Raw genomic sequence first — 57671 nt, 5'->3', positions numbered from 1 at the left:
TTGGCATCAATGCGGGCGTTAGAGTTCTTTTGAATGAGGGGATTAGTGGCACTTTCGAGCGTTCTGGCAAAGAGGCGGAGGTTGAGTACTGGATCTGCGCCCAAGGTGGGGAAGAAGTCGGCTGTCTGGGCACCACTGGCGAGGCGAAATTGGGTGGTAAAGAGGTTGACCGATCCTTTTTGGAGCTGAACTTGACCGAAGGGGCGCGGGTTGTCGATGGTACCATCGAGATCGATTTTGCCAGTAGCCACAAAATTCAAAATCGGCGCGCGGGTGATTTGGAGGTTATCGCCCAAAGTCACCTGGAGGTTGCGGAGCTGGAGAGCATTGGCATTTGGCGGTGCGGCGGGGATGGCTGGCTGGATGCCCAGCACGGTGGTAGTTGTGGTACTAGATGTGTCTGGCAAGAAGACTTGTCCGTTACTGAGTTGGACATTGCCAGTCAAAATCGGGGTGAGGGCGGTACCGAGGAGTGTGAGTTTACCATTGACATCACCGTTATATTTGTCTTTGAGATTGATAGCGATGCCGTCCATCTGGACGCTGAGCTGTTTGCTCGGTTCGATCGAGAAGGAGTCAGCGATGGGGATAATTCCGGCGACAGTAACTTGCCCGCGATTGAATTTGCCAGTCAATTTTTGGACGTCAATCCGATCGAAATCAAAGACAATATCGCCATTAATATCGGTTAAGGGTTCGGGTAGTGCGACACTTTTGATTCTGCCGTTGGCAATGTTGGCGATCCCGCTAGCAGTTAATCTTTCCGGCTCTCCATTTGGCTGCATTTTGCCGTCGATTCTCAGGGATATTTTACCTTGTCCATCGATCCAGCGTAGTTGTTGTTGACTAAAGACATCCAGGATCTGTAAGCCCTGGTTTTGCAAGCTCAAATCGATTTTGATGTCATTGGTAGCGGGTGGCTTGAGGGCGAAGGGGAGTTGGTAGGGGATACTGCCAGTAATTTTCAGCCGATCTTCGCGATCGATGAGCGGTCGATCGGCGAAAGTGGCATCGCTGAGGAAGTTTAGGCGTCCATCCCAGTAGTTGAAGCTACCTGTGGCATTCTGAAGTTTGGTATTGTTCAGTTGTCCGTTGCTGAGGGAGATCTCACCACTGGCGCGAGGATTGGCGAGATTGCCGCTAATTTGGGCAAAGAGGTTGACACCCCCACGGACATCGACAGGGATGGTGGTGAGGCTAGTCAGGGACTCTACGGGGAAGTTACGGACGTTGACGGTGGCGTTTTGGTTAAATAACCCAAAATCGCCAGCGATGTCGATTTGGCTATCCTGAATGGTCAAATTGAGCGGTTCGAGCCGGAGTTTGCCGTTGCGCCAGTTGCCTTTGGCGAGGATTGTGTCGAGGCGATAGCGTTCGAGCTGCCAGTTGGCACCGACGATGTTGAAATCACTGGTGAGTCCGGCTTGGGGGCTACTGGCGATCGCGATGTCACCACTAAATTCGCCTTGGAGGTTCCCCGCATCTGGAATGGTCATATTGTCCTGCTGGAGAGCTGTCTCGCGATCCAACCACCGTCGCAGTTCTGAGAGTCGCCGCAGCTCGTTGTAGAGGGGTTGGGGGCGATTGGCTATTTTCTCGGTTTGGGCGTTGAGATCGGCGGCGGTGCCGTATCTCCGCCGATTGAGTGGTGTAAAGACATCTTGGGTACTAAAGATCTGGAGTAAGTTGCGGATATCTTCAATATTGCCGCTCGGGACTTGGAATTTGGCTTGGAAGGTGGGTGTACTGGCTCCAGGTGTCAGACTAGCAGCCACGATCCGGTAGGTACGGGTGCCGCGTTGCAGTTCGGTATTATTAACGGCGAGTTGTCCGTTAGCATAGCGGAAATTGGCAAGCAATCGATCGCCCTCAAAGGCACCGAAGGTCGGTTTGGTGATTTCCAGCTCTCTAGCCGTCACCTGATAGTCAGTCAGATTGACATCGAGATTACCCTTGGCAATTCCATCAAATCGATATGCTTGAATCCCCGCACCTTTGGGAATCCACGGTTGTAATAAACTTAGCGGTAATCTCTGGAGATCGATCGCCAGTAGTTTACCATCGACATTCCCGGTGGCGGCGATCTGTTGCTGTTGGATCTCAAAACTTTGGGGTTGTAAATTGCGATCGAGGGATAGTGCCAAGCGATCGCTCGTACCAGCAAAATTAATATCTACACCTTGTCCGGGATTGGCTTGAATATTACCACTCAAATTGCGATCGAATTTTATCGCTCCGACTTGGAGATCGGTTAATTTTGTTTGCCCTAATACTTGGAGACTGGCGAGGTTATTATTAAGTAGATCGCCGCCAATCTGCCAGTCAGCACTTAATTGTCCGGTTAATCGATTTTGGCTCTTAGCCGCTATCCCGATCGGTTGAGGAGCAGATTTTACTAGTTCACCGATGTTTAGTCTGTCTACAATCACCTGACTTTGCCACTTACCATTATTGACGGCTAGATCGTTGACTCGGATATTGCCACCGAGGATACTTCTAATCTGTCCGTTACCTCTAGCTGAGATCTTGCCTAATTCTGGGTAGTTAAAATTTCCTGCTGCTCGAAAGTTTCCAGATAGTAGTCCGGCTTGAATTGGTAATGGTAAATTTTGATTTACTAAGCCTAACTTAAACCCTCTAAAAGCCAGATCGCTTTCCCATTGTCCGGTAGTAAGTTTGATATTATTCGCAGTAATTTTGCCACCATTTGTTAAAGCTATAATACTATTACCATTAGCGCGAATTGCTGTTGGTGTTAGCCGAGCGATATTTCCGGCAACATTAAAATTGCCTGTAATTTTACCTGCTTGTAATTGGGGTGATAATTGGGTATTAATACTGCCGATTTTAAAATTGGCGATCGCGAGATTACTCGAAAAATTTCCATCTTCTAATTTTAGATCTGTGGCGCGTACTTTACCATCAGCTAGGCTCAGCTCACCAGTACCCACAACTGAGATATATTCAGGCTTGAGCGATTGAATATTTCCGGCAATCTGGACATTACTATCAATCCTTGCTTTTCGAAACTTTAGCGGTACTTGAGGAGCCAAACCACCAAGCACTAATGATGTCGCTTGGAGGTTTCCCTGAAATTTACCGCGATCGATCTGTAAATTATTACCGACAACTTTACCCTGAGCTAAATCGATCGTACCACTGCCCATGCCACGAATTGACGCGGGTGTAAACTGCTGGAGATTACCTGTAAGATTGAATTTACCAGTGAGTCGTCCGCGAATTTGCGAACTAAATTCTGCTAATTGGAAATTTCTGGTAGTAAAAAGACCTTGCCAGTTACCATTACTAATATTGAGATTATTCGATTGAATCTTGCCAGCTTTGAGCTGAACGCTCCCCTGTCCTCGTGCGACGATATTATCGGGAGTAATTTGCTTGAGACTATTGCCACCAACCTGAAAATTCCCACTAGCGATACCTGCTGGAATCTGAAGATCGCTTCCGGCGATCGCGGACGGTGCTAATCCAGATTGTGGTAGATTAGCATCGAGCGGTTTACTAATAATCAGTCGTTGTAGATCGAGAGCGTTACTACCAACATTAGCTTGCCATTTACCACGATCGATCCTCAGTTGACTAGCGGTAACTTGTCCAGCAGCCAACTGTAAATTTAGCGTACCAATCGCCTGAATGCGATCGATTTCTAGGTCATTATTCAAACCCTGCGCTTGAATATTTCCCCTCAATTTGCCACCATAGTTAGCAGCTAAATTTATCCCCCCAATTTTGGCTAATTGCTGAGTATCAAGATTCTGTGGTTGCAGATTGAGTTGCCAATTAGTTTTGGTAATTTCTCCAGTTGCGGCGATCTTGCCGCCAGCCACTGCGACATTGGCACCACGCACGAGCACTTTGCCTTGCGGGGTAATCTGAAGATCGGCACTGGCTGGATAACTAGCCAGGGGTGCATTTACTCGCAGATTGGTGTAGATATCCGCGCCTGTACCCCCAATCGTCCCGCGTACCGATGTCTCCCCGATCTTGACTGGTGATGGCAATCGCGCACCGTAGAGCTGGCTGAGCAGATCTCCAGGGAGCCGTCCCTGCACATCAAAGCGCACCTGCGGAGTTTTTAAAAGCTGGATCTCCCCTTGAGTCGTGACTTTGCCACCTAGTTTCGGTTGTGCGATCGCATCTACTTCGATCCGACGATCGGCTAATCTAAAGTTACCACTGATGCGATCGATTTGAACGCGATCGACTTGACCGATCTGACTATTATTAAACTTCCCTGCTAGCACCGGACGGTCTAATTTGCCTGTCAATTGCAACTGTGCGACTACGGCACCAGCTACAGGCAAAGGTGATTTGATATCGATACTTTTGAGAACATCCGGTAGCGATACCGAGCCAGTTTTAGCATTAATATTAAAGCCCGTATTGTAATTGAGATTACCATTTATCAATCCAGCTACGCGATCGTACTTACCTGTGACATTCTTGAGGTTGACATCGCGCTCTGATATTTGGATAAAGCCATTAATCTCATCCAAACTGCGCGGCACATTATCGACCACAATTTTGCCATTACGTACTAATAAATTACTATTAATTCGCAGGTATTTTTGAGGCTGAACTGCAATCTGTGCCTCACCATCGACAGTCCCATTGATGACTGCAACTTGAGGTATTTTGACAATTTGAGTCGCTGCTGCTGCATCTAGTTGTTGCCCCTTGACTGATAGCTGCGTCTCACCACTGGCGATCGTACTATTACCATCGATCTGTACCTGTCCGCTCTGATTAAACCGAGCATCACCGCGATAACTGACTCGATCTTGACTGTCATTAACATCAGCTTGAAGATTGAGTTTACTAATAGTAATCGGTCGAGGACTTTTACTATAAGGAACGATCGTTACCTGTGCCTCATCAAGCTGGATTTTACCAATTTCAATTTTTAGCGGTGGCGGTGTCTTCTTATCTTGCTGGGGAATATTCACCCAATCTCCCAGCGCATTTTGAGCAACACTCAACCGAGGATTAACCAGCCGAATATCTAATTTCAAGGTGCGATCGAGTAATAATTTAAATGGGTTGAAATTGATAACAACCTGCGGCACCTCCACCTGAGTCAAATCATTACCATTAACCGGAATTTTAGTATTACCCAGCCGCACTTCATTGAGCCAAATATCTTCAATCTTCCCCAGATCGATCGGACGTTTGAGACTCTTGGTGAGTTCTTGAGCGACTAATGGTGCGAGATGACGTTTTGCCCACCATTGTCCAAAACCAATCCCAATTATCAATAACAAGAACAAACCCAACCCGATCGCACTGCCAGTTTTTAAAAACAACTTGAGCCAGCGACGGGAACTATCTGGTGGATTGATTGTCAATTGAGATTGGGTGGATTCGTGATTAGGCTTAGCTTTCACTCTTGGCTCGACCTCTATGTCAAAATAGCGATGGGACTGACGAGCGTCAGATCGTCAAAAAATACCTATTCGAGCATCCTTCAAGCTAGCACGCAGTCAAATTTGCCGAAGGTGCGGATCGATACAATATCTGTACCGCCCATAGGGATATGGTGCCCGACGTTGACAGTCAATTAGCTACGGTTTGCGATGCGTACCCTAACTAATCATCATTTTCCCGATCGCACGCTCCGATCGGCAGACAATCATTAGTGTACATGGAACGATACCAAGGTACTTAAACAGTTGATAGTTGACAGTTGACAGTTGACATAGAGCTGGTTCCATCTCAAACTGTGTAGTTATCTGCATCACTAGCGCATATCTCTGTTGAATGCTGTGGCGATGGAGATGTTCCATTCGTTACCGATCGATCGACATTATCCCACAGCCACCAGACCATCTACCGCCGAATCATCCTCGCTGTGAGGCTAAATCCCCACCCTAAAAACTTCGCTCTCTCGATCGCGCTAAACCCTCGGCAGAGCCGAGGAGCGCGAATCGCTGTCAACTGTTAATTGTGTCCCTGTCGAGCCACTATTACCGAACATTAGCGATCGCAATTTTCGATATTGCAGTTAGTAAAATCTACTCAGCCTCAGCGGGAATTGGCGATCGCGAATTAGTGCCGATCGGACGATCGACTTTCATCCGCGCTGAGGGTAATATTCTTGACTAGTTATCAAAACGAGACTTCATTTAGCACTCCACTACTCTAGATTCGATCGCACTAGGAACCTAAAACATTCGATTTATTTACTTTTCGTGAGAATCAAATGGAGTAGATAAATGATGAAATTATCACGAGAACGTTCGTATTCGCTGAAGACATAAATTTTGCAAGCTTGATGTCTTCATGGCTGTAAGTAACATTGCTCATTACACACCTTAGCACAGGTAGCATATATTATGCCATTAAATTCGTATCGCGCAACACTAATTTAGCTAATTCAATCATCCGATGTAAAGATTTTACGAATATTTCAGTCATATAGCTTAATTAATGTAGTAGTTTTCCATATTTGTCAGCTCGATCGCCCAAATAGCTGGATAGCCATTGTCAAATTTTTGAATGAGTCGTATGCTGAAGCTAATGAAGTTTTGCTCGACTATCGATCGACTACATCAACAATAGTCATCAAAAATTGATGAATTTGTAGCTCGAAATCTACTGCCAAAGTTTTCACAACGATCGGCTTCAACACAATGATATTGCGAACGTTTTATCATTGTGTTAATTCAAATCAAAAGACAGATTTTGATGCTTGACATGTCATGAAGTATGTCAAGTAATAGATATTGGTGTTCACTTATAAAAAATACATCAATTCGAGCGATCGAGCGATGGTTTCAAATTGAAACTTAGCAACCATGATGCTAAAGCAGTTTACTGACGAGCCAGATTCGAGCGAAAACTTGCTACGAATTGGACATTAATCACTGTCAAAAAAGAAGCTCAAAATTATGAATTTATCATCTAAAATTACACTAGCTCTCGCGGCTGGTGCTATTTTCTCCCCCTAGCGGCTCAGGCTTTACCTGCGACCACTGGTACTACTGCAGCTGCGGTATCGATCGAGTTTGATGGTAGCTCTGCTAGCGGCGGTCTGTCGATCGTCCCTGGTGGCAATGCAACTGGAAATGGATCGAGTGGAGTCCGCGAACTCTCCGCCGCCGTAGCAACTGGTGAAACGGAAAGCACAGCCAGTTCAGCTACCATCACCTCTGGTTCCAATGCAGGTACGACTGCCAGTGCCCGAGGCTTTAGCCAACCAGTAGTCTTCACATATCTGAATACCAGCGATGTGAGCAAAAAGTACGATACTTCCGATCGTGTTGATTTCAACACCCGTCAGGAGAACAAATCAGATACATTGGCTACTACCACCAAAAACGCTAACTACGACAATTACAGTAGCGTTACAGCCAGTGATGTCAAAACGGGTAATACTACCGCCAGTGATGTCAAAACGGCTGCTAATAGTGCTAGCGATCGCAAAACTGGTGATACTAGTGCCAGCGATGTCAAAACGGCTGCTAATAATGCTAGCGATCGCAAAACTGGTAATGCCGACGCCAGCGATGTCAAGTCTGGCAGCACTTACGCCAACGATATCAAATCCACTACCAATAACGTCACAGACAACAAAGCTGCCACCGATGGCAGTAGCAATGGTAGCAGCATTGGGGCTGGCAGCACTAGCTTGGCAGCAAGCAATGTAAATGCAGGTACTACTAGCAACGGTACTACTGGTACTGGGAGCAGTGGTGGCACGACTAAAACAACAGAAAGTCAATTCAACAGCAACAACGACACCGCCAGCAATGTCAACAGTGGCAATGCTAACGCCAGTGATGTTCGCAACAGCAATGCTACCCTCAGTAACGTAAATAGCAGTAACGAGACTAGTAGTAACGTTCGCAATAGCAATGTTACCGCCAGTAACGTAAATAGCAGTAACGAGACTAGCAGTAACGTTCGCAATAGCAATGTTACCTCTAGTGACATTAGCAGTGCCAATGTGAATACTAGCAAAGGCGGCAACAATGACAATACTCGCAACAGCGATGTCAATAGCCAAAGTGGTGCCACAACTAATAACACCCTCAAGACTACCAACGCGTTGGATACCAATCAAACCAAAGTAAAGTACACTTATACTGGTTCTGCGGCGGGTTTATCCTTTATTCCATTGAACAATAAATAGGCTCGATCTTCGCTCCTCATCAAAAATTTATCCATCTCTGGTTGATTTCGACGCAGATAACGCTGACGGAACGAACAGGGATGGATATTTTTTCTGAACTCAGTAGCTAGATCTCTGAAAACAGAGAATTAATTGTTGGAGCAATGTTGCTTGTGATGTATTTGCAATTACTCGCCAATTTTAAGACTAAATTTACATTAACCTACTGTGGCATGGCGATCGCTAGTTGGTGTCTTGCGCTGGGTGGTGATGCCATCGCTCAAACACCACCAATAGATGCAGCCGCTGACGGGTTTGATGATATTGCCTCAGAACTATTAGTGAATGCTACCAGTAGGGATCTAGTTGATAAAAATCGTAATCATAATCCACTAGGAGATCGGCAAGTTGCTCAAGTAACTGCTCCTCTACCCGTGAATTTGCCCATTATCATCACTCCCAATCTCTTGCCAGGACTGCTACCACCCAGCAATCCGCTCCTCGTGCCGATTAATTCCGTGCTGACACCGGAGCTGATTTTTGCACCAAACAATACCCCCGCAGTGCCCTCATCAAATGCACCCCTTGCACCCAATCCAGCCGCGACTAGAGATCCACGCTTTATTATTGCACCCCAAGTTTTAGCTCCCAAAGTAGTAGATCCATTTTCCACCCAATTTGTGCTGAATGGGAATAAGGTTTCACACGTTACCACCACCGTAGTCACATCAGGATTTGAATCGGGTAATTTTCGCAATACCGATTTGATCTTTGATGTCTAATTCGATCGCTAAATTATATTGATGGCGATCGCAATCAATTGGCAACTGCCTTGACTAGTGCGATCGGTCAAATCTTACCAGAATTTCAGCCCAGTATCGCTCCTGGCAAACCAGGTGCGCGAATTGTCGTCAATCCCAACTTGTACCGAGCGGCAAATGCCCTGCGGATTCCCGATGGTAGCCTGACTACATATCAAGCAGGTACTGGCTATGCTGCCAGTTTTGGCACCGATCCTCAAGTTCAGCCTGGAGCCAGTCACCAAGCGATTTGGGTAGGGATGTCCCCAGTCGTCGAGCGCGAATTTTCGCGAGAATATCGCTACATCACGCTCCGAGATCCGCGCATCGTCGCGAGTGGTGGTGGAGAAGGCGGAAATGTTCCCATCGATGTCAATCTCAATAACTTCGGCTTTAATTCTAGCGGCTTGCAAAATGCCTATGGGCAAGGATACGTCACGGTATTCAATCGGGATGTCTCTAGGGTGGATACTGATACCATCCGTCAGCGCACGGATTATTATCCGCACATCAGTTTTACAGGTACGAATTTAACTGACAATACCCTCTGGCGATATTACACTGGGGCGATCGTCAATGCGGGATTTGAACCCAAGACTACATCACATATTAAAGCTTATGTGGGTACTGATTATGCGATCGTCAATCCGCGCGGCTTGAGTTTTGGGATCGGTGGGATCGGTTATCTCAATTCCGATCCTGAGTATGCTAGTCAACTTTCCGCTAATGCCAGTCAATCGATCGCTCTCGGCTCCAATCCGCGCCATAATCTCGTATTTGGATTCAATGCCAATTATATTATCGATGGCTTAATTACGCTCCAATCTCTCCCGATCCGCTCCACTCAAAGCTTTGTCAATGCTGGAGTAGCTGTGAACTTTGGCGATATCTCCATGGGTGGTACCCAATTTTTTGGTAACTTGTTACCAGAATCTGTCGAAAATAAAACGATCTTTAATATTAACTGGAAAGTAACCGACAGGTTGAAAGTAGGCGGATTTGTCAGTGCCTTCGATCGCAATATTTCTACCAATCCATTTGGTGCAAGTTTAAGTTATGATTTAGATCCCAACTCCAACTCGGCGATATATTTAGGCTGGAATGCAGCAGAGATTGATTTTCGGCGTACCCTTGGCTCCACCGCCAATCTTTACAAAGATAATACCTTTAGTGTTTCGCTACGTTACGGATTTTAATCAAAAGCCTAAAGCCTAAATGTTACCTGGCGATCTCCTAATCTATCGATATAATGGCGAATCGATCGTCCCCAAACGCATCGACATCGACGCGCATCATATTCAGATGGCGATCGAGATTATCGACTGCTTTACATCTGTTGTAGGCGGCACTCAGGGACAACTCGATGAGATGCTCTTGCACCTAGAAGGCGATAGCCCCGACTTTCGCGTCAAGCGGGGATTTGCCCATCTACTCAAGAGCCAAACATTCAGTAACTTTGAGATTGTCAGTCCGCTTTCACCTTCAGATTTACGCGAACGTGTTTATGCACTTTCCGCTATTTCTAGCCCCAGTGTCGAGCATAGTAAAGCCACATTAGCGACACTTGCCAGCAATCTCTCCCAAGAATTGAACGCCGAAATAATTCCCGCCCAGATTACCCAAGGATTATACGCCGATTTACCAGACAATCGGATTTTAACCGAGTTTACCGCACCCGATCCAGTGGCATTAATTCATCGCTACAATCTCTCCCAAGTGCAGGGTGTATTTTACCGAGCCAGCGAACTAACTATCAATGCCCATCGGAATGTCCCTGGGCAATATAAGCTATTATTTCGATATCTGAAATTGTTTCAATTGATGACATATATCGAAGGTGATGCCGATACTGGTTTTACCATTAAAGTCGATGGTCCAACTAGTTTATTTAAAGCTAGCACCCGCTACGGACTCGCGATCGCCAAATTAATTCCCGCAATTCTCCATGTCACAAAATGGAGCCTGAGTGCAACCCTCCAAACCAAAGATTTTTATACCGGAAATATCAAAATCGGACGCTATAGCCTCACCGACAAATGTGGCTTAGAAACCCACTATCCACCAGGAAAATCTTATGATAGTATGCTCGAAGCGAGTTTTGCCGATCGCTGGGACAAACTCAAAACCGACTGGGTACTGGAGCGAGAAGTAAATTTGCTCCCAATTCCTGGGAGTGTGATGATTCCCGATTTCCGATTGGTGCATCCCGATGGACGCGACTATATCCTAGAAATCGTCGGTTATTGGCGACCGGAATATTTACAGAAAAAATTCGCTCAAGTTCATAAGTCTGGCTGTAAGAATCTGATCTTAGCCATCTCAGAACGGTTGAATTTAGATAAGGCTGGATTAAATGCTAACGATCTTCCCTGTGAGGTGATTTGGTTTAAGGATAAACTTTTACCTAAATCAGTGTTGGAAGTAATCGATGCTAAACAGTTGATAGTTGATAATTGATAGTTGTGTAACACATGCGGAAGATAAATTACACATGTGTTGCACCGAGCAGACCCCTGATTTTAGTTAAAAGAATCAACATCGACTTTTAATGTATTTTTTAATCGATCGAATCAACAATTAGTCCGCTTTTTGAATGCTCCTGGGGGTGTGCCTATTTAAAAATCAAAATGTTCATTGGAGAACATTTTCTTGGAGACCAGCTCAAAAAATATCTGTAGAGATTGCGCTATTTTAGCTCACAACTGATGATGCTGCGATTGAATGATTCATTAACGAAAATTTTGAACATCGTGCGTTGTGGACGACCGCATCGATCCACCAAATAATAGGTACACCCAGCACAACCAAAAGGCAGCTATTGAATTAACCGAACCGGATTGAAAGTCGATCGATTAACCATTCAACCGCACCCGCCACATCTGTAACTATTTCCCCATCAGGCACCATCGGACGCCGTACCATAATCACAGGCAAACCCAACTCTCGGGCTGCAATAATCTTGGCATAAGTCGCATCACCACCGCTATTTTTACTAACGATCGCTTGAATCTGATACTCTCTGAGTAATTCGCGTTCTCCCTCTAGATGAAATGGCCCGCGATCGAGTAATAACTTACCTGGAGGTAATGAGATCCTCGGATCGGGAGGATCGATCGATCGCATCAAACACCATTTATCTGTCAGAGTTGCAAACGGCGCGAGTTGCTGCCTGCCGATCGTTATAAAGATCCGCTGTGCGCTAGCCGGAATCACCTGTACAGCCGCCTCAACACTCTCGACTTCAATCCACTTGTCTTCAGGCGAACGCGTCCACCCAGGGCGAAGCAGCATCAATCTAGGTATTCCCACTGTAGTTGCCGCAGTTGCCGCAGTTCGCGACATTTGAGCCGCAAAAGGATGAGTCGCATCAATCAGCAGATCGATCTGCTCAGTTTGCAAATATTTTACTAAACCAGCTTCACCACCAAACCCACCACTGCGAACATCGCCGACGAGACTTTTTGGTGCGCTAGTTCTCCCCGCGAGACTGGTAATAGCCACCAATCCAGGGAGATCGATCGCTAGATTCGCCAATCTTACCGCATCTCCAGTCCCACCCAAAATCAAGAGTCGCTTCATCACACCTAGCAAGTTCCGAGTAGTTCAATAATAATAAGTAGACTAGTACCCACCACCGAGAACATCTTTATGTCATCCACAGTTTACGACTTTTCCGCCACCAGTATCGAAGGTCAACCGATCGAGCTGAGTACCTATCGCGATAAAGTTTTGCTCGTCGTCAATACCGCTAGCGCGTGTGGTTTCACGCCTCAATACAAAGGTTTGCAAGAGTTGTACGATAAATATGCCAGCAAAGGCTTTGCGGTATTGGGTTTTCCCTGCAACCAATTCGGACAACAGGAACCAGGTAGTGCGGCAACTATTCAATCTTTTTGTGAAACCAGATTTGGGGTGTCTTTTCCCCTATTCGAGAAAGTCGATGTCAATGGTGCCAATGCTCATCCACTGTTTAAGTATTTAGAGAAATCCGCACCAGGAATTTTGGGAACGGAGGCGATTAAATGGAACTTTACCAAGTTCTTAGTCGATGGTAGTGGTAATGTTGTCAAACGCTACGGCTCGAATACCGATCCGAAAGATATCGCTAAAGATATCGAAGGACTTTTGAAATAATAACTCGCGATCGATCCGGATATTTTATCTCGATCGAACGTCAGCTATCAATTGATGTGTAGGGTGTGTTATCGCGTAGCGTAACGCACCAGATCGGAAATGATTGATAAAAATATCTAGAGCAAATGATTATGAATTCGATCGTGGTAATTCATTCTTACAAGTACGATGAGATGTGGGTATTCGATGATGAAAAAGTCGGACTCATCCAAGAGCCGTTTGTATCGGGAGCGGATGATATTATCGAACGCATGGTAACTCAGATTCCTGATGCCGAGTCGGGATTTAGCTTGATATTTTTTGGATCTCCTTTTCCTGGCTATCAGCTCAAATTTGATTGGCGACGAGCAGAACTGAGCGGAAATTGGTATTACAGTGCAGATTTAGATCGGGAAGGATGGCTGTGTCCGGCACTGTTCAGATATTTCGATGTCGCTCCCAAAGAGTTTTATGCTCAGTTTAAAGCAAAAACAAAATTGTAAGGTAGTGTAGAATGCAAAATATTCATACCCTAATCGATCGCAATTTCGCTCATCCAGATTATGGGCGGTTGCTCCAGCATCGCGATCGCATCAACCCCAACATTTTACACTACTCAGTCCAACTTAACGATTGGGAATCTCTAGCATGGGAACCTATTCACAGTGGTAAAGAAAAAGATACTGGTAGATTAGAAATTTGGCAAATTGATTGGCATCACTTTCAAGTTGACCAAACACAATCGCACGATCGGGATCGTGTTAATCGATCGTTGCACGTTTCGGCGCGAGATTTTCATGAAAAATGGCAATATGAATTATACCGTTTTAATTGCGAACATTGGGCGCGACTTGTCTCAACCGGAGATTGTCGATGCTACCAGATTGCTGAGTTTAAAAAGTTAGAACGTATTCCTGTCTTAGGTATTTTCATTGTCGGTATTGCTGGAACGGTAACAGGTGTATGGGAACATAATGGATATGCTCAAGAAGTAATCGAACGAGCTGATGTAGGGATTTGCTCGTAGTTCGTACAACTTGGTAATAGTGACGGTAAACCAGACACAGCATCCGATGTAGATCGAGAGATAATAGATACATCTATAAAATCTCATCACACTTGCTTATGAAACCCTTATTACAAGGTCAGGGATTGCCCCCATTTCCAGAGATTACGCCAGAGCAAGTCGTTCCCGCGATGACCGAATTACTGACTGAGGCGAACGCAGCATTAACCCAGCTTGAAGCTAATATTATCCCTACTTGGGCGGGATTGGTCGAACCACTCGATCGACTGACCGAACGCATCGGCTGGAGTTGGAGCATCGTCGGGCACCTGATGGGTGTCAAAAATAGTCCCGAACTCCGTGCCGCCTACGAAGAAATGCAGCCCCAGCTCGTCCAATTCTGGACGCGATTGGGACAGAGTGCCGCTCTCTATCAGGGCTACAAGGCGATCGCAGCCAGTCCCGAATTTGCTAACTTCGACGCAGCCCAAAAACGGATTATCGAGGCTGCCATCCGCGATATGGAGCTATCTGGAGTTGGTTTGACGGGAGAGCCAAAGCAGCGATTTAATGAGATTCAATTGGCACTTGCCGAACTTTCTAATAAGTTCTCTAATAATGTCCTCGATGCGACTAAAGCTTATAGTCTCACTCTGACTAAGCCCGAAGAAATCGCTGGACTACCACAGAGTTTACTCGCTCAAGCCGCGCAATCAGCCAGAGCCGCCGGAAATGAAGCCGCCACGCCCACCGATGGCCCGTGGACGATTACTCTAGATGCGCCTAGTTACGGCCCCTTTATGCAGCACAGTCAACGCCGCGACTTGCGGGAACAGGTCTATAAAGCGGTGGTCAGTCGGGCATCAGTGGGGGACTATAATAACTTAGAGAATATCGATCGCATCCTCGAATTGCGCCGCGAAAAGTCCAACATCCTCGGCTTCGACAACTTCGCCGAACTCAGCCTCGCCAGTAAAATGGCACCCAACGTCGCCGCCGTCGAAAATCTACTCGAATCCCTCCGTAGTGCTAGCTTTGAAGCAGCCAAACAGGATCTCGAAGATCTCCGCGCTTTTGCCATATCTCAAGATGCAGCCGAAGCCAACGATCTCAAACATTGGGATCTCGCCTACTGGTCGGAACGCTTGCGGGAAGCCAAATTCGACTTTAACGCGGAAGAATTGCGCCCTTATTTCCCCTTAGAGCAGGTACTATCGGGCTTATTTAACCTCGCGCACCAACTATTTGACATCAATATCACCGCCGCCGACGGACAAGCACCGATCTGGAATCCTGACGTGCGGTATTTCAAAGTTGCCAACGAGCAGAACCAACCGATTGCTTACTTCTATCTCGACGCATACAGCCGTCCGTCTGAAAAACGGGGCGGCGCATGGATGGCAGATTGCATCAGTCGCTCCAGATTGACCGACCAAGATGGGTCTAAAGTCCGGTTACCCGTTGCATATCTAACTTGCAATCAAACGCCACCAGTAGATGGGAAACCCAGTCTGATGACCTTCGGCGAAGTCGAAACCCTGTTCCACGAATTCGGACATGGCTTACAGCACATGCTTACCACCGTCGATTTTGTCGGCGCATCGGGGATTAGTAACGTCGAATGGGATGCGGTCGAGCTACCTAGCCAATTTATGGAAAACTGGTGTTACCATCGCCCCACCCTACTGAGTTTGGGCAAACACTACGAAACTGGCGAACCTTTACCCGAACACTATTATCAAAAACTCCTCGCCGCGCGGACATTTATGAGCGGGAGTGGGATGCTGCGTCAGATTCACTTTAGCTGGTTGGATATCGCACTCCACAGCAGCTACAAACCAGGTGGTACGGAAACAATTGCCGACGTTCGCAATCGCCTCGCCAAAATCAGCATGGTGATTCCGCCCATACCTGAAGACAATTTCCTCTGCTCCTTTGGACATATATTTGCTGGCGGTTATGCGGCTGGCTATTATAGCTACAAGTGGGCAGAAGTATTGAGTGCTGATGCGTTCGCGGCGTTTGAAGATGCTGGGTTGGATGATGCGGAGGCGATCGGGACGACCGGACGACGGTTCCGCGATACAGTATTATCGCTGGGCGGTAGTCAGCACCCGATGGAGGTGTTTACGGCGTTCCGGGGACGTGAGCCAGATCCAGCGGCTCTGTTGCGTCACAATGGGTTAGTTGCTGCGAAGTAATCTAGGATAATTTGGCAGGACTTGCCATGGTGGGCAAATGAGCTAATACTTCGATATTGAATTGTTAGTAGAGGTTTGCCCACCCTACAAAACTTAAAGTATTTAATTCTAGATTTTGGCGACGTTCTAATTTAGATATTGCGGGTTGCTGTACCTCCAGATTCGTAGGTTGGGTTGAGCTTTAGTTCAACCCAACTAGCATACCAATACCCTAGAGATGTTGGGTTTCATTCTTCAACCCAACCTACGATCGAAGATTTGGCTCGATCGATCGATAATTTGCTCAGGAACCCGACTTCTGCGATCGAGCGGGTTCCTGCTGGTGCTAGCAGTATGCTCTAAGCCGCCCAAGAACTATCGCCCAAATTGTCCCTAAAAGATGCTTGCACTTGCGCGGTAGGAACGATCGACCAACCTGAATAGAGCAGCTTTTGACTAGTTGCCCAGCCTTTGGAGCCGCCAGGAATTGGATAATCAGGAACGCACAAATGGGGAAAAGCGGTATGTGGTTTCCAAGGGTGATAAGGTTCCAATCTGAGATGTAGGGTTAACTTTCCTTTAGACACAAATGAGGGAATCCAACAAAGTTGTCCAGCCATTTTAGTATCCTCGTATATTTACCTAGCAATTTTTTCGACGATCGATCGCGGTTGAGTAGTTTCTGAAAATCTTGAATCGATTGCTCTAATTGAAAAAATCTTACGCTCACTTTGCCAAAAATAAGCTTGATAAAAAGTAACGATCGCTACCAGACTTGATTAACTCAATTCACATGATGTCCAATAATCATTGAAAGTCACCAACAGTTCGGTGAAAATATTAAAATTCACAGTTTTCTGAATATAGCCTGCAACATTAAAACCGTATGCTCCGATCAGATCGCGTTCTTGCTTGGAAGCGGCAACTACCACAACTGGAATGTGGGCGATCGTTGGATCGGCACGCAATTGTTGCAAGAATTCTAACCCCGTCATCTGCGGCAGATTGAGATCTAGTAAAATAATTCGCCGCTCGGCTGGGATAACTGGGGATTGTCCTGGCTCTCCTCGGAGCATTGCCAAAGCTGCGATCCCATCATTGGCAATATACAGGGGATTGGTAATGTGACCGCTTCTAAAAGCTTGTTGCACATTCATCACATCTGCTTCATCATCTTCAACTAGTAAAATATTTAGCATCAAGTTCTTCATCATGAGGGTCGAGCGGTAAACTAATTTTTGGGAACAACTGATTGTTTACGCCAGGTAAATTTGAAGGCAGCACCCTCACCAGCGGCTGATTCTAAATAAATCATCCCCCCTTCGGCAGCAATAATTTTTTTGACGATCGCCAATCCAGCACCAACGTTTTCTTGAAGATCGCGGGCTTTGAGGGTTTGAAAAATCGTGTAAATCCGACTTTGGTATTGAGGTTCGATCCCATCGCCATCATCAGCAACGGTGAATTCATAATCCTCACCTAGATCGATCGCCGAGATCGTCACTTTGCCCATTTGGGTAGGATGATGGCGAATAGCATTATCAATCAGGTGTGAAAATACCTGCTTGAGAGGCTGTTTGCGAGCACTAAAGATCGGCAGTGGCGCAGCAACATCGATCGTCAAAGTGGCTGGCGGTGCGAGCTGCTCGACGATATCGGCAACGAGACGATTGACGTTAACCTGGCTAATCGGAGTCTGGGCGCGTCCCGCTCGCGAGTATTCCAGCAAGCTGTTGAGCAATGCCTGCATCCGATAAACGCGACCGCGCAACAAGTGTAGCTGCAATCGAGTTTCATTAGGGCTATTGGGATCGAGATCTTCTTCAATCCATTCTGACAGACTGGCGATCGCCCGCAATGGAGCTTTGAGATCGTGAGCGGTAATATAAGCGAACTGGTCTAATTCACAGTTGCTCTGAAGTAGAGAGCGATTGGTAGAGTTGAGATCGTCGTTGAGATCGCTCAGTTGAGTAGTACTGGCATAGAGTTTGGCGGCTGCTTGTTGCCGCTCGGTGACATCGCGAATAATAACGATCCGCTCACCCAGGCTCGTCCCGCCGTCATCATCTACCCACTCCATCCGCGCGATCGAAAATTCGATCGGGAACCAGTCCCCATTTTGGCGTTGTCCCATCGCCTGTTCCAGTTTGCCAGTCGGTAATACTTGTTGCAGGATCTCGGCTGGGTGCAAGAATAAATGTTGATTGACTTCGGCTGCGGGCGTCAATAGCTGTTGCCAATTGCAGCCAATGATTTCGTCCGCTACATAACCAAACATTTTCGCCGCAGCCTCATTGAAGGTTTCAATTCTGCCCTGAGCATCGACAATCGCCACCCCATCGATAATATTCGCCACGATCGCTTCAATTAGACTGCGGCTCTCATTGAGTCGGAGCTGACGGGCGCGGAGTTCTGCCGCCAATTGTCGGAGTGTTTGGATGGTGAAGATCGTCCCCAAGATCCCGATCTCAGTGCCTGCCCACACGATCGTGGCAGCGATCTGCTGTTCGTCTTGAAGCGATCGCGTGCGTGTTGCCAGCAGTCGCCGTTCTTCGGCTTCAAATTGAGCGATTGTCTCCTGAAATCGCGTGATGTCTTGTTTGCCTGCTAGCAAACTATTGAGACGCACTTGCGGACGATCGACTACCGCTGTCACGGTAATACTCCGTTGTAAGGTGTTCATCCGCTGGCGCACAATTTGAGTCAACAACTTGAGCCGCTGTGCTTGAGTGGGTCGCTCGCGGACGAGCCGTTCGAGACTGGCGAGAGTAGGTTCTAGATTTGTTAAAGCTAGCTGATAGGGCTGGAGTAACACTTTTTGGTTGCCGACCCAATAACCGATCGCACTAGTTTCGGCATTTAACAGGTCGATCGAGATCCGCTGGCTTTTGCCCAAAACTTCGCTGGTACGCATGATATAGCGTTGTGCTGCGCTCGTTCTGTAGTAGCAAATATTGTGCGCCATCACTGTCGCTACCAAGCAAGCTAATGGAATACAAATGGCGATCGTGCCCCGTTGGGCGATCGGCATTTGGTTCCAATAAGTTTGAATATTTACCCAATAGTTCTTGATTAAATTCACTAACAGACTAATTCCAATCTTGTGACAGATTGTGAGTAGATAGTTGGGGTACTCATCTAGTGTTACTCCTCTGTTCAGTTTAGACATCTATCGATCGGGCTAAAGTTGGGTAAATTCGCCGCTCCTATCGATCGAATGTGGAGGAGTATCGACCAATTACTACATCGCTGATGACCGTCAATCATCGCCCAAAACATTGAGCATCTCAGACGTATAAATCTGATGAATGTTCCATGAACCAATCGCTTTGCCGTAATTATTGCAGCTCGAATTCAAATCGATCGTCATCACCAGCCTTGAGATCGTTAGTTTGCACTTTAGTTAAAATATTGATAATTAGATTAAAAGTTTCTTGCCCCAAGCGATCGCGAGATCTGCCCGAGTCGCGCCAAACTAATTTGACTGGACGCTCCACATCTACAGTTAACCGATCCCAAAGGGCATCGAGATTGTGTCCATAATATGCGCCAAAGTCTAGTATTTCGGCAATCTGGCGATGGAAGTCACTCTCGGTGTGGATTTTTTGCCCATTAAGTTCTACTTTCATTAATTAGGGCGACGCATCGCTTTCAACTTTCAAATTTTTAAAATCAACTATCATCGTAGACAGCGTAAAATAGATCCGATCTTTACCAATTTTCTCCAACAGTGCAGATCGCTGTAGCTGAGCGTAGAGATCTTGTTTCACTCTTGCCATTGCCAAAGTAATTTGTCTGGCAGCTAATTCATCATACAACTCTTCCAAAATATCCATGGCAGTGATATCAACTTCTACAATCGCCTCAGTATTTAGGACAAACCATTCTACCGGAGCGATTTCTGACTCGATGGCTCTCAACGCCCGAGATTTAAAATCCTCTGCATTCGCAAAACACAACGGGGCATCATAACGATAAATTACTAGTCCCGGAATTGTCGTTGCACCTTCCCAATCATCAATATCATGAAATCCTGGCAGATTTGGCACCATGCCCTGTACGGCATCATGAGGACGTGCCAATCGAGATAGCAATTCAACTACTGATAAACCGACGGCAATCGCTACACCTACGGAAATATCAGTGGTCAAAACACCAACTGTCGTAATCATCGCCAAGCAAAATTCACTGCGGCGAAATCGATATAGTCTGACAAATTCAGAAATTTCAATCAATCTAAAAGCCGCAAAAATCACCAGCGCGCCCAAAGCCGCCTTTGGAAATAGTGCCAAAACTGGGCGCAACCAGATTAGTACCGCCATTACCACGCCCATTGCCACCAATGAATATAGCTGAGTTTTGCTCCCCGATGTATCGGCAATTGCCGTGCGAGAGCCACTACTACTCACTGGAAACCCTTGCACCAATCCCGCCCCCACATTCGCCAACCCCAGTGCGAGTAATTCTTGGTTGGCATCGATCTTTTGCTGATGACGCGCCGCAAAAGATCGAGCCGTCAGCACATTATCTGAATAACCGACAATCGCAATCCCCAGTGCGGAGGCTAGCAGGTCTGGGAGTTGGGCTGAAAGATGAGGAATGACTACTTGGGGTAAGCCCGCCTCAATTGCACCGACAATGGCTAATCCCTGGCGATCGAGATCGAAAATTGCCACTGCCACCGTGCTGATTAATACTGCTAGCAGTGGTGCGGGTGCTTTGGGGAAAAATTTGCCGATCGCGACCAGGAACCCGAACGTTAAACCAGCTAAGATGAGAGTCGGCAGATGCAGGCGATTCCCCTCTGAAGATGCACCAAAGATCTGCTGGACAAATTGACTCACCTGGGTCAATACAGTGTTGCCTTGAATGGAAATCCCACTAATCTTGCCTAGTTGTCCGGCAATCATGACGATCGCCACACCTGCCATGTAGCCGACCAGAATTGGCTTTGAGAGTAAATTTGCGAGAAACCCCACTCTGGCAACATAACCAACCAAACAGATTGCCCCTACTAGCATCGCTAGAGTAGCTGTCAGCACTCCATAATTACTCCCATCTGCCAGCAGCAATGGTGCGATCGCCGCCGCCGTCATCACTGCTGTAGTTGATTCTGGGCCAACTGAAAGTTGACGTGATGAGCCAACCAGCGCATAAACGCACATCGCAGGCAAAATCGTCCACAGCCCCACGACAGGTGAAACGCCTACTATTTCCCCATATGCCATACATTGAGGAATCAGGTAAGCAGCAACGGTGATACCTGCGAGCAGATCGCCTCCCCACCACGATCGATCGTAGCCCCACAGTTGGCGCAAACCAGGCAATCCGAGCAAAAATTTCTCGCGCATGTTCGTTGCTAATCCATTTCCACGCAATATCTAGCCATCCTGAATAAGCAGCTCTGTGAGTGTAGGATGTGTCAGGCGATCGCTATAACGGACTAGTATTCGATCCTAGGGATCTGATTTAGGATCGCCATAGCGTAGGCAAAGCCCGATCGCTCTAAAATAAAAGGATCGTTGAGGACATATATTCATAGATGGTCTCCTGGTCTCTAGGTGGTGAAACTTTGCCAAGTCTATAGATTTACATCACCAACATCGGCTTGCATAGAAATTAAATATATCATATGAAATTATCTCAAATCCTCTCTCAACTATTAGTTGAATATGCCGATCGACCTTTGCCGCTATCTGTGCTACTCAACCAAGTGGGAAGTAGTGGATTTGGCACGATCTCAGGGATATTAACCATGCCAATGCTGATCCCGCTCCCGATCCCTTTAGCGGGATTTTCAACATTAGTCGGCAGCGGCATTATTATGGCTGGCTGTCAACTAGCTCTCGGTTACGAAAAACCCTATTTGCCTCAGCGAATTGCGCGGATCGAACTATCACCTGCGGCTTCCCAAAAAATTCTCAAAAATATTAATCGACTCCTGCAACCGCTAGAACGGATGTCTAGGCATCGATTTTCGCGGTTTAGTAATAGTTGGTGGGGGTCTCGCATTACTGGAGTTTGTTTGGCTTGGGATGCGCTACTGATGTCGCTACCGTTACCAATTCCACTTACCAATCTGATCCCCGCTTATACTATTTTGTTTCTAGCGATCGGATTGTTAGAATTTGATGGCTTATTTATTCTGATCGGCTATGGGATGACGATGGTGACAACTATTTTTTTTGCCAGTATTGCGGGGACAATTTGGCAATTAGCAAGTCATTGGTTGCAGGTGTTGATAAAGAGTTAGATCGCATCAGATCCTCAGATTTACACGCGATCGCTCCAATCTAAATACTCAGACAGTCGCGATCGCAGCATTTCGATAAGCTCTGGATTCATGTATAGCTGCTGCGGTGGGACTCCGCCACTGGTTGCGGCTACAGACAAATAATAACTGTTCGCGATACATAAAAACTAAATATCAACACTACCCAAAAGGGAAGGGGCAATCGCTCGATTGCCCCTTCCCCGATGTTATTTAATCGCTGCTAAGTGCAACTATGCTCCAACTTTTGCCGTCGAACGTTGTTTGCGACGACCGACTGGTGAAACACCATTACTGGCATCTGCACCAACGGCGATATCAGCTTTGTGGGTATTAGAGCCATCTTCAGGCGTTTGCATCATCAATACCAGTAGCGGACGACTTTGCAATTCGCGACGTACTAGGCGTTGGAGTGCAGATTCTAGTTCGATTTGGAGTCCAGTCCAGTCGATATCTAGCTGACCGGATTCAAATTTGCGGGCAAACCGATCCCAACGATCGCTCAAGGTATTTTCGATCGTTTTTTGAATCAATGCAGTAATCAGGGACTGTTCGACAGCAGTAACCACACCACGGAGGTTGACCTGTGGTTTTGCCATCATTTTACCATCTAGACCGATCGCGAGGGCAACAGTGACCACACCATCACCAGCTAGCTGTTTGCGCTCTTCCATTACCTGTGCTTGGTCGTGGACGATGCCAGCGTTGTCTACTAGTTGGATGCCTGAAGGAACTTTGCCAGCTTTACCGATGCTATTTTCAGTCAGTTCGACGATATCACCGTTATCGATGATTACCATATTTTCGGCAGGAATGCCAGTACTTTGAGCGGTTTGGGAGTGCTTGATCAGCATCCGGTGTTCGCCGTGAACTGGGATGAAGTATTTGGGACGAGTCAGACTCAGCATCAGTTTCTGATCTTCTTGACAACCGTGTCCCGAAACGTGAATCCCTTTGTCACGTCCGTAGATGACGTTGGCACCCTGCATCATCAATTTATCGATCGTGTTGACGACGGCGATCGTATTGCCAGGAATCGGGTTGGCTGAGAAAATAATCGTATCACCTTTGCGGATTCGCACTTGGCGATGTTGACCGTTGGCAATCCGCGTCATCGCGGCAAGAGTCTCACCCTGGGAGCCTGTGGTCAGCACTAGGACTTTGTTGTCGGGGAGATGATTGGCTGATTGCAGCGGCTCGAATACGTCATCGGGACAGTTGATATAACCGAGGTTCCGTGCGTGAGCGATCACATTTAGCATCGATCGACCGACCACACAGACTTTCCGATTGTACTTCATGGCAATCTCGATCGTCATGTTGATCCGGTGTACGGATGATGAGAAGGTGGTGACCATCACGCGTCCTGGAGCTTGAGAGATAAATCTGTCAAGATTGGGGAAGACGGAACGTTCGGAGGGTGTGAAGCCAGGTATTTCTGAGTTGGTGGAGTCACTGATCAGACACAATACACCTTTTTCACCATGTTCGGCGAGTTTGGCGTAGTCATAAGCCTCGCCATCCACTGGCGTATGGTCGAATTTGAAGTCTCCGGTATGGATGACGACACCGACTGGTGTATGCAGTGCCACTGTGAAGCTATCGGCGATCGAGTGGGTGTTGCGGATAAACTCCACGAAGAATGATTCACCGATTCTGACGATATCACGCGGCGCGACTGTTTTGATTTTAGTGCGATCGGCGACGCCAGCTTCTTCCAATTTACCTTGCAATAGTGCCATCGCCAAGCGAGGACCATAGATAATTGGGATGTCAAATTGCTTGAGGTGATAAGGAATCCCACCGATATGATCTTCATGTCCGTGGGTGACAATCATCCCTTTGATTTTGTGCTGGTTCTCGCGCAGATAGGTCATATCTGGCAACACGATATTGATACCGTGCATTCCATCTGTCGGGAAAGCCAAGCCAGCATCGAGCAGTAAAATCTCGTCGTTAATTTCAAAGACGCAGGTATTTTTACCGATTTCATGCAAACCACCCAATGGGATGATTTTGAGCGTAGGTTCGTGAGGATTTTTGGCGATCGTGGGGGCTGTAGATGATTTGATGATTGGACGCATTTAGCTAAACTTTAGATGAGTTGGATTATTTTTAGGCAAAACTGATTATTCAATCTATTAACTAGCCGCAGTTAACTTAGATTAGCTGCTTTATCTATTAGTTATGATTGAAAAGTTATTAAGTGAAATCGCTTCAGTTCGTTTGCCAGCAACGCTATTAGACTATCGCGATCGATCTTAGAAATAACAATATAGATAATATTATCTACCAAAACTATGCGCTAGAAATTTGCACTGGTTATATTAAACTAACTGAATATTTACGATCTAAATCGATGGCAGTAATACTGATGCCAACGCTCGATTTTGGATTGGTTGCGATCGAACAGGCTTTAATGGGATTAGCATCGCGCAGTTTGTGTTGCTAACTCGTCAAATGCTAATCTGGCTGCTTTCAAGCTGATTTATTCTTTTGCCTCATTACTCTAGTTGTATCACAATATCCACGCTGGGTCAATGACTTAGCGAGTGCCGCGCGATCGGATTGGCGGGCTGTGAGTCAATTAATCCCTGCTGGTGGAGTAACTCGGCAAGTTGAGGTAGTAGTTGGTGCGGTAATTCGCACATCGGTAGTCGGAGTCCACCGACTTCCCAGCCTTGGAGTTGCAATGCTGCTTTGATCGGCATGGGGTTGGGTGCGCCAAATAACCCTTTAAATAGCGGCAACAGTTTGAGGTGCATCTGGATCGCGGCTTGATTGTTGCCGGATGCAAATGCCGCAATCATTTGCTGGATCTCATTTCCCACAAGATGACTCGCCACGCTAACTACTCCCGTGCCGCCGACAGCCAAGATCGGCAATGTCAATGAGTCATCACCTGAATAAATCGTAAACTCTGGGGGTGTCAGGCTCCGAATCTGGCTAGCGATATCGAGATTGCCCGTCGATTCTTTAATGGCGACAATTCCAGCTAATTGAGCTAGCTTGGCGACTGTCTCTGGCTCTAGCGGCTGTCCGGTGCGTCCAGGAATATTGTAGAGCATCATCGGCAGATCGCAAGCAGCGGCGATCGCGGCAAAATGCTGATATAGTCCAATCTGGGGTGGTTTATTGTAGTAAGGAACTACCTGCAAACTGCCATCTACTCCCAGTTTAGCCGCTTTTTGGGTGGCTTCGATCGCTTCACTAGTCGAATTCGATCCGGTACCTGCAATTACTTTGGCTGTACCTGCGACGGCTGATTGGACGACTTGAAACAGTTGGTACTCTTCATCCCAACTCAAAGTCGGTGATTCACCTGTCGTACCGCACACCACGATCCCATCCGAACCATTTGCGGCTAGATATGCGGCTAATCTCTCGGCTTCTGCATAGTGGACGTTGCCTTCATTATCGAAGGGCGTAACCATTGCGGTGATGACTCGTCCGAAATCAATTGTCATGTATTAGGTATTAGGTATTAGGTATTAGGCTTTAGGGAAAAGAAATCCCTTCTACATAGCGGTGCCCGCAGGTTTCAGTAGTTGTAGATGTGGGGTGGGCACTGCCCACGGTTAGGTTTTAGGCGCGACCTATGCTCATAAAAGATTAGATCTACTTGTGCTTGAGCCATTTGTTCTCAACTAGCAACTCAGCAATCTGAACGGCATTGAGAGCGGCACCCTTGCGGATTTGGTCGCCGCAGAGCCACAATTCCAAGCCGTTGGGATGGGAGATATCTTGACGAATGCGCCCGACGAGGACTTCATCTTTGCCAGAGGCATCGATCGGCATCGGGAAATAATTATTAGTCCAATCTTCGACCAATTTTACACCAGGAGCTTGGGCGAGGATCGATCGCGCCTGGTCGGGATTGAAGGGTGCGGCAAATTCGAGGTTGATCGCTTCGGAGTGGGCGCGGAGGACGGGAACGCGGATACATGTCGCAGTGACGCGTAAGTCTGGCGTCCCGAAAATCTTCCGAGTTTCGTTGACCATTTTCATCTCTTCTTCACAATAACCATGTTCATCGATCGGGGTATTGTGCGGAAATAAATTGAATGCTAACGGGTAGGGGAAAATTTTGGGGATGGGCGGCTTGCCGTCGAGGATATCGCGACTTTGAGTCTCGACTTCTGCCATGGCTCTAGCACCTGCGCCGCTAGCTGACTGGTAAGTAGCTGCCACGATCCGTTGAATCGGCTGAATCTGGTGGAGGGGATAAATGGCCACCGCCATCAAAATTGTCGTGCAGTTGGGATTGGCGATGATGCCGTGGTGATCCGCCGCCGCTGCTGGATTGACTTCGGGGATGACTAGTGGGACATCGGGACGCATCCGAAAGGCACTGGAGTTGTCAATCATCACCGCTCCAGCAGCAACCACTTGGGAAGCTAAAGCTGTGGAAGTAGCACCGCCCGCAGATGCGAGGACGATATCCACCCCATCAAACGATCGATCGTCTACTACTTCGACTACGATCTCCTTACCCCGAAATTGCAACTTCTTACCTGCCGACTGCGGCGAAGCAAACAGCTTCAGTTCGCTAATGGGAAAATTGCGACTGGCGAGTAGGGCGATTAACTCCGTACCAACGGCACCTGTCGCTCCTAAGATAGCAACGCGATATAGATCGGACAAGGAAGCTGCCTCCACTGATGAGTAACTAGTTGTAAAATGTGTGCGTACAGATCCCAATTTTACTGCGGCTGCACGACTTAGCAATCTTCTAGACCGCCGCTGGGTCACAATCGAGAGCTAGCCTGAACGCCTCAAGCCCCGCCTAAATCCCAAATGCTTAATCTTTCAATACTTAATACCGAACGGCAATGTACTATCATCAGATAGGTGAATCGTGTAGATAAACTTCGCATTTTAATTAAATGATGCAACGATGGCGACTCGATCGCGGTAGTGAATTTGCAACATGACTTAGCTGACGGCAAGCTACTCTCGATCGTCATACCCATCGCTGGTTTAGCATATCATAATTACGCGATCTCCCAGCCCCTCCAATATCATCATTGACTGTTGTTAGATATACATACCATGAAAGTTACCCAGGAAAAACTCGAACAAAGCCGGATTGGTCTCCAAATTGAAGTTACCGGAGCACAAACAACTAAATACTACGAGCAAGCGATCCGCAAACTGACCACCAGTGCCAATATTCCTGGGTTCCGCAAAGGCAAGATCCCGCGCCAAGTGATCTTACAACGGATGGGTCAGGCTCAGATCAAGGCGATGGCTCTGGAAGCTTTGCTCGAACCAGCAATTAATGAAGCAATTGAACAAGAAACAGTGCCAGCCATTGGTAACTACCAAATCTCGTCCAATTTTGACGAACTCCTTCAGACTTATGTCCCTGGCGAAACTTTGACCTTCAATGCTGTCGTCGATGTGCCGCCTGTAGTGGAATTGAGCAACTACACCGGATTGAGTGTCAAAGCTGAGGAGATCGTCTACGATCCGGCTCAAGTCGATGATTTTATCGATCGCCAACGCCGCGAAAAAGCGACGATTATCCCCGTTGTCGGGCGCGCTGCCCAGCTTGAAGATATTGCGGTAGTTGACTATGTTGGCAAAATGGCCGACGGCACCGAGATTGAAGGTGCTCAGGCTGAAGACTTTGATATCGAACTCTCTGAAGGCAAATTCATCAGCGATCTGGTACATGGCATCGTGGGGATGAGCGTTGGCGAGACTCGGAATGTCAACGTTGTTTTCCCTGAAGACTATCCCCGCGAAGAATTGGCCGCTCAACCCGCGAGTTTCAAGGTTGTCCTCAAAGATCTCAAAGAGCAAGAATTACCCGTCTTAGACGATGATTATGCCAAGGAAGCGAGCGATTTTGATACCTTGGAGGAGTACCGAGCATCGATCGTCACCCGCTTCCAAGAACAGGCCAAAAAATCTACCGACCAGAATATCATCACCGCGATCGAAACAGCCCTGATCGATGTGGCTCAAGCAGATCTACCTGAAACCCTGATCGAGCGGGAGACGATGAATATCCTCAACCAAATGGCAAATCAGTTCAGCCAATACGGGATGGATGTCAACAAACTCTTCACCCGCGAAACAATTCCGAAAATGAAGGAAAATTGCCGTACCGACGCAGTACAGAACCTCAAGCAGCAACTAGCGATCGCGGAAATTGCCCAAAAAGAAGGGATCGTCGTCAGTGACGAAGACATTGCTACCAAAATGTCAGAAATCATCCCCCAATTAGCTGGCGAAAATGTCGATGAGGATCGCCTCCGCAGCTTCATCACTGAGGATCTCCAAAAGGAAAAAACCTTGGCATGGCTCAAGGAAAACGCCCAGGTAGAACTGGTACCTGAAGGCTCCTTGAAACCAGCAGTTGATGAAGATGAAGAAGAAGTAGATGCAGGCGAAGCTGAAGCGATCGATATTGTTGCCGAAGCAGTAGCTGAGTAGATAGTTGACAGTTGACAGTTGATAGTTACGCGATCCGTAGGCTTTGCCAAGGGTGTGCGGATCGAACCGCGATCGAGTAGCTTACTACTTACTCGATCGCGTCTGGAGTCTGGTTTACCGCACCAATTGCAGCGGCCGCTGGCAGCAACTTTAGAAAAGAGATTGGTATAATTCAATTAAGCCAGCAAAACGTGCTGACTTGAGCCGAATATATTACCTTTTTTAGACATACTTCACTATGCCGATCTTCACCTCTGCTTACAGTTCGATTACTAGCTATCACCAGAGCCAAATCTATGCAGGTACCAACGTGGTGCCGATGGTAGTAGAACAATCTGGAGTTGGCGAAAGAGCCTTTGACATCTACTCAAGACTATTGCGCGAACGGATCATTTTTTTGGGTACTCAGGTAGATGATGCCGTCGCCGACACCTTGGTCGCCCAAATGTTATTTCTCGAAGCCGAAGACCCCGAAAAAGATATCCAACTGTATATCAATTCACCAGGTGGTTCGATCACTGCTGGGATGGCAATTTATGACACGATGCAACAAATTCGTCCCGATGTTGCCACTACTTGCTACGGTTTAGCTGCTAGTATGGGAGCGTTCTTATTGGCTAGTGGCGCACCAGGCAAGCGTCGATCCTTACCCAACTCGCGGATCATGATCCATCAACCGCTAGGTGGTGCCCAAGGACAAGCCGTAGATATTGAAATCCAGGCGCGAGAAATTCTCTACCTCAAAAGCCATCTCAATGGGTTGCTAGCACATCATACCGGACAACCGATCGAACGCATTGCGGAGGATACCGAACGCGACTTTTGGATGTCACCAGCAGAAACTCAGGCTTATGGACTCATCGATCTGACGATCGATCGCCTCTAAACCCGCGCTGCGATGTTCGGCTCACGACAACCATCAATTTAAACTAGCGATCGCACCACAAAGCGTCTAAATTGATGGTACGCTCAGTCCACCAGCAATCGATCGCCAATCGTTGAGAACCTACCACATAGTCGATCGTACTCTATCTTGCTTCACGAGGCACGCTCTTACCATATGCCAGCTACTAAAAACTATGACTCCCACCTTAAATGTTCTTTTTGTGGCAAATCACAAGAACAAGTTCGCAAGCTCATTGCTGGGCCGGGAGTCTACATCTGCGATGAATGCGTAGAGCTGTGTAATGAGATCCTCGACGAAGAATTGCTCGATCCCAATGGGCCGCTCCCACATTCACCAGCCAAATCCGAACCCCCCCGCAAACGCCGCGAATCTGTACCGATCGATCTCCGCAAAATGCCCAAACCGCGCGAGTTGAAAAAGTATCTCGACGATCGGGTGATCGGGCAAGATGAAGCCAAAAAAGTCCTCTCTGTGTCTGTCTACAACCATTACAAACGACTGAGCTATGCCCAGTCCATCAGTGGTGCCGCTGCCCCTGCCAATCCCCCTACAGGCGCGAATGGCATTCACAAAGCCAATGCCGCTGACGATGGGGTCGAACTCCAAAAATCCAACATCTTATTGATCGGCCCGACTGGCTGTGGCAAAACGATGCTGGCACAAACTCTCGCTAAAGTATTGGATGTGCCCTTTGCCGTTGCCGATGCCACCACCCTTACCGAAGCAGGCTATGTCGGTGAAGATGTCGAAAATATCTTGCTTAGACTCCTCCAAGCTGCCGATCTAGACGTAGAAGAAGCCCAGCGCGGGATTATTTATATCGACGAGATCGACAAAATCGCCCGCAAAAGTGAAAATCCCTCGATTACTCGCGATGTCTCCGGCGAAGGCGTCCAGCAAGCACTACTCAAAATGCTCGAAGGCACAATCGCCAGTGTCCCCCCCCAAGGTGGTCGAAAACATCCTTACCAGGACTGCATTCAAATCGATACCAGCAACATCATGTTTATCTGTGGTGGCGCATTTGTCGGGTTAGAGAAGGTCATCGAACAGCGGATGGGCAAAAAGTCGATGGGCTTCATTCAGCCAGGTGACGCCCCCAATCGCGAACAGCGGACGGCGGATGTGATGAAACATTTAGAACCGGAAGATTTGGTCAAATATGGTCTGATTCCCGAATTTGTCGGTCGGGTACCCGTGATCGCGACTCTCAAGCCCCTAGACGAGAATACCCTCGTCTCGATCCTCACCGAGCCGCGTAGTGCGCTAGTCAAGCAGTATGAAAAGCTACTGCACATGGACAATGTTTCGCTTGAATTTCATCCCGATGCCATTCGTGCCATCGCCAAGGAAGCCCACCGCCGCAAAACTGGAGCGAGAGCCTTGCGTGGGATTGTTGAGGAGTTGATGCTCGATGTGATGTACGAGCTACCTTCGCGTAAGGATCTGACCCACTGCACGATCACTCGGGAAATGGTGGAAAAACGCTCGACGGCTGAGTTGTTGATTCATCCAGCAGCAGTGCCCAAACCAGAGTCAGCCTAGTTGCGATTGATTCGCCTCTACAAGTCTGAGGTTGACTGTGGATAGAGGGTAGCGATTCTAAGCTGAGCCTTTGTTCCCTGACGGTTCAGCGAAGACGAGCGATTAAATTGGTAACAATAGCAACTAATCATCACTCAATCTCAATTTTCATCCGGCTGTGAGGGTAGATCGAGCGTATAAGTAAATCAGAGTTGGTTAATAGTCAGTATCAAAAATCTAAGGAATTGGACATGATTCGCATTCTCCTGGTGGATGACCAGAAGAGCATTCGGGAACGACTCAAATCTCTGCTAGAGACTGAGCCAGATTTTGACGTCATCGGGATGGTAGATAATGGTTATGATGCGATCGAGCAAGTCAAATTATCGATCCCTGATGTGGTACTGATGGATATGGAGATGCCAGATATCGATGGCGTACTGGCTACCAAAATCATTTCGCATAATTCGCTCACTACCAAAATTTTGGTACTCAGTAGTCATGACAGCGACGAGTATGTCGCCGAATCGATCTACGCTGGTGCCAATGGCTACATCCTCAAAGGTGCCCCAGCACAGGAAATTTGTGACGCAGTCCGGTTTGTCCATCGGGGCTATATGCAAATTGCCCCAGGTTTGTTTGAAAAATTTATTCCCAATCGGAGTGATACTCGCGCACTCACCTGGCAATCTCCCCAGTCCCGCCATCGGCTCCCGCTCGATCGAGCTGAGTATACTGGAAATCTCGAATTAACTGGCATCAATAAACACACTCCGCATACCGCGAGTCTAGCTACGATCCCATTACGGCGATCGCCTAAATCGCTCGGGTGGTATCAAGCCATAGCATTATTATTAGTCGGATTGGGATTGACAAGTTCGTTCTATCTCCTCCGCCAAGTCCACACCACACCCCCTGACAGCACACCCCGTCAAGATCGCTCCCCACCGCCCCAGAATATCTAAATTACCTGCGATGCGACCCACCAAACTGGATGCCTAGCCTCCTGCTTGTGACTCCTGCTCGCGCTGCTTCAATAGATCGATCCCCCAAGAAGTACCCAACCGCGTAGCTCCAGCCAAAATCAATGCCACCGCTTGCTCGTGAGTGCGGATGCCACCTGCGGCTTTGATGCCGATTTGATCTTTAGTGAGATCCTTGAGCAATCGCACATCTTCCACAGTCACCGCACCACACCACCCCGTACCCGTTTTCAGCATCCGCGCTCCTGCTTCCATACAGATTTGAGCCGCAATTTCTCGCTCTGGTTGTGTCAGTAGTGACATTTCCAAGATGGCTTTTACTCCTTGTCCCGTTGCTTCGCAGATTTCGGCGATTTCACGATGCACATCGTCGATTTTCCCCGCCTTTAACCAACCAACATTAATCACCACATCCAATTCTTGGGCACCATTTTCCACTGCTTCCTGAGCCTCGTACAGCTTGCTAGCCGTCGTCGTGGCACCCGTGGGAAAACCAATGACGGTGCAAATCTGGGGGCGTTTTTGGTGCAGTAGCGACGTAACTTGCCGCACATAGCAGGGATTGACACACACCGCCGCAAATCCAAATCTTGCGGCTTCTTCACACCACTGTTCTACCATTGCCGGAGTAGCAGCAGTACCCAGCAAGGAATGATCGATGTATGGGGTGATGTCGATATTATTGGATTGTTCGGTTCGCATGGGGTGAGGAGTTGGGACTGGACTAATTTGAGTACAGACAATCGGATGTATGTACCCACTATTCACTTATCCACCATTGACGATCCACTCTTGAATCATCGCTCCAACAGTCTCGATCGAGACATCTTGAGATTGTTTCGTAGCGCGGTGGACGACTTCTACTTTACCATCTTTGAGCGATCGACCAGTGACGATCCGCCAAGGGATACCGATCAAGTCTGCATCCTTGAATTTGACCCCAGCCCGCTCATCGCGATCGTCGAGGATGGTTTCGACCCCCATCTGATTTAACTCGGTGTAGAGGCGTTCGGCGACCGCCATTTGTTGAGGATCGCTGATATTAGGCACGCAAATAATCGCATGATAAGGCGCGATCGCCACTGGCCAGATAATCCCATCTTTGTCATAGGATTGCTCGACTGCTGCTTGTGCCAATCGGGATACACCGACACCATAGCAACCCATCACCAATGGCTGCTCGTCACCCTGCTCGGTGGTAAAAGTGGCACCCATCGCCTCAGAATACTTGGTTCCTAGTTGGAAAATGTGCCCGACTTCGATCCCGCGCGCGGTTTCCAATAGTTGAGTCGGATCGTGGATCGCGCGATCTCCGACTAAGGCTTTTTGAACATCGACAGTTACCGTAGGCAGCGGGAAATTAGTATTCCAGTTGGCACCGACGACATGTTTTCCCGATTCATTTGCGCCCGTGATAAAGTTGGTCAGACTAGCAGCGGTAGCATCGACAATTCGGAGAAATTGGGGATGGACATTCGGATTAGCATTGATATATTCATCGCTCAAATCGGGCGCGATGTAACCGAGTGGTAATGGTTTAGCCACCCACTTAGCGATCGCGACCCCATCTGGTACATCTAAGGCGATAACTGTTTTGGCTCCATAATTGGGAGCTAACTTGACCAGTTCATTAGTAAGTTTTACCTGATTGACCTCGCGATCCGAACGGATGCTAATTAATACTAAAACCGTCTTGCCATTGTCGTAGACCGCTTGCTGAAGCACATTTTTGACAATCGAAGTCGGATCGCATTCGAGGAACTTTACTAGTTTATTTATCGAATTTGTATTCGGTGTATCCTTGAGTTCATAACTAGTAAAAGCAGATGTCACAGCATCAGGAGCCAGCGAAACGGCTTTCTCCACATTGGCGGCATATTTACCATCTGCCGTATACATCACATCATCCTCACCCGCCGCCGCCAGCACCATGAATTCCTGCGAACCAGATCCCCCGATCGCGCCAGAGTCCGCATCCACCGCTCGAAACTTCAAACCGCAGCGCGTGAGCATCTTGCAGTAAGCAGTGTGCATATCATCATAAGTCGCCTTCAGACTCTCCGCATCCGCATGGAAGGAATAACCATCTTTCATGATAAATTCCCGCCCGCGCATCAATCCGAACCGAGGGCGAATTTCATCCCGAAATTTACTCTGAATCTGATACAAATGCTGTGGTAATTGACGGTAAGACTTAATTAAATCTCGCGCCACCGCCGTGACAACTTCCTCATGAGTTGGGCCTAATGCTACTTCCCGCTTTTGTCTGTCAGTAAAAGCGAACATAATCCCCTCCGCCTGAGTATAAGTATCCCAGCGTCCCGATTGTTGCCACAATTCGGCGGGTTGGAGCTGGGGTAGCAGACACTCTTGTGCGCCCGTGGCATCCATTTCCTCTTTGACAATCTGGCGTACCTTGGTCAATACGCGCCACATCAGGGGTAGATAAGCATACAAGCCACTCCCAATCCGGCGAATGTATCCTGCCCGCAATAGCAGTTTGTGGCTGGGGATTTCGGCTTCGGCGGGTTCTTCGCGGAGGGTGACAAATAGGCTTTTGGACAGTCTCATCGTAATTCTTCGATTGGTTCACTCGCCTGACAATAGTAAGGCTTGACTATCGATATTATCGCAGGGTCGGGGCTGATGTGGGTAGAGCCATTGCTGGCTTATTCTGGGGTTCCTCGCCATTTAAACTCGATCCGTTCTTCCGCTTGGATAAATTCGATATTAAATAAATCAAATACCACCTCCCTACCTAATAACAAGGGAGCATCAGCAATTTCCGTTTGCAGCCAAGCTACGGGAGCTTGGAAATCATGTCCATCAATGGTTAGATCGATTTCGCGGTTGACGTATTGGATCTCACCGCCAACACCCGTACCTTCTAGTAAGATTTCTCGATCTGCTAGTCGAAACCCCAATAACTTGCCAATGTCCAAACTAATCAAACTTAACTCGGCACCAGAGTCCACCAGCATCAAAGCATCGTGACTAATCGAGCCATTCCCCAGAGTGACAGGATATTCTGGCTCCCATTCATGCCGAGCCATGCCATAGAATTTAAACTAAAAAAATTGAAATTCAGATGTCTGCGCGGGAATCCACTTTACCAGATAGGGTTCTCCTGCTGCTGTCGCGAGGGCTTCTACCAAATCCCAATTTCTTCCTGCCGCAAGAGCCGCGTGGCACTGTAAGCAACAAACTGACGACGATATTTTGCTCTGAGCATCCGACGATGTTGATGACCCCAGCGGATAATCGCTCTGGTTTGTTCGGGAGTAGGTTGCATCAGTTTCCGAGCAATTCTATTTTCAAATCTATTGTAAATCGCGCGCGCGATCGCGTACCCTCTCGTTAGTTGTCAATCTGCACCCAAGACGCTAACCAACAGAGCCTTCTGAGCGTGCATCCGATTTTCGGCTTGATCCCAAACGCGGGAGCGGGTTCCTTCGATGACATCAGCAGTGATTTCTTCACCACGATGGGCGGGGAGACAATGCAACACGATCGAGCTAGGATCGGCAAGGGTCAATAGTTCCTGATTGACTTGATAGGGCGCAAATACGGGCATCCTGGCATCGGATTCGGTTTCTTGACCCATACTTGCCCAGACATCGGTATAGACGATTTGTGCGCTGCTGACAGCCTCTTGGGGCGATTGCGTTACTAAAATTTGAGTACCCTTAATTGCGGCGATCGATCTGGCGCGATCGACTATTTGCGAATCGGGTATAAAATGCTCAGGACAGGCGATCGCGATATCCATCCCCACCGTCGCACAACCGAGCATCAGCGAGTGCGCCATATTGTTCCCATCGCCCAAATAAGCGAGTTTCAATCCCGCTAATTGTCCGAAATTTTCCTGAATTGTCTGTAGATCTGCGAGTACCTGACAGGGATGCTCTAGATCTGTCAGGGCGTTAATAATCGGCATCTGAGCATACTTGGCAAAAGTCTCCACATCCGTTTGCTCGAACGTCCGAATCGCCAGGACATCCAGATAGCGATCCAGTACCCTAGCGGTGTCTGCGAGTGGCTCCCCGCGCCCGATCTGCATCGCCCCAATATTTAAGTCGATGACTTGTCCGCCGATTTGACTCATTGCCGCAAAAAAGCTGACCCGCGTCCGCGTCGAAGCCTTGTAAAATAGCAGTCCGAGTGTTTTGTGACAGTTCGGTTTGAGTTTGCCTTGCTTGAGATCGGCAGCAAGTTGCAGGAGGGTGAGTGTCTCATCAGCACTCAGATCTGTCATGCTCAATAAATCCCGACCCTGTAAACCACTCATGCGATCGACCCTCACACAACTAAGATATTAATCAAACATCGAGAGCGACAATCTTATCACAAGATTTAGCAAAGCTGAAACCCTAAAGATCCCGCTGTGGTTAAAATTTGGAGATGGGAGTCTCGATCGCCAAACCGATTGGCGATCGATCTGCTAGTAATTAATTAGTAATTAGTGGATAAACTCGACCATCTCTCTAAACAAATACCTGTTGACTGAGTTCGAGTACCATTTGCCGCGCCCAGATATCGGCAGCTAAAATATCATCTAAGCTTGGAGTCAGAGTAAAATCGGCACGATGTTTGTCGCAGACTTTTTCGATAACTTTGGGAATATCTAGGAAGTGAATTTTCTCAGCCAAAAATAGTGCCACTGCTTGCTCGTTAGCGGCGTTTAAGACTGCTGGCATCGAGCCGCCTGCTCTGCCAGCGGCGTATGCTAGGTCGATACAAGGATATTTAGCACGATCGGGTGCTCTAAATGTCAGATCGCCAGCTTTGACGAGATCGAATTTCTCCCAATTGGTGGGGAGGCGATCGGGCCAGGACATGGCATATAGTAATGGTAGGCGCATATCTGGCCAACCCAACTGTGCCAAGACGGAGGTATCCTGTACCTCAATCAGTGAGTGAATGATACTTTGCGGATGGACGACGATCTCGATCTCGTCGTAACCCAACCCAAATAAATAATGCGCCTCAATCACCTCTAATCCTTTGTTCATCAAGGTGGCGGAGTCGATGGTGATTTTTTGACCCATCGACCAATTGGGGTGCTTGAGGGCGTCGGCAATGGTCACTGAGGCTAATTTTTCGGCGGGGAGATCGCGGAAGGCACCACCGGAAGCGGTGAGGATAATTCGGCGCAAGCCACCAGGGGGAACGCCTTGCAAGCATTGGAAGATAGCGGAATGTTCGGAGTCGGCGGGGAGTAATTTAACTCCATATTGCTCGACCAAGGGTAGCACGACGGGGCCACCTGCGATCAGGGTTTCTTTATTGGCGAGGGCGATATCTTTGCCTGCTTTAATCGCGGCAATAGTGGGGAGAAGTCCCGCACAGCCGACAATCCCAGTGACGACACTTTGAGCATCACCATAACTAGCGACTTCGATCGTACCTTGTGCGCCAGCGACGATGATGGGACGATAATCTAGCTCTGAGAGCGCGGCTTTGAACTCAGGTAACTTGGCTTCATTCCCAATCGCGACAATTTCGGGGCGAAACTGGCGCACTTGTCGCGCCAATAGCTCGACATTGCTACCCGCCGCTAGTCCGACAATCCGAAATTTATCGGGGTGATGTTCGACGATATCTAGAGTTTGAGTCCCGATCGAGCCAGTAGCACCGAGTAAAGTAATCGCTTTCACAATTTATGTTGCCGATCTTGTTCAGATTTGTCTAATCTCTATCATCTTACGGCGTTCGGGTTTTATTTACTCAGTTTTGGACGCACATTGCTGTGAATTTACAACCTCCTACCCTCTACCTCTAGATAGTTTTGAATCTTTGCGGCTAGTCTCGAAGCTAGGAAGGGACTGGCTAATTGTAGATGGGTATGAATTTCGATCGCTTCATCTCGATACTGGAGGATCTTGGCTGATGTCCAATGGATCGGTGGTGGCTGAAGATTGGTGATGCGGTCTGCCAATTTTACCATCCAAATCTCGATCGGATTTAAATCGAGATGATCCGGCGATCTTAAATCAGCTCAGTGGGATTGTTAATATAAGGCTGTAACTGTGGTTTATAAGCTTTTGAGCAAGAATTTCTTGATATCTTCAGAAGTATGAAACTTACCGAGATCGTAAGAACTGGAAGCCATAGTCACTACACCATTCTTGAATGTCATTTTTTTTGCTTTAGCATCTGGAACTAATGCAATCTCGATCGACTTAATTTTACTCTCGATTGCTGCCCGCGCAGTTGGATTTTTATTGAGAAACAATATTGCTCCTTTGAAGTGGAACAGTTGTCTGGCAGCATTTTCTAATTCTGTTTTATTGTCACCAAAGCTATCAAAATTCATGTTGACATCGATTGCGCCTAGTTTTTCATTACCAGATTGCCCGACGATGCTCGATTTAAATTCAGGGATATAGTCTTTAGAATATTTAGCAATTTCAGCTCTGGTTGCCAATGATTGAGCTACGACTACCTGGGAGTTAACCAATCCAACTGCGCTGACGATCGCGACGACACCAATGTTTAACCAAGTCTTCATCTATTGACGCTCTGGGGGTTAGGTAAATTTACAGATCGAATAAACCTGGGCATGAGCCACAAGTTACTCTTGCTGATGTGACTACACCTTATCATCGATCGATTCCCGAAACATCGATCGCGATCGCTGCATCAACTAAATTTAGCTCATATAAGCTCTCGTAGGCGATCGATGGTAATCTTCAAAATTACGTGTTTTTAACCGCAGAGGCGCAGCGATTTAATCCTTCCAGATCTCTGCTACTCATCTATCCCACTCCCTACTCTATGGCACAATTATAATAGAGTGCCAATATCACGCATCCCATGACAGCTAATCTTCCCCCCCAGTACGACGCAAAGACAACCGAAGCCAAATGGCAGCAGATTTGGGAAACTAACCAAACCTACAAAGTCGATCCGGCTAAAGGTGGGAAACCCTTTTGTATCGTCATTCCGCCGCCAAACGTGACGGGAAGTTTGCACCTGGGACATGCGTTTGAACAATCGCTGATCGATGCGTTAATTCGGTATCATCGGATGTGCGGGGATAATACTCTGTATCTACCTGGTACGGATCATGCGAGTATTGCGGTACAGACGATCCTGGAGAAACAGCTCAAGGCTGAGGGTAAGACGCGCTATGATGTCGGACGCGAGAAATTTTTAGAACGCGCGTGGGAGTGGAAGGCTGAGTCTGGTGGCACAATTGTCAATCAGCTCAAGCGGATGGGTGTCTCGGCAGATTGGACGCGGGAACGGTTTACGCTCGATGAGGGGTTGTCAGCGGCAGTATTAGAGGCATTCGTACGGCTACATCGGGATGGATTAATTTATCGGGGGCAGTATTTAGTTAATTGGTGTCCGGCTTCGCAGTCTGCGGTATCGGATTTGGAAGTGGAGAATAAGGAAACTAATGGGAGTCTGTGGTATTTTCGGTATCCTTTGAGCGATGGTTCGGGATTTATTGAAGTTGCGACTACACGCCCTGAGACGATGTTGGGCGATACAGCGGTGGCGGTAAATCCGCAGGATGAAAGATATCAGCATCTGATTGGTAAAACTGTCAGATTGCCAATTCTCGATCGCGATATTCCCATCGTCGGTGATGAATTTGTCGAGGCTGAATTTGGGACAGGTTGTGTCAAGGTGACTCCAGCTCACGATCCAAATGACTTTGCGATGGGCAAGCGTCACAATTTGCCGCTGATTAATATCATAAATAAAGACGGCACTCTCAATGAGAATGCTGGTGAATTTAACGGTCAAGAACGATTCGCAGCGCGGCGGAATATCGTTGCTAAATTGGAAGAACTAGGTAATCTAGTTAAGGTCGAAGCTTATAAACATACTGTACCTTATAGCGATCGCGGCAAAGTGCCAGTCGAGCCATTATTATCAACTCAATGGTTTGTCAAAATTCGCCCCTTAGCTGATAACTGTCTAGATAGCTTAGACAACCACAATGCCCCCGAATTCGTCCCCCAACGCTGGACGAAAGTATATCGGGATTGGTTGGTCAAATTGCAAGATTGGTGCATCTCACGGCAATTGTGGTGGGGTCATCAGATTCCCGCTTGGTATGCGGTGAGCGAATCTGGTGGCGAGATCGCCGATAATACGCCGTTCTTTGTTGCTAAAAGTGAAGCGGAAGCGCGAGTACAAGCGATCGAACAATTTGGCGCAGATGTCCAATTAGTTCAAGATCCTGACGTATTAGATACTTGGTTCTCTTCGGGATTATGGCCGTTCTCGACTTTAGGATGGCCGGAAAACACTGCGGATCTGGAGATGTATTATCCAACCTCAACGCTAGTTACTGGTTTCGATATTATCTTCTTCTGGGTAGCTCGGATGACGATGATGTCGGGATATCTGACGGGTAAAATGCCGTTTAAAGATGTCTATATCCACGGCTTGGTACTGGACGAAAATGGGAAGAAGATGTCCAAATCAGCTAATAATGGCATCGATCCATTATTATTGATCGATAAATACGGTACTGACGCACTTCGATACACGCTAGTTCGCGAAGTTGTCGGCGCGGGACAAGATATTCGGATTCAATACAACCGTAAAACTGACGAGTCGGAATCTGTCGAAGCCAGTCGAAATTTTACTAATAAAATTTGGAATGCAGCGCGATTTGTGATGCTGAACTTTGAGAGTGCAGAGTTTAAGATCGATCGCGATAACTTGACAAATATAGCACCTGAATCATTAGAAGTAGCCGATAAATGGATCTTATCGCGATTCCATCAAACTATCCACCAAACGCGCGCTAATATCGATCGCTATGGCTTGGGTGAAGCAGCTAAAGGCTTGTATGAATTTATCTGGGGTGACTTCTGCGACTGGTATATCGAGCTAGTCAAATCGCGCTTACAAGAGGGTGCAGATCCCGCGAGTAAATTAGTCGTGCTGCAAACATTGGCATTTGTGTTGGATGGGATCTTGAAATTACTGCATCCATTCATGCCACACGTTACCGCCGAAATTTGGCAAACGCTGACTGAAAGTAACGAGCAAAATGATATCTCGATGCAACCATATCCGATTAGCGATACTAGCCTCATTAATTCCGAACTCGATCGAGAATTCGAGCTGATCATCGGTGTCACCCGCACGATTCGCAATCTCCGTGCAGAAGCCGATCTCAAACGCGTGACGAAGATATCGATCGTTTTGCAAAGTGATAGTGCAATCGAGCGAGAAATTTTGGAGCGCGGCAAAACTTATCTCTGTGATTTAGCACAAATCGAACAGTTAACTATTGTCGATAAATTAGCGGAAGAACAGACAAGCAGCTCCGATGGAAATGCTTCACCAACGATCGCGAGTGTCTTTGCAACAGTCCAAATAATCCTCCCACTGGCAGGTGTCGTCGATCTCGAAGCCTTCAAAGCCAAAATTCAGAAGAAGATCGATAAGATCGATCGAGAAATCGCATCGATTCACACTCGTCTAAATAACACCAAATTTATGGAACGAGCTACTCCAGAAGTAGTCCAACAAACTCAAGATAGTTTGCTGGAAACCGAAAAACAAAAAGAGATCCTTAAATCGAGATTTGAACAGTTCTAAAATCAAAATGAAATGAATGTGTGTGGGATGCTGTAATGATGCTGACGCTCGAATCAAGTTCATCAGTCGGCTGTATAACTTTGTAGAGATCGATTTAATTTCGGATCTCAATCTATACAGTGATTTGCATGTTCATGAGGGACAGTAACAGCAGTATGTAAACCAATTACGAAGATGAACAGGATTAATTAGATCTATGGCAACCGCCAAGGCTGTTAGGACACAGCGATTGAAATCGCCGCTCGGAATGCAAAGTCCGCCTACGCGGACTAATCTAAAAAACGTCCTAATGAACTTGGCGACTGCTATATCGCTGTTGTAATGAGAATATCAACCATCTTAGAAGTTGTTGGTGAAAACTACCGAAGGAAAGCTTCTATGGTTGGTTGCTCAAAAGCCAATATATTAGTGCCGATCCGACGATGGGGATTGAGTTACCCAAGTTGGATGATTAAGTGCTGATTTCCAGCCTCGATGTTCATCCCAATGTCGATACTCAAGGATCTGATTGAGGATTGCTATCGATCGATTCAGATTGTGAATCGATCGAACCACCGTTCTTACTCTACACCGTCGATTGGTGCGAAGCCTTGGCGTTGAATATTCTCAGTCACCGTGCGCGGATCGAGGAATTGGAGCAGATAATCTGGGCCGCCTGCTTTGGAGCCGACACCAGATAGTTTATAACCACCAAAAGGTTGTCTGGCGACGATCGCACCTGTAATCGTCCGATTGATATACAGATTTCCGACTTCAAATTCGGCTTTGGCGCGATTGATATGCGAGGGTGTCCGCGAGTAGAGTCCGCCCGTGAGGGCAAAGTTGGTACCATTGGCGATTTCCAAAGCGCGATCGAATGTATCGGCTTTCATCACTGATAGTACAGGGCCAAAAATCTCTTCTTGAGCGAGGCTAGATTGGGAATCGACATCAGTAAAGATGACTGGGCCGACGAAATAACCTATTGCGGGTGTAGGTAGCTCTAGGGCGAGATTAGCCTCCAGTTTGCCCTTGGCAATCGTATCGCGAATCCGTTGCTGGGCGGCGGCATCGATGACGGGGCCGACCTTAGTGCCAGGATCGATCGCCTCACCGACATTGAGGGATTGGGTTGCGGCGACTAGTCGTGCCACAAATGTGTCATAAATCGGTGCTAGGACGATGACACGAGAGCAGGCGGAACACTTTTGACCGCTGTAACCGAACGCCGAAGCGACGATCCCTTGGACAGCTTGGTCGAGGTCGGCACTTTCATCGACAATAATCCCATTTTTGCCACCCATCTCGGCAATGACGCGCTTGAGGTGCTTTTGACCAGGTTGGAGGATCGCGGCACTGGCGTAGATTTGACAGCCAACTTCTTGGGAACCCGTGAAGACGATCGCCTGTACTTCAGGGTGTTTGACGAGATGGGCACCAACGGTCGATCCGCTGCCAGGGACGTATTGAAAGACGCCAGCGGGAATGCCTGCCTCGACGAGAATATCGCTGAGTTTGGCGGCAATTACGGAGGTAACTGCGGCTGGTTTGAGCAAGACACAATTGCCTGTGACTAGAGCAGCTACAGTCATTCCGGTGGGAATTGCGAGGGGGAAGTTCCACGGCGAAATGACGAGGACGATCCCTTTGGGACGATAGAAGTAGCGATCGGTTTCTCCGGCTACATCGTAGCTGATTTCGGCATCTAGTCGCTCCATTTCGGCGGCATAGTACCGACAAAAGTCGGCGGCTTCGGAGACTTCGACATCGGCTTGGGGGAGGGGTTTACCTGCTTCAAATACCATCCAGGCATTGAGTTCGTGACGACGGGCTTCGAGGAGATCGGCGGCGCGGCGGAGGATGGCGGCGCGTTGGGGAACTGGGGTGCGTTGCCAGGTGGTGAAGGCGGTTTTGGCAGCAGCGATCGCTCGTTCGGCTTGGGGGATATCGATTTGCCCGATCGATCCGACTATTTCGGCTGGATTGGAGGGGTTGACGGAATCAATTATGGCTGTGGTTGGTACCCGTTCGCCAGCGATGAGCGGGGCGTATGTTTTCCCGAACTGTGCTCTGACTGTGGTGAGAGCTGTACTTGCTGCCGATCGATTGTCGGCGATCGCATAGTCGGTATCTGGGGCTGGATCGATGCGGGTGACTGGATCGGTAGCTGTGTCGAGGGATAATGGTGTGATGGTAGCCCCGTCTGCATCGCCTTCACCCCAAACTGGAGCGGCTAGTAGTCCATCTAGCGGTTGCTCTGAGACGCTTTGACGGAGGAAGGAGCTATTGGCGGTATTTTCCAATAGTCGCCGAATCAGGTACGACATGCCAGGAATCAGGTCGCCAGAGGGACAGTAAACGCGGACGCGATAATCTTGCTGGGCGAGGGCGGTGGCGAGGTTGTCAGCCATCCCGTAGAGGACTTGAAATTCGAGGTGCTGGGGGGGGATCTTCAGGGCTGTGGCGATCGCGATCGCGTGAGCTTGAGAGCGGACATTGTGACTGCCGATCGCGGCGTAGAGATACTCGTGATGTTCGAGCAGCAGTTGAGTCATCCGCTCGAAGTTGGCATCGGTGGAGGATTTATGGTTGTATACGGGGGTCGGCCAGTGATTTTGACGGGCGGTAATTGTTTCCTGATCCCAGTAGGCACCTTTAATCAACCGAACAGTAATCGGTTTACCGCGTTGTTTTGCCCAGACGATGAGATCCTGTAAGTCCTGGTAGCTATCGCGGAGGTAGGCTTGGAGGGTGACGCCGATATCGGTGCGATCGCGAAATTCTGCTTCCATCAGCAGGGGCTTGAGCACCGCTAGGGTCGCATCCTTGTACCGATGCTGTTCCATATCAAAATGTACCGCCGCGCCCACTTCCTGCGCCTTGCGGAGCAAGATCCGCAGTCGATCGCTCACTCGCTCTTGGGAGCCGCAGACATCGAGGGGATCGAATTGGGAATAAAATGCCGTCAGCTTGACCGAAATCTGTACTCGGGCGAGATCTACCCCGTCAGCCCGATCGATCTGGGGGACGTTAGACCATTGTCCGGCAGCGGTGGTGAGTTGAGTCATCAACTCTAGATAGCGATCGAGATAGTACTGGGCTTCGGTTTCGGTGACTACTGCTTCGCCGAGGACATCGATGGTGAAGGTCATCGATTGGTGGCGGAGTCGTTCGATGCTTTTGAGTGTCTGCTGGATGTTTTCGCCTGCGATGTATTTGCGCGCGAGGGTTTCGACGGCGGTAGACATCGTAGTTGCAGCGACTTGTCCTGGCATCGAGTCGGGCGCGGTAAAGTTGAGCAGCCCCTTGAGTGCTTGGGGCAATTCCACATCGGGAGCGGTCAGATATTCTTGGAGATGACGGGCGATTTCGGATTTGGTCGTCAAAGCTGGCAAACAATCGATCGCGCGGAACAGTTGCACCCGTAAGCCAGGGTTGTCCATCGTCCAACTCAGCAGCTTGTCATCCCAGCGCAAGGTATCCCGCACTTTGGCAAAGAGCGATCGCTTGGTGGTGGTTGCGGCTAGCAATTGCTGGGCGATCGCTTGGGTTTGATGTTCGTAGGTAGCCTTACTTGTGGCTGCGGAACTGGATCGCACTGAATTAATAACCATCAAACAAACTCCTCAGGTAATGACCATCAATCTCACTTTGTACCGCTAGGCTCTGGTCATGTCAAGACCCGATCGACTCAGTAGCTGGGCTGCTCATTGAAGACTGCTATACTACCGACAATCTCAGCGGTTAAAACCGCTGCTTGTGATGCAAAGTCCGCCTACGCGCACGAATAAACTAGTCCGCGTAGGCGGACTTTGCATTATTAGCCACGATTTGCGATTCGCGCTCGTCGGGAAACCCGACGGTTTAGCGAATCAAGACACAATCTTAGGCGTTCCCATAAGTAGCAACTTGGGTTGCTTATCGACACTTACTTGACACTAAGTTTGCCGTTATTGTTGATTGCGATCGCCTCTACCAGTGGTTCCATCGTGGGGGCGACTGTTGGTGGCACTTCTACTAAGACGACTGCCGTTGGATCTTCGATAATTGGGTTCCGAGCCATAATCAAGGCGATCGCCCGACTGACATTATCGGGGAAGATCGTCACCAAGCCATGCTCGGGGGCATTGTCCAACGCCCATTCGATCGCTTCTGCTTCATTGAGGAGAATGGAGTGTGGCACCAAAGCTTTGGTATCTATGGCAACTTGCTCGATCCCTTGGACGATCAACTCTGCCACCTCACCCCAGGCGCGACCGCGAGTATCATCATCTTCCTTGATCGCGATCCGCTCGAAGAACGTCGCCGATAGTCGTCCCAGTTCTATCAGATCTTCATCACGACGATCGCCAGGGCCGCCGATGACGCCAATTGTTGGTCCCGTCCAGTTCTTGACAAAGCTGCCGACTGCTGCATATCCAGCAGGGTTGTGAGCGTAGTCTATTAGGACGTGATAGCGTCCGAGGTTGAATAAATTCATCCGTCCTGGCGTCTGCTGGACGGAGGCGCGAAAGCTCCGCAGACCCGCCCGAATGTGCTCGATATTCACCCCTTGGACAAAGGCGGCGAGACTGGCAGCCAGAGCGTTGGCAATCATAAACGGTGCGCGTCCGCCCAAAGTCAGCGGAACTAGCTCTACTTTTTCCACCCGATGTACCCAATCCTGCTGCAAGATCGTCAGGTAGCCGTCTGTGTACACTGCTGCAATCCCGCCGCGTCGGACGTGCGATCGCACTAATGGACAATCGGCATCCATTGAAAAGTAGGCGACCTTCCCTGGCACTTTGTCCGCCATTGCGGCGACCCGATGGTCATCGGCATTGAGGACGGCATAACCTTCAGGATGAACGGATTCAGCGATGACGCCTTTAACTTTGGCTAATTGCTCGATCGTCTCGATCCCGCCTAGTCCGAGATGATCGGCGGCGACATTCAAGATCACCCCGACATCACACTGCTGAAATGCCAGACCAGATCGCAAGATCCCACCGCGTGCGGTTTCCAAGATGGCAATATCTACCGTTGGATCTTGCAGAATGATTTGGGCACTTTGCGGTCCAGTGGTGTCGCCCTTTTCGATGAGTCGATTGCTGACATAGATACCATCAGTCGTAGTAAAGCCGACGTTATCGTACACCTGACTAAAAATGTGCGCGATCAGCCGCGTAGTGGTAGTTTTACCATTCGTACCTGTCACAGCGACAATCGGAATCCGCGTGGGTGCGCCTGGGGGAAACAGCATCTGGAGGATCGGGGCGGCGACATTGCGCCCGACGCCCTGACTGGGGGCAATGTGCATCCGCAAGCCTGGTGCGGCATTGACTTCGACGATCGTCCCATCCGCTTCGCTCAGGGTTTTGGTGATATCGGTGGTGATGACATCGATCCCAGCGACATCTAGCCCGATAATCCGCGAGACGCGCTCAGCCATCCACAAGGTTTCGGGGTGGATCTCATCGGTACGATCGATCGCGATCCCGCCCGTACTGAGATTGGCAGTTGCCCGCAGATAGCACACCTGCTGAGCAGGGAGGATGGTATCGAGGCTAACTCCCTGACGGCGGAGCATTTCAGCGGTCGAATCATCTAGCTCGATCGTCGTCAGCATGTTGTCATGACCATTACCACGTCGCGGGTCTTGATTTTCACGCTCGACGAGGGCGGCGATCGTCGTCACACCATCGCCGACAACGTGAGCGGGTACCCGCTCGGCGACTGCTACAACCTTGTGATTGACGACCAAAATTCGATGGTCGCTGCCTTGATAAAAATGCTCGACAATCACGCCTGCGGAGACTTCTCGGGCGCGATCGTAACCGATTTCTGCGTGTTCCCAGTCCCGAATATCGATCGTAATTCCCCGTCCGTGGTTGCCATTGAGGGGCTTGATCACGATCGGATAGCCATCTAAGCGATCGATCGCGGCGGCTAATTCATTAAATGAGTAAATCGTCATTCCCAACGGCACAGGCACGCCCATACTTGCCAAGATTTTCTTGGTCTTTTCTTTGTCACAGGCTAGCTCCACTCCCAAAATATTGCTATGAGAAGTCAGTGCTGCTTGGACGCGTTTTTGATACTTACCATAGCCGAACTGGAACAAGTCGCACGTCTCTAGATGCATCCAGGGAATCCCCATGCTCTCGGCTTCTTTTACCAGTGCCTCGGTACTTGCGCCCTGAGCGGCTTCATTGCGTAGCTCGACCAGATCGTGCAAATCTCGATCGAGTTCCACCTGGGGATAGATCCCCGTCTCGACAATACTCTGACACAGCCGCAATGCAGCTCTGGCGGCATATCGCCCTGCTGTTTCGACTTGGTACTCGATCGCTACTTGATAGATGCCTGGAGTGGCTGTCTCGCGGGTGCGCCCGAACCCCACTGGCATCCCTGCCAGGGTTTGCAACTCTAGTGCTACATGTTCGAGGATGTGTCCCATCATCGTGCCTTCCCGCACCCGACTCAAGAATCCACCCTTGCAACCAGGCGAGCAATAGTGCTCCTCCAAACTGGGCAACACCGCCACGAGGCTACTATAAAATCCAGGAATCGTATCGGAAGGTCGCTCCGCTAGCTCCTCCAAATCCAGCCGCAGCAAGATCAGCTTTGAGCGACGAATGCTCCAGTAGTTCGGACCTCGAAGCGTTTGAGTTTGAATAATTTTCATATAAGTTTAGATATCCTTAAGCTTATTACACCCCAAGTCGAGTGCAATCTTGTGGTTTTAAGTAAAGTTTCCCAAGGTGGAGCAATAACAATCTGCTAGGCTCACATCTTTTGTAGATCGATCGAGCACGCACTCTTACTTAATTTCAAGTTGAGGGGCTAATTCCGTATTCACTGCTACACATCGCTCGATTTTGAATTGGTGTACCATACCAGATTTCAAGTACGCTCGATGGACAGTCCTGCCAACCGATGGTGCCGACAGCTAGGATGGCAATACCAACCGCCGTTGATAGTCATAGCGATCGCCACAAGTCAAGACATGAACGGTCAGGTTATGCAGGCTCAGGGGCGAGGTTTCCCCTGACCTAAGATAGTTGGTATGAGTCAATCTCCCTGGATCGATGATAGTAATAGTGCCTTTGCCGAGGACTTCAAAGACTGTGCTATTTTCAAAAGCTGCACAAGTATCCTCGTCGATTCCAATCCCCAACTTATCAGGATGCGCCGCGATCGCACTCATCAACCGTGCCATCCGATTGCGGTTATGAAAATGTTGGTCTACCAGTAACTCGGGAAAAATACCTAAACCAGTGGTGAGATCGACTAACCCTTGACTCGGCGAGTTGCCACTGCTGCCTCCAGAAATCATCTTCTCACCCACGATCGCCGCCCCAGCACTGGTTCCGGCTAAGACGAGATTGCCACTCTTGATTCTTTGTTCGATCGCAGTCATAAACTGACTCCCACCAATCAGATCCCGCAGTCGCAACTGATCCCCACCAGTCAAAAAAACCCCCGTACAGCTAGCTAGGATATTCAACCAGCGTTCTTCGTCACACTCTTTGGGCTGACGAATATCCAGGATCTGCACTTGTGCGCCCATCCCCTGGAAGATCTGGTGGTAGCGATCGCCGACAACGCTGGGTTCTTGTGACGCGCAGGGAATGATGCCGATCGTCGCCATCTTGCCACCAGCACTTGTGAAGAATGCGGTCAAGATGCCGCACCCATTAACTTTGTCTTCTGCTCCACCAATAACCATGACCGGATAATGGGTAGAAATTACCATGGATTGTTGAGCCAGGAACGGCTGTACTTCAAGCATAAAACGATTTTAAGTGTCCCATCATATCACCGTGGTGCAGCAAAATCAAAGTTTAGTAGAGTCTAAGTAAATCTCCAGCTCGAGCGAGTCTGATTCGATCTACACACACCTAGAGCACACTAGCATGACTTTATCAAAACGGCTACCTATGTTTTTGTATTGCAGTTGACAGATCTAGATCTTGACTACATGCTGTATGCTGTATTCAGCAAATCGGTAGGGGAAGAGCAATCATGATGCAGAAAATGTAATGGCTCGACACGACTAAAACTGTGGGTAAAGCGATCGCCCAAAATATTACTAATTGTATTTTTCAGAGTTCTGAATGCCCACATTTTTAGTCTGGTCACGCCAGTAGGGTGGGCACTGCCCACCAGCTAGGTTTCAGGCATTATCAATTTGATATAAAATGTGAGTTACTCGATCGGCATTGGCGCGGCTATAAACTAGCAGCAATCAGCGATCGATGGGTTACTCCACCATCCACCATCCACCAATACTACCTCCTACCCACTAACCCCATATTGTCCAGTCAACTTATTGAGCTGTTGCACCAGTAAGCTCAAGAATAGCCCCACGTCGGTGACGACGCCGATCGACTCGATCGAGCCGCGATCGCTCAGTTTGGTCACCACGGCGGGATTGATATCGATACAGACCATTTTTACCCCTGCTGGGGTCATATTGCCGACGCCGATCGAGTGCAGCATACTTGAGAGCATCAAAATCAGGTCGGCACCTTCAATCAGGCGGGCGTATTCCGCTTGAGCGGCGACTAGATCCATCTGGGTATCAGGCAAGGGGCCATCATCCCGAATTGAGCCAGCCAGGGAAAATGGGACATTGTGCTTGACGCATTCATACATCACCCCACTGCGGAGGACGCCTTGCTCGACGGCATTGGCGATGCTACCACAGCGGCGAATGGTATTGATCGCTTTGAGGTGGTGACGATGACCGCCATGGACGGAGATGCCGCGCTGCATATCGACACCGAGTGAGGTGCCCATCAAGGATTGCTCGATATCGTGAACGGCGATCGCATTGCCGCCGAGGAGGGCGTGGACGTAGCCCTCGCGAATCAGTTGATTGAGGTGCTTGCTGCCCCCAGTATGGATCACGACTGGTCCTGCGACTACGGCAACTTTGCCACCGCGATCGCGGATCTGGCGCAGATCCCAGGCAATTTGTTCGACGACTAGTTCTACCCGTCGTTCGCTGGATACGCCTGCACCCATGAAGCTAAATTCTTCGGTGGCGACCTTTTTAATGGTGGTGGCGTTGCGTTTGGTGCGAATCCCTTCGCTACCGACGACGACTGATTCACCGAGTTGGAGATCGCGTAATAGCTTACAACGGGCGATCGATCCGGTCGCGGTGGTAGTAACGGCGATCGCGCCATCCATCCGCTGTCCCTGCACCTCGATCCATTTACCTGCAATGGCAATCTCAGTCGGATAGATCGTCGTTGCATAGAAGTCATCAGCGGCAACTCCAGCCTGAGTTACTGGAGCCAGATCGGCATCAGTCATCTCGTCTGTGGCACTCACCGCACCGAGATCGATCAGTTGTCCCATAATATCCGCCATCACCGCCACATCAGGAGCCGAAACCTTGACTTCTGCTGCTGATGTATCTAGCCGCTGTGCGCCGAGACTAAAATTCACTACTTGGAAACTACCACCGCCTGCGACGATCGTATCGAGCACCCGATTTACTAGTCCAGAATCGAGTAAATGCCCTTCGAGATGGATCGTCCGGCTTTGAATCTTCGAGGCTTGGGGCGACTCATGATAGGTTTCGGTGACTCTGAGCGTCAAACATTTGGCTGCACCACCTGCTTTGAGAAATTCTGTCAGTGGAGTCTCGACGACGGTGAAGCCGCGATCGTGTAAGGTGTGTTTGAGCCTGTCGCTCGCCTTGTTGACGACGATGACGCGATCGATATTGACCGAATTACAAGCAAAATTGACTGCATCCGCCTCCTCGATCGCAATCCGTTTGTCCGCTGGGACGCGTAACTCGATCAGGCGATTGGAATAGGTATCAAACGCCGCCGGATAGTACAACAGATACCCATCCACCAGCGGACAAAAGCAGGTATCGAGATGATAAAACCGTCGATCTACCAGCCGCAAGGATAGCACCTCGACATCCAACCACTGCGCCAAATAAGCATGGGAATCGAGTTCCGAGCGAAAGCCATAACCCGCCCACAACCACTGTCCACCCCGATCGAGCAAAGCATCTCCCGCCCCCTCAAATGGCAAACTTTGGGGCAAGGTATGGACTTTGTAACCCTGGCTTTCAAACCACTGTTGAAAATATGGCTCTTCACCCTGACGTTCGGGGTGAAAAAAGCGACTGAGCACGACAGTATTCCCAAGAATCAATCCAGCATTGGCAGTAAATACCATATCTGGCCATCCTGGCTGCGGTGCGACTAGATCGATCGACGCGTAGTTCTTCAAGACTTGATATAGCTGCTCCCATTGGGCGGCGGCTTGCTCCCGCGATGAGCGATGAATGTTGCCTTCCATCCACGGATTGATTACATAATCGACTTCGTAATGCTCGGGCGCACACATCAAAATTCGGACAGCATTAGTCATGGTTAATTCAAGATCGAACGGGACTTGGTTGGGTGTGGGCAGCGATCGGTGCGGTTAGCGGTGGGATAACTCTGAGCGATCGCGGACATTTGCAATAATTTAGACGCGTCAATTGTACCAATTGATGCATCCAGCATCGCAACATCCTTTCCCAAAAATATCTATCTACAGGCAGAGAGTTAGGCTAGAATTAGTATAGAAAGTAAATCGATCGACCAATGTCAATGGACATAGCCAGACTGATACTTCTACAATAGAATTACAAACCGTTTACTGGCTTGGTCATACTAAAACTTTGATAAGGAGATAAGGATCGTGGCTGTAATCGAGCGATATCGGATTAGTGACTTTCAAGACGAGGTGCGGACTCTAGTCGCACGGGGATTTATCGATCGCCAACAACGGATCTACGAACTCAAGCAATTTTTTGGCGATCGCCAATGGCGAGAGGTCGAACATCTGGTGGCTGCCTATGACTATGTGTTAAGAGGTCGGGTGATCGATTTGGTTGGGGCAGAATCTTGGGAAAATGATTAAATACCTGCGGGGATCGCTCAGTTGATGACAAACTACGCTGCTTGACCCATAACTCTGCGCTGAGCTTGGCACCGATCTTAGCACTGCGCGATCGCTCAGCCATGCTCTTGTGGTCTAGGCTTATCACCATTGGCTTCACCAACGCGGTAGGAAATATCATAAGGATTATCGACCTTCGTCGATGCCTTGGCGATCTCTAGCCCGATCGTATTGCCGTCCACATCATAATCTACTACCAATCCTGGGGCAAGTTGTGCTGTTTCTTCCACAGTCGTTGCGATGAATATAATTTGCAAAATATCCTTATCGGGGTCATAAATAACCTTCATTAGACGTTTGTATCCTTGATGAGATGACGATCGCGAGTGATGGGTTTTCTAAGCTGTAGCTAGAGACGCATGACAAGAGTGTCTAAGTACGCAGATCGAGAAATCCAATACTGTCCTCCATCCTATTCATAGAGCAGGTCGCGCTAATGTATCAAGGGTCACAAAAGTTCGGGGTAATTTTGGGAGGCTCAAAGCGATCGTAGTGAGCTGAGGTCAGACTTGAAGGCTATACTATGATAAATGTTTTGAGCCATCGATTTATGCCTAAGCCTGAAGGCGCGGTTCCCGATCTTTCATTGTCCCATGCTACGATTCGACCGATTGGTGTTTATGCCCTCTCAGGACTGGCGACAGATGGAGCACATTTACTCTCCGTCGATACGGTACGCGGCTATCTGGTGCAGATCGATCCGCACACCAATGACACGCGGATTCTCAACCCACCACACGTTCCCGATTGGATCGGGGTAACTGGGTTGACGCTGTGGGAAGATACATTCTGGTTTGCCAAAGGACAGGAAGTGCTGTGGTGCGATCGTCATCGCCTCATCCCCACAATTTTTACGCGGCTACCCTATCCAGTGACAGGAGTCGCCGTCTGCGACGCGAGGGTGTATGTGAGCTGTCAGAAGTCTGGCTATATCCACATTTTCGAGCGCAGTACGGGCAAACAGATCGCGCAGTTGCCTCAGCCCGGAGTCGGGTGTGAAACGCTGGCGATCCACGATGATGCGCTATGGGTATGCGATCGCGCCGAGCAAACGGTCTATTGTCTCGATCGTAACACTGGAGCGATCCGATTGAGCGCGCTCACCCCCTTTAGTTCGCCGACGGGGATTACATTTGACAATACTGATGAAAAACCAACTTGTTATGTAGCGTATGCCGATGAAGAACCCTACATTCGAGACGATCCCAATGCCAAATTTCCCTATCAGTTGACATTCCGCGATCGTACCTTTATTCATCCCTTATACATCCACCACGATCCTGCCGCCCACTATACCCTCTCCAACGGCTTCTTGGTCGAACTGTCCTACGTCGAAGAACTACTACCCCTCGAAGCCGTCACCCTCAACCAAGTCGAGTGGCGGATTGCCTTACCATCGGATACTCTGCGCCAGAAAGTGCGATCGATCGCACCGATTGGTTGTGAGTATACGATCGAAGTACAGGAAGGTCAAAAAGTAGCCGTTTTCAAATTCGACAGGCTCGATCCCCATCAGGGTGGACTAATTGGCTGGAAAGCGACGATCGAAATGTACGGTCTCAAGTATTCCCTCACTCCTGACGATCTCGAAGACAGTCCCACCCAAGTTACTGCGCTGGAGCAATATCTAGTCGATGATGACGATCTGGCAATGGATACGCCAACCATGATCCAAGCAGCCAAAGAAGCCGCTGGTACGGAGACAAATGTGCTGCGGAAGATGCTCAAAATCCGTAACTATGTCTATGACAGGCTCTCTTATGGCATCCAACCGCGAATCGATACTCCCGATGTCGCCCTCACGCGGGGCGTTGGTTCCTGCGGCGAGTACGTGGGCGTCTTACTCGCGCTCTCACGCCTGAATGGCATTGCCTGTCGGACGATCGGCAGATACAAATGTCCCCCCTATCCCGATCGCTTTTACCAACCCCTTCAGCCCGATTTTAACCATGTCTGGTTGGAGTTTTATGTACCTGGAGTGGGTTGGTTGCCGATGGAATCAAATATGGACGACACGATCGAACGCGGTCCCTATCCGACGCGGTTTTTCATGGGTCTAGCCTGGTATCATACCGAAATCGGCAAAGGGATCTCGTTTGAGAAAATGAAAGCAGCGGACAAGCCAGAGCATCTGTCGATGGGCGATCTGGCGATCAATCACATTCGCTTTCGGATCTTGGCAGAGCTAAATCCGCATGGAGGCTGTTAAAAAGTTGACAGTTGACAGTTGACAGTTGACAGTTGATAGCGAAGTTTTTAGGATGGGGATGCGAGCGGATGCGTTCCCGCCTTTGTTTCTAGGGCAATGGAAACGCACCAAGCAGACCCCACCCTAAAAAGCGGATTTATTTTCGGACAGGTTCCCTGTCCATGAAAATGAACCAAGCAGAATCCACCTAAAAGGTGGGGGATTTTCACCCCTGTTCTTTGTTAACTTTAGTTCATCGGGGGACTAGCGGTTCGCGCTGGTTTGTCGCGTCTTACCAGTGGCGTGATATTATCACCGAGTCGCTGCGGGTGGTGTGTATCGAGGATTTTCATTGCCAATTCTGGTTTGTCAGTGATAATTGCGGCAATATCCTTGCGCCTCAATAACTTCACCAATCGTCGTTCCTCATTTACCGTCCACACATAAACTGCTTTGTCAAGTAGTTTCATCCGCCACAAAAACCCAAATTTCAAGAGTCGAAAATGTGGTGATACAAAGTCTGCTCCGGTTTTAAAGATGCGATATTCAGGAAAAAATTGCGCTAACACACTTAGCAGTGGAAATCTACCCCGCACTTTTCCGAGTAGTAATCCCACTTTAATCTGAGGATCTAAATCTTTAATCTTGCTTACTGAATCATCATTAAAAGATTTGATGACGAAGTTAGCATACTTTAAATAATGAGTAGCCAACTCGACAATCCGCTCTTCATAACCTTCCTCTTTGATTTCGATATCTAGCGCGATGCGATCGCCACAGAGCTTGAGAATATCTTCAAATAATGGTACTGCAAAGCCTCTGCTATTGGCGATCGCTTGTAGTTCGTGATATTTGAGAGCGGCGATCTCAATCTCTCCTTGAGTTTCATCCTCAAGTAAGATCGTGCGATCGTGATAACTAATTAAGTACCCATCTTGAGACATCCTGACATCAAATTCGATCTGCGGAATCCCGATCTCGATTGCTTTTTGAAAAGCTTCAATTGTGTTTTCAGATTTGACTGTAGCTGTTTTACCGCGATGAGCCACGATCCCGATCCTCAGCGGCTGTACGGATGAGATGTGAGGTAATTTATTCATAACAATTTTAGCTAATCCCGATCTCTAGTTAGAACTGCGATGCTCGTACCCAGCAGTTGCGCTGACGCAGCGAACTATCTCAAGTCTAATAAATTATCCTTAACTATGTCCAACACATCTGTAGCCAATCGATCGAGTTATGTGTTAATATTGATATCTATTGCGGGTGTAATTCAGTGGTAGAATGTCACCTTCCCATGGTGAACGTCGTGAGTTCGAGTCTCATCGCCCGCTTTAATTTGCACGAGTGTTTTCCCTTGTTGTACATTTGTACAGTGACACATTCTTTGTCATCGGTACCACATTGCTGTCATCAAGACTAATTAAGTGTCTTCGAGACACATTCATGCTGTCAAACAATTGGTGACTAATTATTGTCATCTAAACGGACTTACGTTATTAAAAAGTCGCAATATGTTATTTTCGTTGCTTTTACATTAAAAGCGGGCGATGAGACTCCTTTCAACTATTCTTGAGAGAGAAGATTAGCTCTATTTAAGCTGACATGAGCATACTTTCAACCAATCCTCACGAAGAAGGATGGTTGTGACACCAGCCTTGACGTACTTAAAAGTCATGTCATTGCTCTTTCAACCAATCCTCACGAAGAAGGATGGTTGTGACGGTGGATTGGATCGCCGTTGGCTAGGTGGCGATCCTTTCAACCAATCCTCACGAAGAAGGATGGTTGTGACCCAGGAGTAGGGCTGTTTCTTCGGCGGGGCGTAGTGGCTTTCAACCAATCCTCACGAAGAAGGATGGTTGTGACGGGATGTGTCGATCGTGTATACCCCAAAAGGATTTGAAGCGTATCGATCGCGAACCAGGTCAGTCATACTTCTCGCAATTGCTATAAACTGATTCGATCGCTAGGTCGAAATTGCTCAGAAACCTGAGCCAGTCTAATGTTGAAGATTCAGCGCGAACCTACCAGGAAAATGACCCTTACTATAGGTTCGCGCGAACTTCAAAGAATAGTTTCCACACATGTGGATGATTGGGTAGCCACTGAGTAGTATATCTACATCCGTATTGCTGGGAGCGCACCTGATTCCTGTCTGCAAGAGACAGCAGCATCGGGACTCGCAGCTACCAGGGTCAGAAAGTAAAACAGTATCTCTACTGTCAAACAAACCCTCATTTAACGCATTGGAGCGGTTATTGCTAACATTCAACACGGCGCGATTAATAGTATTTATATTCTATTTTCTAGGTGCGAAGTTAGCAAGTTATGGAATTGTCCGTTTTGCATAGGCAGATAGGGCAATTTCCTGAGATCGATCGTTGGGACTTGCTCTAGCTGGCTGGTCGCCATATTCGATCGCAATCCCACATTGTCCAGCTTTGTTAACAATCAATTCGCTTACACGGTTATAACCTGAGTTCGATGAGGCTAGCCTCATCATCAAATCAATTACCTGACTGTGTTTGAGCCAATCACTACCAATCCTCAAAAACTAAGTGTTTCATAAATTATTATCAATAAGCTCTGCTTGTTGATAATTAGCGGTCA

At 48.4% G+C, this 57671-nt stretch carries 43 protein-coding genes, 1 tRNA gene and 1 CRISPR repeat array (1 of these 45 running past the window's edge); of the genes, 18 read left to right on the top strand and 26 right to left on the bottom strand.

The genetic code is table 11. From position 1 onward, the window contains the following. On the bottom strand, positions 1–5402 hold the 5' portion of the coding sequence (locus tag ACEW9I_RS15615; RefSeq protein ID WP_373541252.1) for a translocation/assembly module TamB domain-containing protein. It extends 535 nt beyond the left edge of the window; the window shows 5402 of its 5937 coding nt (coding positions 1–5402); it begins with the start codon at positions 5400–5402; its stop codon lies off the left edge, out of view. Positions 5403–5961: 559 nt separating this feature from the next. Between ACEW9I_RS15615 and ACEW9I_RS15610 the strand changes: the two genes are divergently transcribed. Continuing rightward, positions 5962–6120 (top strand): hypothetical protein, encoded by a 159-nt coding sequence (locus ACEW9I_RS15610; RefSeq protein WP_373541251.1) that lies wholly within the window; start codon positions 5962–5964, stop codon positions 6118–6120. A gap of 849 nt (positions 6121–6969) precedes the next feature. Here ACEW9I_RS15610 and ACEW9I_RS15605 read toward each other — a convergent pair. Next, positions 6970–7227, bottom strand: a complete 258-nt coding sequence (locus ACEW9I_RS15605) for a hypothetical protein (protein ID WP_373541250.1) — start codon at positions 7225–7227, stop codon at positions 6970–6972. A 19-nt stretch (positions 7228–7246) separates the two neighbouring features. Between ACEW9I_RS15605 and ACEW9I_RS15600 the strand changes: the two genes are divergently transcribed. From ACEW9I_RS15600 to ACEW9I_RS15585, 4 genes are all read left to right on the top strand, one after another. Further along, positions 7247–8149 carry a hypothetical protein gene (locus ACEW9I_RS15600; RefSeq protein WP_373541249.1) on the top strand — a complete coding sequence of 301 codons (903 nt, stop codon included), beginning with the start codon at positions 7247–7249 and terminating at the stop codon, positions 8147–8149. Positions 8150–8301: 152 nt separating this feature from the next. Next, positions 8302–8910: a hypothetical protein gene (locus ACEW9I_RS15595; protein WP_373541248.1), complete on the top strand. Its 609-nt coding sequence runs from the start codon at positions 8302–8304 to the stop codon at positions 8908–8910. Positions 8911–8948: 38 nt separating this feature from the next. Beyond that, complete coding sequence (locus ACEW9I_RS15590; protein WP_373541247.1) at positions 8949–10124, top strand: hypothetical protein; 1176 nt, start codon at positions 8949–8951, stop codon at positions 10122–10124. Positions 10125–10143: 19 nt separating this feature from the next. Then, positions 10144–11385 carry a DUF790 family protein gene (locus ACEW9I_RS15585; protein ID WP_373541246.1) on the top strand — a complete coding sequence of 414 codons (1242 nt, stop codon included), beginning with the start codon at positions 10144–10146 and terminating at the stop codon, positions 11383–11385. Between the two features lie 366 nt (positions 11386–11751). Here ACEW9I_RS15585 and ACEW9I_RS15580 read toward each other — a convergent pair whose 3' ends face one another. Continuing rightward, positions 11752–12507 carry a cobalt-precorrin-6A reductase gene (locus ACEW9I_RS15580; RefSeq protein WP_373541245.1) on the bottom strand — a complete coding sequence of 252 codons (756 nt, stop codon included), beginning with the start codon at positions 12505–12507 and terminating at the stop codon, positions 11752–11754. 69 nt (positions 12508–12576) lie between these two features. Here ACEW9I_RS15580 and ACEW9I_RS15575 point away from each other — a divergent pair, with 69 nt between their 5' ends. The 4 genes from ACEW9I_RS15575 to ACEW9I_RS15560 all read left to right on the top strand — a co-directional run bounded on the left by ACEW9I_RS15575 (position 12577) and on the right by ACEW9I_RS15560 (position 16248). Further along, entirely contained in the window at positions 12577–13062 is a 486-nt protein-coding gene (locus tag ACEW9I_RS15575; RefSeq protein ID WP_373541244.1) for a glutathione peroxidase, read from the top strand. Between the two features lie 131 nt (positions 13063–13193). After that, a complete protein-coding gene (locus ACEW9I_RS15570) occupies positions 13194–13544 on the top strand; it encodes a DUF6717 family protein (protein WP_373541243.1) in 351 nt (116 codons plus the stop codon). A gap of 11 nt (positions 13545–13555) precedes the next feature. Then, complete coding sequence (locus ACEW9I_RS15565) at positions 13556–14068, top strand: hypothetical protein (RefSeq protein WP_373541242.1); 513 nt, start codon at positions 13556–13558, stop codon at positions 14066–14068. A gap of 98 nt (positions 14069–14166) precedes the next feature. Beyond that, positions 14167–16248 carry a M3 family metallopeptidase gene (locus ACEW9I_RS15560; protein ID WP_373541241.1) on the top strand — a complete coding sequence of 694 codons (2082 nt, stop codon included), beginning with the start codon at positions 14167–14169 and terminating at the stop codon, positions 16246–16248. Positions 16249–16586: 338 nt separating this feature from the next. Here the strand turns inward: ACEW9I_RS15560 and ACEW9I_RS15555 are convergent, their stop codons facing one another. The 5 genes from ACEW9I_RS15555 to ACEW9I_RS15535 all read right to left on the bottom strand — a co-directional run bounded on the left by ACEW9I_RS15555 (position 16587) and on the right by ACEW9I_RS15535 (position 21578). Then, positions 16587–16847, bottom strand: a complete 261-nt coding sequence (locus ACEW9I_RS15555; protein ID WP_373541240.1) for a hypothetical protein — start codon at positions 16845–16847, stop codon at positions 16587–16589. Between the two features lie 159 nt (positions 16848–17006). Further along, positions 17007–17438, bottom strand: a complete 432-nt coding sequence (locus ACEW9I_RS15550; protein ID WP_373541255.1) for a response regulator — start codon at positions 17436–17438, stop codon at positions 17007–17009. A gap of 20 nt (positions 17439–17458) precedes the next feature. Then, positions 17459–19396: an ATP-binding protein gene (locus ACEW9I_RS15545; RefSeq protein WP_373541239.1), complete on the bottom strand. Its 1938-nt coding sequence runs from the start codon at positions 19394–19396 to the stop codon at positions 17459–17461. Positions 19397–19565: 169 nt separating this feature from the next. Then, positions 19566–19856 carry a barstar family protein gene (locus ACEW9I_RS15540; RefSeq protein WP_373541238.1) on the bottom strand — a complete coding sequence of 97 codons (291 nt, stop codon included), beginning with the start codon at positions 19854–19856 and terminating at the stop codon, positions 19566–19568. A 3-nt stretch (positions 19857–19859) separates the two neighbouring features. Continuing rightward, positions 19860–21578, bottom strand: a complete 1719-nt coding sequence (locus ACEW9I_RS15535; RefSeq protein ID WP_373541237.1) for a SulP family inorganic anion transporter — start codon at positions 21576–21578, stop codon at positions 19860–19862. 281 nt (positions 21579–21859) lie between these two features. Here ACEW9I_RS15535 and ACEW9I_RS15530 point away from each other — a divergent pair, with 281 nt between their 5' ends. After that, positions 21860–22480 carry an exopolysaccharide biosynthesis protein gene (locus ACEW9I_RS15530; protein ID WP_373541236.1) on the top strand — a complete coding sequence of 207 codons (621 nt, stop codon included), beginning with the start codon at positions 21860–21862 and terminating at the stop codon, positions 22478–22480. A 251-nt stretch (positions 22481–22731) separates the two neighbouring features. Here the strand turns inward: ACEW9I_RS15530 and ACEW9I_RS15525 are convergent, their stop codons facing one another. The 3 genes from ACEW9I_RS15525 to ACEW9I_RS15515 form a co-directional block, all read right to left on the bottom strand. After that, positions 22732–24582: a ribonuclease J gene (locus tag ACEW9I_RS15525; protein WP_373541235.1), complete on the bottom strand. Its 1851-nt coding sequence runs from the start codon at positions 24580–24582 to the stop codon at positions 22732–22734. Between the two features lie 453 nt (positions 24583–25035). Then, on the bottom strand, positions 25036–25965 hold the full coding sequence (gene dapA, locus ACEW9I_RS15520) for a 4-hydroxy-tetrahydrodipicolinate synthase (RefSeq protein ID WP_373541234.1): 930 nt from the start codon (positions 25963–25965) through the stop codon (positions 25036–25038). A 151-nt stretch (positions 25966–26116) separates the two neighbouring features. After that, positions 26117–27142, bottom strand: a complete 1026-nt coding sequence (locus ACEW9I_RS15515) for an aspartate-semialdehyde dehydrogenase (protein ID WP_373541254.1) — start codon at positions 27140–27142, stop codon at positions 26117–26119. Positions 27143–27550: 408 nt separating this feature from the next. Between ACEW9I_RS15515 and tig the strand changes: the two genes are divergently transcribed. The 4 genes from tig to ACEW9I_RS15495 all read left to right on the top strand — a co-directional run bounded on the left by tig (position 27551) and on the right by ACEW9I_RS15495 (position 32338). After that, positions 27551–28942, top strand: coding sequence for a trigger factor (gene tig / locus ACEW9I_RS15510; protein ID WP_373541233.1), 1392 nt, complete (start codon positions 27551–27553; stop codon positions 28940–28942). Positions 28943–29180: 238 nt separating this feature from the next. Further along, entirely contained in the window at positions 29181–29828 is a 648-nt protein-coding gene (gene clpP / locus ACEW9I_RS15505) for an ATP-dependent Clp endopeptidase proteolytic subunit ClpP (protein ID WP_373541232.1), read from the top strand. 174 nt (positions 29829–30002) lie between these two features. Further along, the gene (gene clpX, locus ACEW9I_RS15500; protein WP_373541231.1) at positions 30003–31394 is read left to right on the top strand and encodes an ATP-dependent protease ATP-binding subunit ClpX; all 1392 of its coding nucleotides are present in this window, start codon (positions 30003–30005) and stop codon (positions 31392–31394) included. A gap of 230 nt (positions 31395–31624) precedes the next feature. Then, positions 31625–32338 carry a response regulator transcription factor gene (locus ACEW9I_RS15495; protein WP_373541230.1) on the top strand — a complete coding sequence of 238 codons (714 nt, stop codon included), beginning with the start codon at positions 31625–31627 and terminating at the stop codon, positions 32336–32338. A 33-nt stretch (positions 32339–32371) separates the two neighbouring features. Here ACEW9I_RS15495 and deoC read toward each other — a convergent pair whose 3' ends face one another. The 8 genes from deoC to ACEW9I_RS15455 form a co-directional block, all read right to left on the bottom strand. Beyond that, positions 32372–33058 carry a deoxyribose-phosphate aldolase gene (gene deoC, locus ACEW9I_RS15490; RefSeq protein WP_373541229.1) on the bottom strand — a complete coding sequence of 229 codons (687 nt, stop codon included), beginning with the start codon at positions 33056–33058 and terminating at the stop codon, positions 32372–32374. A 66-nt stretch (positions 33059–33124) separates the two neighbouring features. Continuing rightward, positions 33125–34927 (bottom strand): proline--tRNA ligase, encoded by a 1803-nt coding sequence (gene proS / locus ACEW9I_RS15485; RefSeq protein ID WP_373541228.1) that lies wholly within the window; start codon positions 34925–34927, stop codon positions 33125–33127. Between the two features lie 98 nt (positions 34928–35025). Further along, complete coding sequence (locus tag ACEW9I_RS15480) at positions 35026–35409, bottom strand: retropepsin-like aspartic protease (RefSeq protein WP_373541227.1); 384 nt, start codon at positions 35407–35409, stop codon at positions 35026–35028. A gap of 95 nt (positions 35410–35504) precedes the next feature. Then, positions 35505–35648, bottom strand: coding sequence for a hypothetical protein (locus ACEW9I_RS15475; RefSeq protein ID WP_373541226.1), 144 nt, complete (start codon positions 35646–35648; stop codon positions 35505–35507). 72 nt (positions 35649–35720) lie between these two features. Continuing rightward, entirely contained in the window at positions 35721–36644 is a 924-nt protein-coding gene (gene argF / locus ACEW9I_RS15470; RefSeq protein WP_373541225.1) for an ornithine carbamoyltransferase, read from the bottom strand. A 196-nt stretch (positions 36645–36840) separates the two neighbouring features. Then, positions 36841–38013, bottom strand: a complete 1173-nt coding sequence (dxr, locus tag ACEW9I_RS15465) for a 1-deoxy-D-xylulose-5-phosphate reductoisomerase (RefSeq protein ID WP_373541224.1) — start codon at positions 38011–38013, stop codon at positions 36841–36843. Between the two features lie 98 nt (positions 38014–38111). Further along, positions 38112–38303 carry a hypothetical protein gene (locus ACEW9I_RS15460; protein ID WP_373541223.1) on the bottom strand — a complete coding sequence of 64 codons (192 nt, stop codon included), beginning with the start codon at positions 38301–38303 and terminating at the stop codon, positions 38112–38114. An 87-nt stretch (positions 38304–38390) separates the two neighbouring features. Continuing rightward, positions 38391–38867: a hypothetical protein gene (locus ACEW9I_RS15455; RefSeq protein ID WP_373541222.1), complete on the bottom strand. Its 477-nt coding sequence runs from the start codon at positions 38865–38867 to the stop codon at positions 38391–38393. A 305-nt stretch (positions 38868–39172) separates the two neighbouring features. On the opposite strand from ACEW9I_RS15455, the gene ACEW9I_RS15450 reads away from it, so the two are divergent. After that, entirely contained in the window at positions 39173–41929 is a 2757-nt protein-coding gene (locus tag ACEW9I_RS15450; protein ID WP_373541221.1) for a valine--tRNA ligase, read from the top strand. A gap of 560 nt (positions 41930–42489) precedes the next feature. Here the strand turns inward: ACEW9I_RS15450 and pruA are convergent. From pruA to ACEW9I_RS15430, 4 genes are all read right to left on the bottom strand, one after another. Then, entirely contained in the window at positions 42490–45522 is a 3033-nt protein-coding gene (gene pruA, locus ACEW9I_RS15445) for an L-glutamate gamma-semialdehyde dehydrogenase (protein ID WP_373541220.1), read from the bottom strand. Positions 45523–45836: 314 nt separating this feature from the next. Further along, a complete protein-coding gene (gene cphA / locus ACEW9I_RS15440) occupies positions 45837–48575 on the bottom strand; it encodes a cyanophycin synthetase (protein ID WP_373541219.1) in 2739 nt (912 codons plus the stop codon). 264 nt (positions 48576–48839) lie between these two features. Continuing rightward, entirely contained in the window at positions 48840–49682 is an 843-nt protein-coding gene (locus ACEW9I_RS15435; RefSeq protein ID WP_373541218.1) for a cyanophycinase, read from the bottom strand. Between the two features lie 506 nt (positions 49683–50188). Next, a complete protein-coding gene (locus ACEW9I_RS15430; protein ID WP_373541217.1) occupies positions 50189–52294 on the bottom strand; it encodes a TIGR00300 family protein in 2106 nt (701 codons plus the stop codon). Between the two features lie 315 nt (positions 52295–52609). On the opposite strand from ACEW9I_RS15430, the gene ACEW9I_RS15425 reads away from it, so the two are divergent. Next, positions 52610–52831: a DUF4327 family protein gene (locus ACEW9I_RS15425; RefSeq protein ID WP_373541216.1), complete on the top strand. Its 222-nt coding sequence runs from the start codon at positions 52610–52612 to the stop codon at positions 52829–52831. A 95-nt stretch (positions 52832–52926) separates the two neighbouring features. On the opposite strand, the gene ACEW9I_RS15420 is transcribed toward ACEW9I_RS15425, so the two are convergent. Then, positions 52927–53160 (bottom strand): DUF2283 domain-containing protein, encoded by a 234-nt coding sequence (locus ACEW9I_RS15420; protein WP_373541215.1) that lies wholly within the window; start codon positions 53158–53160, stop codon positions 52927–52929. Between the two features lie 260 nt (positions 53161–53420). On the opposite strand from ACEW9I_RS15420, the gene ACEW9I_RS15415 reads away from it, so the two are divergent. Continuing rightward, a complete protein-coding gene (locus ACEW9I_RS15415) occupies positions 53421–55079 on the top strand; it encodes a transglutaminase domain-containing protein (RefSeq protein WP_373541214.1) in 1659 nt (552 codons plus the stop codon). A 227-nt stretch (positions 55080–55306) separates the two neighbouring features. On the opposite strand, the gene ACEW9I_RS15410 is transcribed toward ACEW9I_RS15415, so the two are convergent. Beyond that, complete coding sequence (locus ACEW9I_RS15410; protein ID WP_373541213.1) at positions 55307–56158, bottom strand: glycerophosphodiester phosphodiesterase; 852 nt, start codon at positions 56156–56158, stop codon at positions 55307–55309. A 162-nt stretch (positions 56159–56320) separates the two neighbouring features. Here ACEW9I_RS15410 and ACEW9I_RS15405 point away from each other — a divergent pair. Then, a tRNA-Gly gene (locus tag ACEW9I_RS15405) sits at positions 56321–56392 on the top strand. 280 nt (positions 56393–56672) lie between these two features. Next, positions 56673–56927: direct repeats of the CRISPR family, unit length 37 nt; unit sequence CTTTCAACCAATCCTCACGAAGAAGGATGGTTGTGAC. Positions 56928–57387: 460 nt separating this feature from the next. On the opposite strand, the gene ACEW9I_RS15400 is transcribed toward ACEW9I_RS15405, so the two are convergent. Continuing rightward, positions 57388–57516 carry a hypothetical protein gene (locus tag ACEW9I_RS15400; RefSeq protein WP_373541212.1) on the bottom strand — a complete coding sequence of 43 codons (129 nt, stop codon included), beginning with the start codon at positions 57514–57516 and terminating at the stop codon, positions 57388–57390. Positions 57517–57671 lie beyond the last annotated feature (155 nt).

Origin of the sequence: Chamaesiphon sp., from assembly GCF_041738855.1 — a bacterium.
In the GTDB taxonomy this organism is placed as follows: domain Bacteria; phylum Cyanobacteriota; class Cyanobacteriia; order Cyanobacteriales; family Chamaesiphonaceae; genus Chamaesiphon.
The sequence above is the reverse complement of the archived record's forward strand: the minus strand, read 5'-3'. Positions and strand labels throughout refer to the sequence as shown.

Excerpts from the sequence above, each read along its gene's own strand:
- ACEW9I_RS15585 (WP_373541246.1), top strand. The coding sequence starts at position 10,144 with ATGTTACCTGGCGATCTCCTAATCTATCGATATAATGGCGAATCGATC.
- ACEW9I_RS15580 (WP_373541245.1), bottom strand. The coding sequence starts at position 12,507 with ATGAAGCGACTCTTGATTTTGGGTGGGACTGGAGATGCGGTAAGATTG.
- ACEW9I_RS15575 (WP_373541244.1), top strand. The coding sequence starts at position 12,577 with ATGTCATCCACAGTTTACGACTTTTCCGCCACCAGTATCGAAGGTCAA.
- ACEW9I_RS15570 (WP_373541243.1), top strand. The coding sequence starts at position 13,194 with ATGAATTCGATCGTGGTAATTCATTCTTACAAGTACGATGAGATGTGG.
- ACEW9I_RS15565 (WP_373541242.1), top strand. The coding sequence starts at position 13,556 with ATGCAAAATATTCATACCCTAATCGATCGCAATTTCGCTCATCCAGAT.
- ACEW9I_RS15560 (WP_373541241.1), top strand. The coding sequence starts at position 14,167 with ATGAAACCCTTATTACAAGGTCAGGGATTGCCCCCATTTCCAGAGATT.
- ACEW9I_RS15555 (WP_373541240.1), bottom strand. The coding sequence starts at position 16,847 with ATGGCTGGACAACTTTGTTGGATTCCCTCATTTGTGTCTAAAGGAAAG.
- ACEW9I_RS15550 (WP_373541255.1), bottom strand. The coding sequence starts at position 17,438 with ATGAAGAACTTGATGCTAAATATTTTACTAGTTGAAGATGATGAAGCA.
- ACEW9I_RS15545 (WP_373541239.1), bottom strand. The coding sequence starts at position 19,396 with ATGTCTAAACTGAACAGAGGAGTAACACTAGATGAGTACCCCAACTAT.
- ACEW9I_RS15540 (WP_373541238.1), bottom strand. The coding sequence starts at position 19,856 with ATGAAAGTAGAACTTAATGGGCAAAAAATCCACACCGAGAGTGACTTC.
- ACEW9I_RS15535 (WP_373541237.1), bottom strand. The coding sequence starts at position 21,578 with ATGCGCGAGAAATTTTTGCTCGGATTGCCTGGTTTGCGCCAACTGTGG.
- ACEW9I_RS15530 (WP_373541236.1), top strand. The coding sequence starts at position 21,860 with ATGAAATTATCTCAAATCCTCTCTCAACTATTAGTTGAATATGCCGAT.
- ACEW9I_RS15525 (WP_373541235.1), bottom strand. The coding sequence starts at position 24,582 with ATGCGTCCAATCATCAAATCATCTACAGCCCCCACGATCGCCAAAAAT.
- dapA (WP_373541234.1), bottom strand. The coding sequence starts at position 25,965 with ATGACAATTGATTTCGGACGAGTCATCACCGCAATGGTTACGCCCTTC.
- tig (WP_373541233.1), top strand. The coding sequence starts at position 27,551 with ATGAAAGTTACCCAGGAAAAACTCGAACAAAGCCGGATTGGTCTCCAA.
- clpP (WP_373541232.1), top strand. The coding sequence starts at position 29,181 with ATGCCGATCTTCACCTCTGCTTACAGTTCGATTACTAGCTATCACCAG.
- clpX (WP_373541231.1), top strand. The coding sequence starts at position 30,003 with ATGCCAGCTACTAAAAACTATGACTCCCACCTTAAATGTTCTTTTTGT.
- ACEW9I_RS15495 (WP_373541230.1), top strand. The coding sequence starts at position 31,625 with ATGATTCGCATTCTCCTGGTGGATGACCAGAAGAGCATTCGGGAACGA.
- deoC (WP_373541229.1), bottom strand. The coding sequence starts at position 33,058 with ATGCGAACCGAACAATCCAATAATATCGACATCACCCCATACATCGAT.
- proS (WP_373541228.1), bottom strand. The coding sequence starts at position 34,927 with ATGAGACTGTCCAAAAGCCTATTTGTCACCCTCCGCGAAGAACCCGCC.
- ACEW9I_RS15480 (WP_373541227.1), bottom strand. The coding sequence starts at position 35,409 with ATGGCTCGGCATGAATGGGAGCCAGAATATCCTGTCACTCTGGGGAAT.
- ACEW9I_RS15475 (WP_373541226.1), bottom strand. The coding sequence starts at position 35,648 with ATGCAACCTACTCCCGAACAAACCAGAGCGATTATCCGCTGGGGTCAT.
- argF (WP_373541225.1), bottom strand. The coding sequence starts at position 36,644 with ATGAGTGGTTTACAGGGTCGGGATTTATTGAGCATGACAGATCTGAGT.
- ACEW9I_RS15460 (WP_373541223.1), bottom strand. The coding sequence starts at position 38,303 with ATGGTAAAATTGGCAGACCGCATCACCAATCTTCAGCCACCACCGATC.
- ACEW9I_RS15455 (WP_373541222.1), bottom strand. The coding sequence starts at position 38,867 with ATGAAGACTTGGTTAAACATTGGTGTCGTCGCGATCGTCAGCGCAGTT.
- ACEW9I_RS15450 (WP_373541221.1), top strand. The coding sequence starts at position 39,173 with ATGACAGCTAATCTTCCCCCCCAGTACGACGCAAAGACAACCGAAGCC.
- pruA (WP_373541220.1), bottom strand. The coding sequence starts at position 45,522 with ATGGTTATTAATTCAGTGCGATCCAGTTCCGCAGCCACAAGTAAGGCT.
- cphA (WP_373541219.1), bottom strand. The coding sequence starts at position 48,575 with ATGAAAATTATTCAAACTCAAACGCTTCGAGGTCCGAACTACTGGAGC.
- ACEW9I_RS15435 (WP_373541218.1), bottom strand. The coding sequence starts at position 49,682 with ATGCTTGAAGTACAGCCGTTCCTGGCTCAACAATCCATGGTAATTTCT.
- ACEW9I_RS15430 (WP_373541217.1), bottom strand. The coding sequence starts at position 52,294 with ATGACTAATGCTGTCCGAATTTTGATGTGTGCGCCCGAGCATTACGAA.
- ACEW9I_RS15420 (WP_373541215.1), bottom strand. The coding sequence starts at position 53,160 with ATGAAGGTTATTTATGACCCCGATAAGGATATTTTGCAAATTATATTC.
- ACEW9I_RS15415 (WP_373541214.1), top strand. The coding sequence starts at position 53,421 with ATGCCTAAGCCTGAAGGCGCGGTTCCCGATCTTTCATTGTCCCATGCT.
- ACEW9I_RS15410 (WP_373541213.1), bottom strand. The coding sequence starts at position 56,158 with ATGAATAAATTACCTCACATCTCATCCGTACAGCCGCTGAGGATCGGG.